This is a genomic window from Haloarcula sp. K1, assembly GCF_001647155.1.
GTDB lineage: Archaea > Halobacteriota > Halobacteria > Halobacteriales > Haloarculaceae > Haloarcula > Haloarcula hispanica.
Genome location: NZ_LRHL01000023.1, coordinates 56,543 through 114,213 on the forward strand (window position 1 = coordinate 56,543; position 57,671 = coordinate 114,213).

At 61.8% G+C, this 57,671-nt stretch carries 46 protein-coding genes and 1 tRNA gene (1 of these 47 cut by a window edge); 28 read left to right on the forward strand and 19 right to left on the reverse strand.

Going from position 1 to position 57,671, the window contains the following annotated elements; translation table 11 throughout:
• Positions 1-37: 37 nt before the first annotated feature.
• The gene (locus tag AV929_RS07820; RefSeq protein WP_050037872.1) at positions 38-763 is read right to left on the reverse strand and encodes a hypothetical protein; all 726 of its coding nucleotides are present in this window, start codon (positions 761-763) and stop codon (positions 38-40) included.
• A 534-nt stretch (positions 764-1,297) separates the two neighbouring features.
• Here AV929_RS07820 and AV929_RS07825 point away from each other — a divergent pair.
• The 9 genes from AV929_RS07825 (at position 1,298) to AV929_RS07865 (ending at position 10,597) form a co-directional block, all read left to right on the forward strand.
• Positions 1,298-2,104, forward strand: coding sequence for an IclR family transcriptional regulator (locus AV929_RS07825; RefSeq protein ID WP_014040113.1), 807 nt, complete (start codon positions 1,298-1,300; stop codon positions 2,102-2,104).
• A gap of 732 nt (positions 2,105-2,836) precedes the next feature.
• Positions 2,837-4,120: a glutamate dehydrogenase GdhB gene (gene gdhB, locus AV929_RS07830; protein WP_008309650.1), complete on the forward strand. Its 1,284-nt coding sequence runs from the start codon at positions 2,837-2,839 to the stop codon at positions 4,118-4,120.
• A gap of 6 nt (positions 4,121-4,126) precedes the next feature.
• On the forward strand, positions 4,127-5,074 hold the full coding sequence (rocF, locus tag AV929_RS07835) for an arginase (protein ID WP_049942903.1): 948 nt from the start codon (positions 4,127-4,129) through the stop codon (positions 5,072-5,074).
• 176 nt (positions 5,075-5,250) lie between these two features.
• Complete coding sequence (locus AV929_RS07840) at positions 5,251-6,573, forward strand: aspartate aminotransferase family protein (RefSeq protein ID WP_064287926.1); 1,323 nt, start codon at positions 5,251-5,253, stop codon at positions 6,571-6,573.
• Between the two features lie 59 nt (positions 6,574-6,632).
• The gene (locus AV929_RS07845) at positions 6,633-7,421 is read left to right on the forward strand and encodes a basic amino acid ABC transporter substrate-binding protein (protein ID WP_064287927.1); all 789 of its coding nucleotides are present in this window, start codon (positions 6,633-6,635) and stop codon (positions 7,419-7,421) included.
• A 4-nt stretch (positions 7,422-7,425) separates the two neighbouring features.
• Positions 7,426-8,106, forward strand: a complete 681-nt coding sequence (locus tag AV929_RS07850) for an amino acid ABC transporter permease (RefSeq protein WP_014040117.1) — start codon at positions 7,426-7,428, stop codon at positions 8,104-8,106.
• Positions 8,103-8,855, forward strand: coding sequence for an amino acid ABC transporter ATP-binding protein (locus AV929_RS07855; RefSeq protein ID WP_014040118.1), 753 nt, complete (start codon positions 8,103-8,105; stop codon positions 8,853-8,855). Before AV929_RS07850 ends, AV929_RS07855 begins: the two co-directional genes overlap by 4 nt.
• Entirely contained in the window at positions 8,852-9,838 is a 987-nt protein-coding gene (locus tag AV929_RS07860; protein ID WP_014040119.1) for an amino acid ABC transporter permease, read from the forward strand. The genes AV929_RS07855 and AV929_RS07860 overlap by 4 nt, the downstream gene beginning before the upstream one ends.
• Before the next feature lie 42 nt (positions 9,839-9,880).
• A complete protein-coding gene (locus AV929_RS07865) occupies positions 9,881-10,597 on the forward strand; it encodes a helix-turn-helix domain-containing protein (RefSeq protein ID WP_014040120.1) in 717 nt (238 codons plus the stop codon).
• A gap of 352 nt (positions 10,598-10,949) precedes the next feature.
• Here AV929_RS07865 and AV929_RS07870 read toward each other — a convergent pair whose 3' ends face one another.
• Both AV929_RS07870 and AV929_RS07875 read right to left on the reverse strand, forming a co-directional pair.
• A complete protein-coding gene (locus AV929_RS07870; RefSeq protein WP_064287928.1) occupies positions 10,950-11,987 on the reverse strand; it encodes a tyrosine-type recombinase/integrase in 1,038 nt (345 codons plus the stop codon).
• Positions 11,984-12,397, reverse strand: coding sequence for a DUF5805 domain-containing protein (locus AV929_RS07875; protein ID WP_014040122.1), 414 nt, complete (start codon positions 12,395-12,397; stop codon positions 11,984-11,986). The genes AV929_RS07870 and AV929_RS07875 overlap by 4 nt, the downstream gene beginning before the upstream one ends.
• Positions 12,398-13,833: 1,436 nt before the next feature.
• Between AV929_RS07875 and AV929_RS22775 the strand changes: the two genes are divergently transcribed.
• Both AV929_RS22775 and AV929_RS07885 read left to right on the forward strand, forming a co-directional pair.
• Positions 13,834-13,956 carry a hypothetical protein gene (locus AV929_RS22775; RefSeq protein WP_004962120.1) on the forward strand — a complete coding sequence of 41 codons (123 nt, stop codon included), beginning with the start codon at positions 13,834-13,836 and terminating at the stop codon, positions 13,954-13,956.
• Positions 13,957-14,553: 597 nt separating this feature from the next.
• Entirely contained in the window at positions 14,554-15,150 is a 597-nt protein-coding gene (locus tag AV929_RS07885) for a hypothetical protein (RefSeq protein ID WP_023843222.1), read from the forward strand.
• 174 nt (positions 15,151-15,324) lie between these two features.
• On the opposite strand, the gene AV929_RS07890 is transcribed toward AV929_RS07885, so the two are convergent.
• The 3 genes from AV929_RS07890 to AV929_RS07900 are packed head-to-tail and all read right to left on the reverse strand — an operon-like array spanning position 15,325 to position 18,928.
• Entirely contained in the window at positions 15,325-15,747 is a 423-nt protein-coding gene (locus AV929_RS07890) for a hypothetical protein (RefSeq protein ID WP_050007401.1), read from the reverse strand.
• Between the two features lie 47 nt (positions 15,748-15,794).
• Positions 15,795-17,717, reverse strand: coding sequence for a HAMP domain-containing protein (locus AV929_RS07895; RefSeq protein WP_064287929.1), 1,923 nt, complete (start codon positions 17,715-17,717; stop codon positions 15,795-15,797).
• Between the two features lie 2 nt (positions 17,718-17,719).
• Positions 17,720-18,928 carry an ABC transporter substrate-binding protein gene (locus AV929_RS07900; RefSeq protein WP_064287930.1) on the reverse strand — a complete coding sequence of 403 codons (1,209 nt, stop codon included), beginning with the start codon at positions 18,926-18,928 and terminating at the stop codon, positions 17,720-17,722.
• 336 nt (positions 18,929-19,264) lie between these two features.
• On the opposite strand from AV929_RS07900, the gene kdgK1 reads away from it, so the two are divergent.
• The 3 genes from kdgK1 (at position 19,265) to AV929_RS07915 (ending at position 23,139) form a co-directional block, all read left to right on the forward strand.
• Positions 19,265-20,224 carry a bifunctional 2-dehydro-3-deoxygluconokinase/2-dehydro-3-deoxygalactonokinase gene (gene kdgK1, locus AV929_RS07905; RefSeq protein ID WP_014040128.1) on the forward strand — a complete coding sequence of 320 codons (960 nt, stop codon included), beginning with the start codon at positions 19,265-19,267 and terminating at the stop codon, positions 20,222-20,224.
• 100 nt (positions 20,225-20,324) lie between these two features.
• A complete protein-coding gene (pyk, locus tag AV929_RS07910; protein WP_014040129.1) occupies positions 20,325-22,115 on the forward strand; it encodes a pyruvate kinase in 1,791 nt (596 codons plus the stop codon).
• A gap of 52 nt (positions 22,116-22,167) precedes the next feature.
• The gene (locus AV929_RS07915; protein WP_014040130.1) at positions 22,168-23,139 is read left to right on the forward strand and encodes an ROK family protein; all 972 of its coding nucleotides are present in this window, start codon (positions 22,168-22,170) and stop codon (positions 23,137-23,139) included.
• A gap of 30 nt (positions 23,140-23,169) precedes the next feature.
• Here the strand turns inward: AV929_RS07915 and AV929_RS07920 are convergent, their stop codons facing one another.
• The 4 genes from AV929_RS07920 to AV929_RS07935 form a co-directional block, all read right to left on the reverse strand.
• A complete protein-coding gene (locus AV929_RS07920) occupies positions 23,170-24,345 on the reverse strand; it encodes a Cdc6/Cdc18 family protein (RefSeq protein WP_064287931.1) in 1,176 nt (391 codons plus the stop codon).
• A gap of 62 nt (positions 24,346-24,407) precedes the next feature.
• The gene (locus AV929_RS07925; protein WP_064287932.1) at positions 24,408-25,499 is read right to left on the reverse strand and encodes a hypothetical protein; all 1,092 of its coding nucleotides are present in this window, start codon (positions 25,497-25,499) and stop codon (positions 24,408-24,410) included.
• Between the two features lie 3 nt (positions 25,500-25,502).
• Positions 25,503-27,035 (reverse strand): glycerol kinase GlpK, encoded by a 1,533-nt coding sequence (gene glpK, locus AV929_RS07930; protein WP_064287933.1) that lies wholly within the window; start codon positions 27,033-27,035, stop codon positions 25,503-25,505.
• 128 nt (positions 27,036-27,163) lie between these two features.
• Positions 27,164-29,707, reverse strand: coding sequence for an extracellular solute-binding protein (locus AV929_RS07935; RefSeq protein WP_064287934.1), 2,544 nt, complete (start codon positions 29,705-29,707; stop codon positions 27,164-27,166).
• A 350-nt stretch (positions 29,708-30,057) separates the two neighbouring features.
• On the opposite strand from AV929_RS07935, the gene glpA reads away from it, so the two are divergent.
• The 3 genes from glpA to AV929_RS07950 are packed head-to-tail and all read left to right on the forward strand — an operon-like array spanning position 30,058 to position 34,419.
• On the forward strand, positions 30,058-31,788 hold the full coding sequence (gene glpA / locus AV929_RS07940) for an anaerobic glycerol-3-phosphate dehydrogenase subunit GlpA (protein ID WP_064287935.1): 1,731 nt from the start codon (positions 30,058-30,060) through the stop codon (positions 31,786-31,788).
• Entirely contained in the window at positions 31,778-33,052 is a 1,275-nt protein-coding gene (glpB, locus tag AV929_RS07945) for a glycerol-3-phosphate dehydrogenase subunit GlpB (RefSeq protein ID WP_064287936.1), read from the forward strand. The genes glpA and glpB overlap by 11 nt, the downstream gene beginning before the upstream one ends.
• The gene (locus AV929_RS07950) at positions 33,049-34,419 is read left to right on the forward strand and encodes an anaerobic glycerol-3-phosphate dehydrogenase subunit C (protein ID WP_064287937.1); all 1,371 of its coding nucleotides are present in this window, start codon (positions 33,049-33,051) and stop codon (positions 34,417-34,419) included. Before glpB ends, AV929_RS07950 begins: the two co-directional genes overlap by 4 nt.
• Positions 34,420-34,443: 24 nt before the next feature.
• Here the strand turns inward: AV929_RS07950 and AV929_RS07955 are convergent, their stop codons facing one another.
• Positions 34,444-34,896, reverse strand: coding sequence for a universal stress protein (locus AV929_RS07955; RefSeq protein ID WP_008309612.1), 453 nt, complete (start codon positions 34,894-34,896; stop codon positions 34,444-34,446).
• Positions 34,897-34,993: 97 nt separating this feature from the next.
• Positions 34,994-37,690: a phosphoenolpyruvate carboxylase gene (ppc, locus tag AV929_RS07960; protein ID WP_064287938.1), complete on the reverse strand. Its 2,697-nt coding sequence runs from the start codon at positions 37,688-37,690 to the stop codon at positions 34,994-34,996.
• Positions 37,691-37,843: 153 nt separating this feature from the next.
• Here ppc and AV929_RS07965 point away from each other — a divergent pair, with 153 nt between their 5' ends.
• The 9 genes from AV929_RS07965 (at position 37,844) to AV929_RS08005 (ending at position 49,201) form a co-directional block, all read left to right on the forward strand.
• Entirely contained in the window at positions 37,844-38,548 is a 705-nt protein-coding gene (locus tag AV929_RS07965; RefSeq protein WP_064287939.1) for a helix-turn-helix domain-containing protein, read from the forward strand.
• Between the two features lie 855 nt (positions 38,549-39,403).
• Positions 39,404-40,816 (forward strand): ABC transporter substrate-binding protein, encoded by a 1,413-nt coding sequence (locus tag AV929_RS07970; protein WP_064287940.1) that lies wholly within the window; start codon positions 39,404-39,406, stop codon positions 40,814-40,816.
• Positions 40,817-40,818: 2 nt separating this feature from the next.
• Complete coding sequence (locus tag AV929_RS07975; protein WP_064287941.1) at positions 40,819-41,631, forward strand: ABC transporter ATP-binding protein; 813 nt, start codon at positions 40,819-40,821, stop codon at positions 41,629-41,631.
• The gene (locus AV929_RS07980; protein WP_064287942.1) at positions 41,628-42,326 is read left to right on the forward strand and encodes an ABC transporter ATP-binding protein; all 699 of its coding nucleotides are present in this window, start codon (positions 41,628-41,630) and stop codon (positions 42,324-42,326) included. The genes AV929_RS07975 and AV929_RS07980 overlap by 4 nt, the downstream gene beginning before the upstream one ends.
• Positions 42,323-43,312: a branched-chain amino acid ABC transporter permease gene (locus AV929_RS07985; RefSeq protein ID WP_064287943.1), complete on the forward strand. Its 990-nt coding sequence runs from the start codon at positions 42,323-42,325 to the stop codon at positions 43,310-43,312. Before AV929_RS07980 ends, AV929_RS07985 begins: the two co-directional genes overlap by 4 nt.
• 139 nt (positions 43,313-43,451) lie before the next feature.
• Positions 43,452-44,615 (forward strand): branched-chain amino acid ABC transporter permease, encoded by a 1,164-nt coding sequence (locus tag AV929_RS07990; protein ID WP_079980826.1) that lies wholly within the window; start codon positions 43,452-43,454, stop codon positions 44,613-44,615.
• 148 nt (positions 44,616-44,763) lie between these two features.
• Positions 44,764-45,618: an alpha/beta fold hydrolase gene (locus tag AV929_RS07995; protein WP_080510065.1), complete on the forward strand. Its 855-nt coding sequence runs from the start codon at positions 44,764-44,766 to the stop codon at positions 45,616-45,618.
• Positions 45,611-47,275 (forward strand): AMP-binding protein, encoded by a 1,665-nt coding sequence (locus AV929_RS08000; RefSeq protein WP_064287944.1) that lies wholly within the window; start codon positions 45,611-45,613, stop codon positions 47,273-47,275. The genes AV929_RS07995 and AV929_RS08000 overlap by 8 nt, the downstream gene beginning before the upstream one ends.
• A 54-nt stretch (positions 47,276-47,329) precedes the next feature.
• Positions 47,330-49,201 carry a PAS domain S-box protein gene (locus AV929_RS08005; protein ID WP_064288199.1) on the forward strand — a complete coding sequence of 624 codons (1,872 nt, stop codon included), beginning with the start codon at positions 47,330-47,332 and terminating at the stop codon, positions 49,199-49,201.
• Positions 49,202-49,279: 78 nt separating this feature from the next.
• On the opposite strand, the gene AV929_RS08010 is transcribed toward AV929_RS08005, so the two are convergent.
• A complete protein-coding gene (locus tag AV929_RS08010) occupies positions 49,280-50,530 on the reverse strand; it encodes a mandelate racemase/muconate lactonizing enzyme family protein (protein ID WP_014040150.1) in 1,251 nt (416 codons plus the stop codon).
• A 301-nt stretch (positions 50,531-50,831) separates the two neighbouring features.
• Positions 50,832-51,908, reverse strand: a complete 1,077-nt coding sequence (locus AV929_RS08015) for a site-specific integrase (protein WP_064287945.1) — start codon at positions 51,906-51,908, stop codon at positions 50,832-50,834.
• 487 nt (positions 51,909-52,395) lie between these two features.
• Here AV929_RS08015 and AV929_RS08020 point away from each other — a divergent pair, with 487 nt between their 5' ends.
• Positions 52,396-52,608: a hypothetical protein gene (locus tag AV929_RS08020; RefSeq protein ID WP_064287946.1), complete on the forward strand. Its 213-nt coding sequence runs from the start codon at positions 52,396-52,398 to the stop codon at positions 52,606-52,608.
• A gap of 526 nt (positions 52,609-53,134) precedes the next feature.
• Here the strand turns inward: AV929_RS08020 and AV929_RS21845 are convergent.
• The 5 genes from AV929_RS21845 to AV929_RS08040 form a co-directional block, all read right to left on the reverse strand.
• Positions 53,135-53,356 carry a hypothetical protein gene (locus AV929_RS21845; protein WP_155120740.1) on the reverse strand — a complete coding sequence of 74 codons (222 nt, stop codon included), beginning with the start codon at positions 53,354-53,356 and terminating at the stop codon, positions 53,135-53,137.
• Between the two features lie 74 nt (positions 53,357-53,430).
• Positions 53,431-55,272, reverse strand: coding sequence for a hypothetical protein (locus tag AV929_RS08025; protein WP_064287947.1), 1,842 nt, complete (start codon positions 55,270-55,272; stop codon positions 53,431-53,433).
• Positions 55,273-55,694: 422 nt separating this feature from the next.
• Complete coding sequence (locus AV929_RS08030; protein WP_155120741.1) at positions 55,695-56,012, reverse strand: hypothetical protein; 318 nt, start codon at positions 56,010-56,012, stop codon at positions 55,695-55,697.
• A gap of 286 nt (positions 56,013-56,298) precedes the next feature.
• Positions 56,299-56,369: transfer RNA gene (locus AV929_RS08035), tRNA-Pro, on the reverse strand.
• Between the two features lie 146 nt (positions 56,370-56,515).
• Positions 56,516-57,550, reverse strand: a complete 1,035-nt coding sequence (locus tag AV929_RS08040) for a nitrous oxide reductase family maturation protein NosD (protein ID WP_064287949.1) — start codon at positions 57,548-57,550, stop codon at positions 56,516-56,518.
• 108 nt (positions 57,551-57,658) lie between these two features.
• Here AV929_RS08040 and AV929_RS08045 point away from each other — a divergent pair, with 108 nt between their 5' ends.
• Positions 57,659-57,671 carry the 5' portion of a DEAD/DEAH box helicase gene (locus AV929_RS08045; RefSeq protein WP_064288200.1) on the forward strand. 1,322 nt of this gene lie beyond the right edge of the window, so the window shows 13 of its 1,335 coding nt (coding positions 1-13); its start codon is at positions 57,659-57,661; its stop codon lies beyond the right edge, outside the window.

Consider the following 57,671-nt stretch of genomic DNA (forward strand, 5'->3'; position numbering starts at 1 on the left):
AGTGACGCCTACACCTGTCTGCCAGAGAGCCGCCCGTTCAGCTGTCCACAGATTCCTGTAACCGCGCGAGACTGGTCAACACCGGATACGTCCAGAGTTGCTCTTCGTACATGTACGTACAGAACTCGTGTGTCTCGAATCGGTAGACGCTTGAGTGGAGCTGGTCCTGGCGCTCCTGTAGAAGCGCAGTAACGTCACTCTGGAATGTCTCGCGATACCACTCGGGCACGACTGTGCTGTCGAGCGTCTCGATGATCTCCTGCAGACTGCTGCGGTACTCCAGCATCGACTCCTGTTCGATTTTGACAGCGCGGTCCAGCGAGGTCCGTTCGTCGATTGCTTGCTCGGTCGCTGCCACCAGCGAGCGTTTGAGCGGCGGCGAGAACCCGACGTTCGTCTCGGGGTGAAACAGCGCTGCGTAGTCCGGCCCAAACTCGATAGCGACGTTCTCGACCAGCGATTCGTCGTACACTGACTCGTAGTGGTCGACAGCCAGCACCGTGTCGGCGTAGGCGTCCCGTAGCGCTTCGACGGGGTCTGATGCGGACTGTCGACCTCGCGCACCGACGGGGGAGGAGGGCTGGTCGGCGGGGTCGACGGCACGCAGGCGCTGGAGGAAGTCTTCGAGACCACCTTGCTCGGCCGCGAGCTCCGTTTCCTCCACGTCAAGCACGGAGAGAGCCGTCTCGATCGGCTCGAGAATGTGGTCTCGCCATGTATGCAGGAACCACTGCGTGCCGTCCTGCGCAGGCGTCGTTGACATACTAGTGTCTCGTTCAGTAACAACAATAAGTGTTTTAGTTACCGGACAACACCCCCGTGTTCTGGACAACTATTTATATATCCTTGTCGGCTAGCACCACCGTCTCCGGGACCCATCGTGCGGTTTCGATCTAGCAGCGATTACGGTACTGTAGAACAGCAGCAGATTCCATCAGAGGTAATTATATCTGTATTCATCGTTTCTGGATAGAAAACAGACTATATTAGAGACGATTCCGAACTTTCAATCTAGAAGTGCGATATACGATATTGAAATTGATAGCTTAAAGATAAATAACTCAATAGTAGGTGCAAATTGAGCGTTAATCTGAACACCTCGATAAGACAGCGCCCTACGGCTCACAGCACAGACACACTCACAGCTCGGCTGTTACCGATTCTGTCCGCAATGAGTCGGACGGTCATACTGTGCGTGGCATTACTCCCTGTCGGTCGGTAGCGTCCAAACGGGTGTTCCGGTCGCTCATCGCTCACATCCGGGTTTTTAAATAATGACGGCAACTCTACTGGGGTAATGACCGACGACGCCGACACACAAAACACGGGCCGGCGGATACAGTCCGTGGAGAACGCCTGCGAGATCATCGAAGCCGTTCAGGAGTCAAACAGCGCGACGTTGCAGGAACTGAACGAGCGAATCGAGCTCTCCCAGGGAACGCTTCACACGTATCTTGCGACGCTGACCGACTGTGGCTTTCTCACGAAGGACGACGACACGTACCAGCTCGGTTTTCGGTTCGTCACGATGGGCGAACACGTCCGCAACGAGACGGAACTCTACACCGCTGGACAGGAGGAAGTGGACAAACTAGCGGACAGGTCCGGCGAGTACGTCCATCTGGTCGTCGAAAACGACGGGCGCGAAGTCGCCATCTACGAGCGGCGAGGGGAACACGCCGTCGGGATGGACTACCACCTCCAGTTGCGGGAGGCCCCACAGCACCTCCACGACAGTGCTTCGGGGAAGGCGATCCTCTCGTGTCTCCCGTCCGAACGCGTCGAGGAAATAATCGACCGTGAAGGGCTCTCGCGACAGACACAGCACACGATTACGGACCGAGAGACGCTCTGCGACGAGCTAGAGACCATCCGGGAGCGAGGGTACGCGACGAACGACGAGGAAGAGATTCGCGGCCTTCGGGCGGTCGGTGCGCCGATTCTGGACAACGACGGGACCGTCGTCGGCGCGGTCAGTGTGACTGCACCGACCAGCCGTCTGAAAGGGACCCGTTTCGACACCGAAATCCCAGAGATGGTGATGGAGGCCGCGAACCTCATCGAAGTCAATCTCGAAATGACCTCGTTTGACCGGGGCACGTAACGACGGCGTCGTACACTCGTCTCCATGTGTCGGCGACGACCACGAAACGACGACGGCGTCCGGACTTCGACATTTGGATAGCTCAAATCTTGGCTGTGCTACTGTGACCGTCGAACGGAGCGATTCACCCAGCAAATGAGCCACAATAACAGTCGTACCATCGTTAGTAAGAGGTCGAGGTAGCGTATCAGGCCCGATAGCCAAGCCTGCAGGCTGTTTCCGGCGGGTCGCCGCGGGAGTTATACCTGTCGTGGGTGGTCTCTCTCAGTACAGTGCTCCGACACTGCTGTGCCAAGTCTATTTTTGAGATAGTCAAAGCACGGGGAAATTCTCTGTTCAGTACTAGGCCATGGTATAGCACGTCTGCGTCGATATTCTGCTATCCGGCGTGGCTTCATCTGACCAGTGTGGCCTCGCCTATGTTGAGCATATCAAAGATTATTTATCGGATATTCCGCAAATACGCCACTAATCTGGCCCATAATACTCTATAAGCGACGAATGAAGATGTCTGCTTGGTTTTGCTATGTTCAAACTATTTGTCCCGCAGACAGTCCCAAATATTTATTAACAATACCGGTATTGGTGCCGATACACTGTCTCACTCCAGCCGTCGGATGTTGACAGTCAGGACGGAAGCAGCGTGCTGAACGACGCAGCGTACTCGCCCCATTGGTCCCGAAGCGAACGGGCGTACGCACCGGAACCAAGAGCCGAATCCACCAACCAATCATGAGCACACAGAAGGAGCCATCAGAACAAGCACCAGACGACGATGAATCGCCAATCGCGACAGCCCGCCGCCAACTGGAGCGGGCGGCCGAACACCTCGATCTCTCCGAGGGGCTGCTTGAGCAGCTCCGTCACCCATCGAAAACCGTCGAGGTGTCTGTCCCGATCCGCCGAACCGACGGGAGCGTCGAGGTGTTCAACGGCTATCGCGTCCAGCACTTCGAGGTCAGAGGGCCGTACAAAGGCGGCATGCGATACCATCCGAGCGTCTCCGCCGAGGAGTGTACGGCGCTGGCGATGTTGATGACGTGGAAGTGTGCGGTGATGGACCTCCCCTTCGGCGGCGCGAAAGGCGGCATCGTCGTCGATCCGTCGACGCTCGACGCACAGGAGACCGAACAACTGACCCGTCGGTTCGCCGAGGAGCTCCGCGAAGTCGTCGGGCCGACGAAAGACATCCCAGCACCCGATATGGGGACCGACGAACAGACCGTCGCCTGGTTCATGGACGCGTATTCGATGCAGGAAGGCGAGACGGTCCCCGGCATCGTGACCGGCAAACCGACAGCGGTCGGCGGGACACACGGCCGCGAGGAAGCACCCGGCCGGAGCGTCGCCATCGTCGCCCGCGAAGCGCTCGACTACTACGACGGAACCGTCGAGGGTGCCACTGTCGCCGTACAGGGCTTCGGTGCTGTCGGCGCGAACGCCGCACGCCTCCTCGACTCCTGGGGCGCATCCGTCGTCGCTGTCAGCGACGTCGACGGCGGCATCTACGACGAATCCGGCCTCGATATCGAATCGATTTCGGCTGACGGCGACGAACACGGCCAGCTAGGAGACGTCGACGCACCACGGCAGATATCTAACGCCGAGCTGCTGGAACTCGATGTTGACGTCCTCATTCCCGCGGCAGTCGGGAACGTCCTGACCAAGGAAAACGCTGCAGACGTGCAGGCGAGCATCGTCGTCGAAGGGGCGAACGGCCCGACAACGACAGCAGCCGACGCTGTGTTCAAAGAGCGCGACATCCCAGTCATCCCGGACATCCTCGCCAACGCCGGTGGCGTCACTGTGAGCTATTTCGAATGGCTCCAGCACATCAATCGCCGGAGCTGGTCCCGCGAGGAGGTCAACGAAGAACTCGAAGCCGAGATGCTCGATGCCTGGGAGGCTCTCCGGACCGAAGTCGAGGACCGTGACGTCACATGGCGAACGGCTGCCTACATCGTCGCGCTCTCACGAATCGGTGAGGCTATGAACGCCCGCGGGCTATGGCCGTAGCAACGGATGTCCCTTCAGTCTACCCACTCGCGAGACCACAGTCGTTCCGTGTCACCTGTCGCGGTGCTCGGTGTCCCCTTCGCGCTCGGTGCCGACCGGCGTGGCGTCGACATGGGGCCGTCGGCGATTCGCTACGGCGGCCTCAGTACCGCCCTCGATACGGCCGGCGTCGAATACACTGACGCTGGGGACCTCGCACTGCCGACGCTACAGTCGCAGTCGGCGACCACCGACGACGGCGCGAAGTACCTCGATGCGATCGCCGAAATGACCGACACCCTCGCCGACCGGGTGGCGACGGAAATAGCCGACGGGAGCGTGCCGCTGGTGTTAGGCGGCGACCACTCTATCGCGATGGGCACGATGCGTGGCGCGGCCCAGACGGACGAACTTGGCGTCATCTGGTTCGACGCCCACGGCGATTACAACACCCCGACTACGTCGCCTAGCGGGAACGTCCACGGTATGCCGCTTGCGGCCGCCCATGGCTACGGCGACTTCGCAGAGATGCCGTGGGCGACCGCCCCGAACGTCGCCGAGGAGAACACCGCCATCGTCGGAGCGCGGAGCCTCGACGCTGACGAACGAGCGGTCCTCCGTGAGAGCGACATCTCCGTCTTTACCATGGAAGATATCGACAGGCGCGGTATCGGACCGGTCACCGACGAGGCGCTCGACATCGCGACCGACGGCGTCGACGACATCCACGTCAGCCTCGACCTCGACTGGCTCGACCCGGACGACGCGCCGGGGGTCGGGACGCCAGTCCCGGGCGGCGTCACCTACCGGGAGGCACATACGGCGATGGAACGGGTCGCCGACCGCGACGCCGCCGAATCGGTGCTGCGCTCGCTCGACGTCGTCGAGGTCAACCCTATCCTCGACCAGCGCAACACGACGGGCGAACGAGCGGCCGAACTCGCCGCCAGCGCGTTCGGCAAGCGGATCCTGTAGCGTATCGTAGCCATTGAAAATCAAGGCACACCTGATCGCATGACGGCAGTGCGATCAGTGTGTACATCGTTTCAATTGTTACTATAGCTTCGAACCGCGGCACGCACCCAGTTGTGTGGCCGGCACGCGGGGCCGGAACACAGTGATTTATTACCAATGATGGCGATTGTGATAACATGGACCGCAATACTGCGGAGCCGCGTGTCGATAGCCTTCCCGGCCCACAGAGCAGCGAGTGGGTCGAGTACCACCACGAAACCGCCGCGCCGAGCACGTACGTGTACGATTTCGTCTGGGACATCACTGAAGACGCAATCGGTCCGTTCTGTACCGATGCGGACGGCAACGTCCTGCTCGATTTCACCTGCCACGTCGCCGCGTCACCGCTCGGCTACAACAACCCGAAAGTGCTCGACCGAGCCGACGAGTTCGACATGGTCGACCCGCTGAAAATAGCCGGCCAGGACTTCTACGTTAGCACCGGCGGCTCGCCCGACGAAACGTCGCTGCCGGGTCCCGCCCACCTGATGGATAGGCTGACCGACATTACCAGCCACTACGACTTCGACACCGTCTTCCTCTCGAACTCCGGCGCAGAGGCCGTCGAGAACGCGATGAAGATCTGCTACGACAACTGCGAGACGCCGAAGTACGGCATTACCTTCGACGGCGCGTTCCACGGTCGGACCCTGGGAGCGCTCTCGCTGAACCGTTCGAAGTCCGTCTACCGCCGGAAGTTCCCCGAACTCAGCGGGATCCACGACGTGGAGTACTCCGAGGCCGGGGTCAAGCGCCTCCGTTCGAAACTCGACGCAGACACCGGCCACATCCCGCCCGAGGAAGTCGCATTCCTCATCTTGGAGCCGATACAGGGCGAAGGCGGCTATCGCGTCCCGAGCCCCGAGTTCCTCTCGGCCGTCGACGACCTCTGCCGGGAACACGACATCCCGATCATCGCCGACGAAATCCAGTCGGGAGCCGGCCGCACGGGCGAGATGTGGGCTGTCGACCACTACGACATCGAACCGGACGTCATCACGAGCGCGAAAGCGCTCCGGGTCGGCGCGACCATCTCCCGCTCGGACATCTTCCCGTCCGAAACGTCGCGGCTCTCCTCGACGTGGGGGGCCGGAGACATCCTCGGCTCCATGCGCGGCGCACTGACACTCGCCGCTATCGAGGACCACGACCTGCTGGACAACGCCGCCGAGAAGGGGACGTACTTCATGGATCGGCTCCGCGAGGTTTCGGCGGACCGTCAGCTGGTCGAGGACGTTCGCGGTCTCGGCCTGATGACCGCGCTGGAGTTCGACACGGCTGACCGACGCGATGCCGTGATGGAAACCGCGCTCCAACACGGCCTTCTCACGCTCGGCTGTGGCCAGAAATCCCTCCGGCTCCTCCCGCCACTCGACGTCACCGAGCGCGAACTGGAACTCTGTCTCGACATCCTCGATTCGGTGTTTACCGAGGTTGCAGACCCTGTCGCGTCGGCCTGACCCTCGCGACTTCTGCGGTAACCGAAATGTTAAAATATGATTGATTCGACTGTGGGACTATGCCACGAGAGGCACGCGTAGACAGACGGAGGTATCTGCAGGCAATCGGTGGCACTGTCGCGACCCTGTCGGTCGCTGGCTGTCAATCGGGCAGCGGGGACTCACAGACGCTCACCGCGGGAACAGCGCCGGGCTTTCCGCCGTTCGAGATGAAGCAGGACGGCGAACTCGTCGGCTTCGACGTCGAGTTGCTGGAAGCTGTTATCGCGGCGTCGGAGTACGAACTGAGCGGGTGGGAAGAACTGGAGTTCAAATCACTCATTCCGGCGCTGAACAACGGGAACGTCGACGTCGTCGCGGCAGGCATGACGATCAACGACGACCGCGACGAAGCGATCGACTTCTCCGACCCGTACTACAGTTCGAACCAGGCCATCGTCGTCCGCGAGAGCGGGTCGTTCTCGCCGTCGTCGTTAGACGACCTCTCCGGGGCGTCAGTCGGGGCACAGAAGGGGACGACGGGTGAATCCGTCATCAAGGACCAGCTCATCGAAGCGGGGACGATTCAAGAGTCGAGCTACAACGCGTACGGCAACTACGTGCTCGCCGTCGAGGACCTGCTGAACGAAAACGTCGACGTCATCATCATCGACGTCCCCGTCGCGAACTCTTTCGTGGCAGACCGCCCCATCGAATCCGCGTTCGTCCACGAGACCGGCGAGCAGTTCGGCTTCGGGATTCAGTCCGGTAACGACGAACTCGCGGGTGCGCTCAACAGCGGGCTGACTACCGTCGAGGACGACGGGACGTACCGGGACCTGACCGAGAAGTGGTTCGGACAGAAGTGAGGCCATGGCAGCAATCCTACTCCAGACCGCTGACTGGCTGTTCGTCGCCAACAACTGGGGCCTGTTGCTCGGCGGGACAGCTGTCACCATCGCGCTCACCGTCTCCAGTATTCTCCTGGGATTCGTCGTCGGGTTCCCGGCCGGTGCGATAGAGGTGTACGGCTCGGACAGGGCCCGGCGGTTGGTCGAACAGGTCGGGGTCGTCCTCCGTGGCACCCCGCTGCTGGTCATCATTATGATTCTGTACTTCGGCCTCTCTATCTCCAGTAGCGCGTTCGTCACGGCGACCATCGCGCTCGGTCTCCGGAGCGCCGCCTACCAGTCACAGATCTTCCGCGGTGCGCTCCAGAGCGTCGACGACGGACAGCTGGAAGCGGCACGCGCCGTCGCGATGTCCCGATTCGAAGCGATTCGACACGTCGTCGTCCCGCAGGCGCTCCGCCGGAGCGTCCCGGGGTTCCAGAACGAGTTTACCATCGTCCTCAAGGACACAAGCATTGCCATCGTCATCGGAATCGGCGAGCTGCTGACGACGGGACAGAACCTCTACGAAGGCGGGCAGTCGACGGCGGCACTCGAAATATTCCTCGCCGTCAGCCTCGTCTACTTCGTGCTGACGTTCGCGACGAATCGGTCGCTCGACAAGCTCAGTGACTACTACGCCGTACCGGAGGGAACGACATGACACAGCCACTACTTTCAATCGACGACTTGCACAAGTCCTACGGGAACGAAGAGGTACTGGAGGGCGTGGGCCTCGAGATGGACCAGGGCGACGTGACGGTCCTCATCGGCCCCAGCGGCTCGGGCAAGTCCACGCTGCTCCGATGTGTGAACCGACTGACGGAGATCAACAGTGGCCGGATCGCCCTCGACGGGCAGGACGTGACCGGAGCCGACACTGACGTCAACGAACTCCGAAAGGAGGTCGGCATGGTGTTCCAGGATTTCAACCTCTTTGCGCACCTGACGGCGCTCGAAAACGTCACGCTCGGCCCGAAAAAAGTACTCGGCATGGACGCTGCTGACGCCGAGGAAGCCGGCCGGACCCATCTCGAACAGGTCGGATTGCTGGAGCAGGCCGACTCCTACCCCGCTGAACTCTCCGGCGGACAGAAACAGCGCGTCGGTATCGCGCGCGCACTCGCGATGGATCCGGAACTGTTACTGTTCGACGAACCGACCAGCGCGCTCGACCCGGAACTCGTCGGCGAGGTCGTCGAGGTGATGCGCGACCTCGCAGCGGAGGGCATCACGATGCTCGTGGTCAGTCACGAGATGGACTTCGCGCGGTCGGCCGCGTCGGACATCGTGTTCCTCGACGACGGTGAAATCGTCGAACACGGCCCACCGGAGCAACTGTTCCAGAACCCGACAGCGGACAGAACCGAACAGTTCCTGAGCAGATTGCACGCACACGAGGAGACGGCATGAGCACGGCCGAATCGACAACGTCGCCGAATCCGGGGCTCCGTGACCGCGTGGAGACGGTCTTCACCGTCCGCCCCCTCACAGTCGGCCTGGCACTGTTCTGGGTCTGGGTTCTCGCCCGCTGGACCACTGATTTCGTTCTCGCGGGGGTATTCGGGCTTGACCGCGGCACGCCGTTCGTTCCGGCGGCCCCGTTTCTGACGACAGCGGACACTGTCGCCTCGCTCGCCGCGTCACTTGGTGTTGCCGGAGCGCCGCTCGTGTGGTTCGCCGACGCGCTCCGGTTTGCCGCCGACGCGACGGCGTATCTGCCGGCACTGGCCCACGGCGTCTGGACGACGGTGCTACTGACGGTCTTCAGCGTCTGTCTCGGGTTCACGCTGGCGCTCCCGCTCAGCGTCGTCCGCGTATACGGTGGGCGGTGGGCCCGCTGGCTCGCCCTGTCGTACACGGAACTCATCCGCGGGACGCCATTGCTCGCCCAGTTGTTCGTCCTCTACTTTGCGACCTCACTCACGCAGGTTCTCAGAGGCGTCCCGGGGGTCGGCGTCGGATTCATTCCCGCGCAGGCGTTCTGGGTCGCTGTCATCAGTTTCACGCTGAACAGCGCCGCCTACCAGTCCGAGTATCTGCGCGCGTCACTGGAGTCCGTCGACGGCGGGCAGTTGACCGCTGCACGCGCCATCGGGCTCTCGAAGCTCGAAGGGATACGGTACGTCGTCGTTCCACAGGGCCTCCGACTCGCGCTTCCCAGCTGGACGAACGAACTCGTGTACCTCATCAAGTACTCCTCGCTGGCGAGTTTCATCACCGTCCAAGAGCTGTACGGCCGGACGAGTACCATCGCTAACGAAACGTACCAGTATACCGAACTCTTCGTGCTGGTGGCGATACTGTATCTGGCCCTGGTCGTGTCGGCATCAGCACTGATGGACCGAGTTGAATCGCACACCGCAACCGCCGGTGTCGGACACACCAGACAATGATTACGCTCTTAGGGTCTCCGATCAAATATTTCAGCACATCCCATGAGCCAAACCGATAGCGCCGGAGCACGGCTAACACTCGACCTGTGGCATCCGAACTGCTGGGCTATCGAAGCGACCGACTGCACTGATGGCGGCATCCTGGCACACACGGTGCAACAGACCGCCCAGTCGCCAGCGGCATCGGTCAATGGCGTGTTTACAGCGTACGGCGCTACGAAGTCAGACGTCGAGAACTGCCTCGACGCAGTCCGTGCGTCACCTCACGCCGGAGAGATACAGGAACTTCAGGCACGCATCGGACACAAGCGCGATGCACCGGGAACCGTCGTCAGACAGTTCCTGCTAGAGTACGACCCAGAAGAGTTAGTCTGCCCAACACTCCTCGAACACGGATTCGTCCACAGCGCGCCCGTTCGTATCGAAGACGGGCGCGAACGGTGGCAAGTGAGCTTCACCGGAGAGCGGCCCGAAATACAGTCCGCACTCGATGCCGTCGAAGCCGACGCCGACGCTGACGTGTCGGTCGAGTCCATCGTCACGCCTGACAGCGACTCCGAGCGGTCGGTGGGTGGGCTCCGAACCGACTCGCTAACGCCGGCCCAGCGGCGCGCGTTCGAAGCGGCCCGCGAGGCCGGCTACTATCAGTGGCCGCGTGGGATTTCGGTCCGCGAACTCGCCGACCAGATGGATATTTCGAAGACCACGCTCCTCGAACATCTCCGAACTGCGGAGTCGAAACTTCTGGACCCCGAGTAGCCCTCCCAGGGACCTGCATCCGGAAGGGTCTACGTCTGAGACGTGCGTGATCCCGGCATCTGCAGCCACCAGTAGGACGTTCCATTTCGAGCCGGTATGATCTCTTGTAGTCCGGTCGGGAGTCCCCCAACAAGCGCGTGCCAGAGCGCTGCTCGGTCGAGCTACCTGCTGGGAGGCCCCGCAGTGTAATCCGGCCGTACCTCCTGTCTCGTATGCGGCTATCGAAATCGTCCATTGAGACAACACAGCTGAGAAGCAGAATCCGCCCAGTTCTATATAGCGCTATATGATTTATTAGTTCAGCAGCCACCAACCGGAGTGCGGCAATAGTGTTGAATAGACAACAATAAAATCACAGTAGCGAGTAAATTTCGGCCTCGTACACATCCCTGACCCGAGTTCCCCATTCGTGGGTGTAGGTATCGATGACGTCCTGTGCCACGTCGCCTCTGAGGTATTTGACGACGCCGCGATCACCGGTCCGATCCCGAAGGTGTGTCGTGAAGAAGTGCCGGAAGTAGTGCGGTGTAACGTTCTCTTCGGCTCCCCCACCGTCCGAGTACCAACCGAACTCGCGCGCGTGGGATTCGACGATGTGGTGTACCATATTCGGCGTGAGTCGCTCCCCCCAGCTGTCGCTTGTAGACACAAACAGCGGCGCTGCTGGGGACTGTGTGTCCGGCCGAATTGCGAGCCAGTGCCGCAGCACTGATGCCAGTTCGGCGTCGACAGGGATCGTCGTCTCCCGTTTCCGCTTGTTGGACGCTGTCCGCTCTTCCCCGTTACTGGCCTCGCCACGAGCCGTGTCTGCCGCGACGAACAACGAGTCCGGACGCCCGTCGAGCCCCGCTCGGACCGGGATCTCCGGTCTGGGGCCGGGGGTTTCGAGGTTGAGGTCACGGATATCGAGGTTACACAGTTCGCCGGCCCGCATACCCGTTTTCAGCAACGTCACTACGATAGCCCGCTCTAGCGGATGTGGGACGCTGTCGACGAACGTCCGCATCGACTGGAGGTCGATTTCGCGGCGGGTCGGGTCGGTATTGATGGACTCGTCCATCTCTTCCATGACCAGCGTCATCGGGTTCGATTCGAAGACACCTACCTGTGTCATGTACGCGAAAAACCGGTGTAGATAGGAGGCGTACGTCGCGACTGTGCTTTCTTCGACGTTACCGCGGAGGCTGTGAACATATGCCATGCAGTCCCGGTGGGAGGCCTCCTGGACGGGAATGGGCTGGTGGCCGTCTGCCAGATAGGACTCGAAGTCCCGAAGGACGCGCTCGTAGGAGGCACGAGTTCGGTCGCTCTTTCCGTGGTACGTGATGTCATCGAGGAAATACCCGACCGGGTCCGACTCGGCGTCCGGCGTGGTCGTATCCGTGCTCATTCGTCCCGAACGTACCCTCCGTGTCGCCCGCTGTACTGCACTTCGTTGTTGGACTGCAGTTCCTGCAGCGTCTCTTCGAGGCGTTCCTCGATATCGTCGGTCAGTTCGGCGAGCAGGTCGTCCCACTCGTAGTAGTCTCCGTCAGCCAGAATCTCTCGGACCCGGTCTTCCAGCCCGTCACCCCCAGGGGTAGCGTCCGGAGAACGGGGTTCCTCGCTCTCGCTCTCAGCGGCGTCCGACTCGGTTGTTTCGGATGCTACTGGCTCGAACCCGCTTCGGCCCGCCTGTACCATCGTCCGGACGAACTCGCTTTGACTCATATCCAGTTCCTCGGCGTGGGCCTGCCACTGTTCTTTCTGGTAGGCCGGAATGTACGTCCGAACCGTCGTTCGTTCACTGTCACTGGACACATTTTACCCTGGGACGCCGGGGACTTCAATGTAGTCCCATACTCAGGGATAAACACACTTATTTGGGTGCGTGGTACCCTATTTGCGGGATTTATGCGCCGATACTGATATTAGTCTGTCATTTTAGCAGTAGATAAGGTCAGATACACAAATACAAAAGGGGCGTAGATTTCTGTCCCTCATCTGATCGGTCCATTCCATTACCCGGATAAAGTGCTCTGTTGAATAGCGGTGTTGGTTGAGGTGGTCGGAATTTGAGTCGGCTTGTTAGTAGCTGACGCTAGTGGTCTCAAGACCGGGGTCGTCTCAGTGTAGCTCAGATGCCGCTATTCAACAGAGCAGAGTAGACTGCTGTGTTGAATAGCGGTGCTGGTCGGGACAGTGGAAATTTGAATTGACTTGTCAGGGGCTGATGCCGGTAATCTCAAAATCGGTGCCGCCTCACCGTGGCTCAGGAGACGCTATTCAACACAGCAGGATAAAGACGTATGGTAGCACAGTCACGGATTGTCAATACGAGGCAGTGTCGTTCTGATCTAGTGAGAGACCACTTCGAGTGGGTCCGAGACTATTCCGGCCTGGTTCAGCTACTCACCAATACTCAAACCAGTGGACCGGACAGTCTGTCGCAACCGCTCAGGTGTCGCAGACCCTTCCTGCATACTGTCCCCTTGCTCTCTCACGCTGCATACCGACAGCCGCGACTTTCCCGGATGACACGCGCGTCAGTTCTGGTGACGCGCCTGTTGGCGCTGTTGCCAAATGGAGAGGCCGTCTATGTCCCGCCGTAATCGCCATATTACGACTTTATTGGGGGAAGCCGTCGTTGCCTAAGTATGCCGGGACTGTTCTCTCTCGGACTCAAGGCCCCAAAGTGTACTCCACAAGCTGCTAAAGCGCGCACCCGTCGCTGCTACAGTGCCAGTCTTGGCGACCCTCGCGACCCTACACACCACTGGTTCGCTGCAGTGGCCGAAAAGCGCCCTCTCGCCACGAGAACACGATTTGGTTCTGTTCCGTCGTGGCTCGGTTGGGAAACACAGATCGCCGTTAAAATACCCTATCGACGGTTCCGCAGCCAAATGCAGAATGGCCTTCCTCAGAAGCGACCGCTGCGTACCGGTGACTTCGGCCACGGTCAGCCATATTCGATATTTCCGCTCCCGACTGAGCGGAATGTCCCGCTTTCCACCACCGTCCCTGAACGCTCTGTTCAGTGCAAGGTATAGGACGCTGTCAGCAACCAGATACGTGACCTACTCGAGCCTTGCTATCCCTTTTCCACATGGATCACCCAGGTATATCGAAAGTGGACCCAATATAAACCGCGAGTGCCAGAGAATGTCGGACTGAAACCCTACTTCATTAGCGTGTCCAGGCTGAAGCTAGCGACATGCGCGTTCGACGATACGCACTTTCTCAGGCGGGTGGGTCCGATGGCTAACGACGCACTTGTCCTTTTGTTCATGATTGCGATTGTACTCGTAGTCATGGCTGTTACCCTTATTGGTGGGTTCTATCTGGTCAAATACCTCGTCGAGCGGACGTTCAATTCGTGATCTCGTTTCCTCACCAGTGCGCGTCGGAAGTCTGTGGAGCTAAGTGGCTGAGATTACTGTCTGTAGTCCATCTACTGTCCTCGGACTCACCATCACACGGTCTGTTCCGAACACATAAACTGTATGCCGCTATATCGAATGGGGGTTGGTGGTCGAAACGACGTGAATTTAGCGGGCATGTCCCGGTCTCGAACACCTCGCTGGTTATGCCCGAGAGCGTCGTTTCACAGATATCCGTCGAGAAGTCGTCGATATGGCTGACGACTCGATCAACCGCGATCTCTTTGAGGAAACAGCGGCGGCTCGCCACTGGTTCCACAGTCAAGGGTAATCCTATTGCTCGTCGTCCGTGTTCGAAGCGCCGGAGCGACGGTCGTCAATTTGGTTCGTCTCGTCGGACGTAGGTGGTTCAACCTACTCAGTCTCACATGGAATCAGCCGATCCAACAACTACACTTCTGAATAGCGGGAACTCTCTTTATCTCTCGGCCACCGCATTTCAGAAGCTACTGATGAATTTGGTTCGTTCTGTGGCACTTTGCGCCCAAATGTCAGCATAAGATTATATATAGTGGGGACTTGGATGGGAAACGGAGTATGGGTGAGGTACAAAGTCAAACCGGTGGTGGACTGTCACCACTTCGGTTCATGGTACAGAAGTACAATGAAGTGATTGACCGCGTCGTCGAGGGCATACTAGTGCCGTACGGGACACGCATAGCATTCCTCACGTATGCCTTCGTTTTTTCATATTATGGGTTTCTGAAGGTCCAGGCACTGTTTAGCGGGCTATCGACACCAGTCCGTGGTGAGGTCCATGCGGTGGTCACTATCCTTGGTCTTCCGGAACTAGGGATCTCTCTGACCGCAGTGATGGTGTTCATTGGAGTGTATGAGCTGACGATCGGGCTGTTGTTCCTCCTCCAGAAAATTCGGGCCATATTTTTCCTGTTCCTTGGCCACCAGTTTGTCACCCTCGCGACGCTCGTGATTGCCCGATCCGCGTACTTCCAGGAACCGTTTCTACTAGGGACAGTTCCGTGGCTGTTTGACGCGTTCGCGGCGTACATTCTGAAAAACACGATATTCATCGGTGGCTTTCTTGTACTGGCTGCTGTGGAACTCGGACAAGGAAGCCCCGAGGCTGCGACAGCTAAATCCGCTAAGATGGAGTCAGCAGTGTCGACTGATTGACCGCTGGCGCTAAAACGGTTTAGCACGGTGAACGCGGTGGGGGTAGTTGTTGCCCCACCTCAGTGATGTCGAATGTTGTACCAGCGCTGGGTCGTTGCCGAACCGCAGTTGCCACCAGCCCCGGCGCTGTAGAGCAGCCTGTCTGTGGTGCAGAGCGTCCTGTAAAATAGACTACTACTTGTCTTCTCCAGTCGCCACTCCCAGAATCGTTGTCTCGGCGTCGAAATATGTCGGGGCATCGGTATCGATTTCGAATTCAAGAACGGTTTCAAGATCACCGGTCCCCTCAGTGAGTTGCTCGGCGAGATCCGTATAGCCCTCTGCGAGCGTCCGGTATTCGTCGATTTCGTCCTGTTTCGCCTGTGCTCGCTTCTGCTTGGCCTCGATGTTTTCGACAGCGGCTTCCGCATCGGGTTCCGGTCGGCCTGAACTTTCAGACAATGTCGCACGAGCGTCGGCGGTGTCCTGTTCGATTTCTTCGAGCAAATCGGAGAGCTCCGCACTGCGCTGGTCCAGATGGCCAGCAAGAATCGCAGCCTGGGTTCGACAGTACTCGGCGAGTTCCGCCTGCGAGATTTCTCCTGCGTCGTCGCTCATTGAAAGAAGTACGTCGCCAGCGCGAAAATCGGTTTCGGTGAACCGGATTACTCTTCTTCCTCTTCGCCCAGACTCTGTGACGGACCGCCCGAGAAGACGAACTCGTGCTCGGCTTCGGTCTCGAAGCGGTTCAGGATGTCACCGAGTGGCTTCGCGTAGCGTTTGAGCTGTTCGGCACGCGAAGACACTTCGTTGAGCTCTGCGGCCTGCTCTTCGGCTGCGCCGGCCACGGTCTGGGTTTCGGCCATCATCTGGTCACTTGTCTCGGCTGCCGACTGTAGCGTCGTCGCCACCGTCCGGAACCGCTCGAGCGAGTCACCAAGGTCGATGTCCGGATTGTCCGCTTCCAGTTCTTCGAGCGTGTCCACGAGGGTATCGAGGTCCTCTGAGATGGTCGCGAGGCGGTCCTTCTGGTCGTAGGCGTCGTCGGAGATTTTCTGTGTGGATTCGGCCACCTGCTCGGACGCGTCACGGACGGACTCCGCACTCGACAGAACGACGTCTCCGGATTCCGCGACTTCGTCGGCGAAGCTGTTGAGCTGACCGATCGTCTTTTCGAGTTCGTCGACCATGCCGTTGAACTCGCTGGCGATCCGGTCCATCGACTCGTTCTCGCCGTCGGTTGCCATCCGCTCGGTGAGGTTTCCAGCGGCCGTCTCCTCCATCACGTCGGAGAATTCTTCGGCCTTCTTCTGGAGGTATTTGTTGACTTCAAGGGCTTCCGCGCGGGAAACCTCTGCCTCTTTCTGTGCACGCTCGGCCTCGTTGATCTGTTGTTTGAGCGCGTCGCGCATATCAGCGAACCCGCTGTACAGGCGGCCGATATTGTCGATACGACTGGTGGCGATCTCGACGTCGAGGTTCCCCTGTCGCATCTGGTCCGTCTTTCGGGTCAGGCGGTCGATGGACGTTGCCGTGTTGTACCCGAGTATCGCACCGACGCCCGCGATGAGCAACACCATCAGTGCCGTGCCGATAAGTCCGTACTGCTGGACGTTCTGGACGAAGCCAAAGACCGCGGAGTTGGGTGCGTGTACGAGAACGACCCAGTCAGTGCCCTGAATCGGTGCATAGCCGACAGTGTAGCGCTCGTTGAGTACGTCAGTCGCCGGCATGTCAGCGGTGACGCCGGACTGTTGCTCCGACGAGCGGAGGTCATCTGCCGCGTCGATCGGTTCCGTGGCAGGGCTGTTCGAGCTATACGACTGCAGCATGTTTTCGCCGAGGCCGCGGCTCCCGTCTCTGGATTCGTCGATCATGACGACCGCCGACCCGTTGACGACCTGCGTGAATCCGCCTTCGGCCCTGTTGTTCCCCTGAAGCGAGTTCGCGATTTCGTCGAGCGAGTACTCGATGAGGATATACCGGTTCTGTGAGGCATCGACAGGACTGGCGAAGCCGACGACCGGGCCGGAGTTCGTCTGGTACACGTCGGAGACGGCGACATCGCTTGCCGTTTCGAAGTTCGCACCGGTAAGCCAGGCCCTGCTCGTCGATTCGAGCGCCGAGTTAGTCAGCACCTGTGAGTTAGATGTGCTGGCGACAACCTGGGATTGGCCGGCATTCCGTTCGACCAGATGGATGTCGGCAGCATCTGCGGACAAGGCGGCTTTCCGATTGTTGAGTTCGATATTGATGTCTTCGGTATCACTACTGGCCCAAACGTCGTCGGAAGAGACGAACTGGGTCGATAACCGGTTTCGATCAACCCACTGTGACAGGATATCAGCCTCCTGTGCGGCGGCGTTTTCGTAGTCGCTCAGAACCTGTTGTTCCGTGTAGTTCTTGACTTGCTCTGTCGCGGCAAGGCCGATGAGCCCAACCGACAGCGCCATCACGAAGAGGACGATACCGAATTTGAGTGCGAAGTTTCGCCGGATGAAATCCGGGACGACTGTTGCAAGAATCCCACCGGAGGCGTTCGAATCGTTTTCTGAACTGTCTGGTATCTGTGTGTCTCCTGAACTCATAGCTAGTTCCCTCCAAGCGAGCAGTTAGCCGCTGGACCGCTGTCGCATGCGTACTGTACATCCGCTGGTTCCCCAATCAGGCCGTAGTAGGTGCCGTAGGACTGCTGAACCTCTGGCTTTCCTTTCACGACTGGCACCTGGCGCATCGCCTGGTGGTCACAGGCTCGGAGCGTCTGCGGTCCGAGACCGGCGTCGTACTCGTGTCCTTCGAGCGCTCCGATGACATCGATCGGATTGAACGTTCCCACCCGCTCGGCTGCACTGGCGTATTGTAGCGTTTGCGTGTATGCGATGTGGGCTGCTCCTGATGGGGACGCCGATTTCGAGGTCCCCGTCGAACTGCCGTACTCCTCACGGAACGATTCTCGGAAGGTATCAGACAGCGGCGAGTTGATTGCCGGGCTCCAGGCGACCGTCCCGATAACACCCTCTATCGCATCGCCTGCGGTCCGGGCAATATCTTTCGAGGCTATCGGAAGGACGATATTCGACTCCGGGAACTCCTCCCGGAACGCTCTGAGTGCGTTTACTGCGTCGAGGCCCCCCAGTCCGAGCACTATCACGTCGAAATCGACCGACTTGATGTCTTCTGCGTACTGAGAGTAGTCGGTCGTTCCGACCTGTGCAGTTGTGTCCCAAACAGGTGCCCAGCCGAGATTCCCGAGGGCTGTATCCATCTCATCCCGGAGCGTCTGTCCCCACTCATTGTCCTGGGAGATCTTGACGTAATTGACGTCGTCTCCGAACTCGTTACTGAGGGCCGGAGCCAGCGCTTTGGCCGCCATGTGGTTGTTGTACATCTCGCGGAAGGAGTACCGGTTGCAGTCGATACCCGTCAGCGAGTTCGCGTTGGCCATCGTCGCCATGTACACGACCTGGTTCTGTGCGGCGACCTCCTGATTGGCCAGGCCGGAATTGCTGGACGTTCCGCCAGCAAGCATAATCACCTCCTCGCTATCAACAAGCCGCTGTGCGTTGCTCCGGGCGGTCTCCGAATTACCACCCGTGTCTTCGACAGCGAATTCGACATCCTTATCGAGAAGTCCGTCACCGTCCAGCGGTGACTCGTACTGCTCGCTCGTTACCCACCCACCACCGTTGTTAATGTGCTTGACCGCGAGTTTGAAACCTCGGAGCTCCTGCTTGCCGGCCGTTGAGTATGCCCCCGAGGAAGCGACGTTGAAACCGAACGTCACCGAATCCCCGGACACCGGAAAGTTTCCAACTGGCGTTGGGGTCGGCGTCCCGTCCCCATCTGTCACTCCCTCGCTGCCACCACAGCCTGCAAGTCCGGCCAGTCCGGCCGCACCAATCGAACGGAGTAGGTTCCGCCTAAAGACGGACGGCCCACCACCATCTCTCCCTGAATCCATACTGGCGTGTCTAAATTAGTATAGCACATAAACTTTTGGAGAAAACTTATACTGTCCATAACCCATGACGAAAAATACGAGCTAACGCCCTCCACCCCAGTAAGGTGTAATTAACAGGTCCGTTAGACGACGGGTTCTCCGGGATTTATACCCAGCCAGTGAGCAACGTCGGATATGACGGAGTTAGTTACGTTCGGTGAGACGATGTTGCGGTTGTCGCCACCTGACGACGAGCGACTGGAGACTGCAGACCAGTACACCGTCAGGGCGGCTGGTGCGGAGTCAAACGTCGCGGTCGCTGCTCAACGGCTTGGGCTCGATGCATTGTGGGCCTCAAAGCTCCCCGACTCACCGGTTGGTCGCCGAGTCACGGGAGAACTCAAACACCATGGCGTATCGGTCGATGTCGCCTGGGACGACTCGGACAGCGCCCGACAGGGAACCTACTATCTGGAGCAGGGTAGTCCACCGCGGGGCAACGATGTTATCTACGATCGCCAGAGCGCCAGTGTCACGACCGCCACACCGGGGGAGCTTCCGACGGAGACCATCGCGGACGCCGCGGGATTCCACACCTCGGGTATCACACCGGCGCTCTCAGAGACGCTCGAATCGACCACTGCTGACCTCCTCTCGCTCGCACAGGACGCGGGCACGACCACGAGCCTCGATCTGAACTACCGCTCGAAGCTCTGGACGCCGGCGGAAGCCCGCTCGGTCCTGACCGGGCTATTCCCGTCTGTCGACGTACTCGTCGTCGCCGAACGCGACGCGAACGTCGTGTTGGACCGGACCGGTGATGCGGAAACGATTGCCCGGGACCTCGCCGCCGAGTACGGGTTCGAAGCAACAGTAATCACCCGTGGCAGCGACGGGGCGCTCGCGCTTGCCGACGGGGCTGTAACGGAGCAACCGACGTTCGAGTCGACCGACGCCCATCCGGTCGGGACCGGCGACTCCTTCGTCGGCGGCTTCCTCTCGCAGTATCTCTCCGGTGGCAGCGTCGCGGACGGGCTCGCCTGGGGTGCTGCGACAGCCGCACTCAAACGGACGATTCCGGGTGACATTGCCGTCGTGTCACCCGACGAGATCCGTTCGATTCTCAGTGGCGACACGGAAGCGATTTCCCGGTAGCTACGCCGTCCAGCAAGGTTCTTATCCCTTCGCGGGGAACGGCAGGGTATGATTAACTATGAACGCTGTAAACTGTGGCTCCCCAGAGACGGAGGTCACAATGCGTAGCGCAAAGATTGTCTGTACCCTCGGCCCTGCGTCGGACTCGGTCGACGACATCGCGTCACTTGCAAAGGCCGGTATGTCTGTTGCCAGACTGAACGCGAGCCACGGTTCGCCGGAACACCGCCGTGAAATGATCGATCGCATCCGCGAGGTAGACGAGGCGGTCGAGGAACCGGTCGCGGCCATGCTCGATATGCCTGGGCCGGAAGTCCGGACCGCGGAGATCGACGAGCCGATTCAGCTCACGGAGGGGTCCACCATCCGCTACGTCGTCGGCGACGACGCGACGCCCGAGGAGGTCGGCCTCTCGCAGTCGATCACGGCGGTCGAGCCGGGCGACCGGGTGTTGCTTGACGACGGACGCATCGAGACGACTGTCGAACGTGTCGAGGACGACACGGTGTTTGCGACCGTCGAGAACGGCGGTGAACTGGCCGCCCGCAAGGGTGTCAACGTTCCCGGCGTCGAACTCGACCTGCCGACGATTACGGCAAACGACGAGCGAGAACTCGACGTGGCCGCCGAGAAGGAGCCGGATTTCGTGGCCGCGTCGTTCGTCCGTGACGGCGAGGACATCTACGAGATCAGCCAGGCGCTCGAAGAGCGCGGCGTCGACATCCCGATCATCGCCAAGATCGAACGGGCCGGGGCCGTCGAGAACCTCGACTCGATCATCGACGAGGCCTACGGCGTGATGGTTGCCCGCGGTGACCTCGGCGTCGAGTGCCCGCTCGAAGACGTGCCGATCATTCAAAAGCGTATCATCCGTCGGTGTCACGAGGCCGGCGTCCCGGTCATCACGGCCACCGAGATGCTCGACTCGATGGTCCACTCCCGGCGGCCGACCCGCGCGGAGGCCTCAGACGTAGCAAACGCAGTGCTTGACGGCACCGATGCAGTGATGCTCTCGGGCGAGACGGCGATCGGTGACCACCCGGCTCGCGTCGTCGAGACGATGGACCGGATTATCCGCGATGTCGAGAGCAGCGAGGAGTACGCCGAGTCCCGGGAACAGCGCGTGCCAAACGCCGGTGACACCCGGACAGACGCGCTCGCGCGCTCCGGTCGGTTCCTCGCTCGCGACATCGGGGCGTCGGCGATTGTCGCCGCGTCCGAGTCCGGCTACACCGCTTTGAAATCGGCCAAGTACCGGCCCTCGATCCCCATCGTCGCGTCGACGCCGAGCGAGCGCGTCCGCCGGAAGCTCGCGCTCTCGTGGGGTATCACACCCGTAACGACCGAGTACACCACCGAAGGCGCTGATGCCGTCATCCAGACGGCAGTGCAGGCGGCTCTCGACACCGAAGCCGCGGACAGCGGTGACACGGTCGTCGTTCTCTCCGGGATGATGACTGAACTGGAGGGGATGAACACGGCGAACATGCTGAAAGTCCACGTCGCGGCCGAAACAGTCGCTAGCGGTCGGTCCATCGTCGACGGCCTGGTGACCGGCCCCGTCCACCGGATTTCGACAGCGCCGCCCCGGGAGTCGCCGGGCGACCTCTCGAACGTCCCCGACGGGGCTATTCTGGCAGTGCCCGAAGGGTTCGACGGCGAATTCGTCGGCGACACCAGCCGTATCGGGGGCATCATCGACGCCCACGAGGGCGTCACGAGCTACGCGGCCATCGTCGCCCGCGAGCTTTCGATTCCGATGATCTCGAACGCGGACTTGCCCGATGCTGTCTCCGACGGATCGACCGTCACGCTAGACTCCGAGCGCGGCGTCGTCTACGAGGAGGCCGTTGGCCGAGAGGACATCTCGGGCAGGGAGCGAGACTACTGACCGCGGTAGAATCTGTGTAGTTAAGTATCGGTGGGGCAACCCTTCGACCAGCATGGGCGCTTACGCAGGGGTCGACCTCGGAGCGACACATATTCGGGCTGTTATCGGTGACGAGACGGGTTCGATACTCTCGTCACACAAAACTGAGACACCGCGTGGACCGGCAGGTATCGCGGTCACGGAGGCGGTCCTCGACGCGATCCGACAGGCCTGTGACGCCGCCGATATCGCCCCCACAGACGTGGTTGCCGCCGGTATCGGGTCCTTCGGTCCGATGGATCTGGCCGAAGGGGTCGTCGAAAACCCCGCGAACCTCCCCGACACCATCGACCGGATTCCGCTGACCGGGCCGGTGGAAAATCTCATCGGCAGCGAGCGGGTGTCGCTGCACAACGACGCCAACGCCGGCGTCATCGGTGAGCGGTTCTACTCGGACCGGAGCCCCGATGACATGGTGTATCTCACAATCTCCTCCGGGGTCGGTGCCGGGGTCGCTGTCGACGGGAATATCCTCTCAGGCTGGGACGGCAACGCTGGAGAAGTCGGCCACTTGACGATCGACCCACATGGGTTCATGACCTGTGGCTGTGGGCACGACGGCCACTGGGAAGCGTACTGTTCGGGCGAGAACATCCCGCGGTACGCCACACAACTGCACCGGGAGGACCCCGTCGAGACGGCGCTCCCGATCGAGACTGAGGAGTTTTCCGCGGCGGATATCTTCGAATATGCCGGCGAAGACGAGTTCGCGTCCCACGTCCTCGACCAGATCTGTCACTGGAACGCGATCGGCGTCGCGAACATCGTCCACGCGTACGCGCCCCTCGTCGTCTACGTCGGTGGGGCCGTTGCGCTCAACAACCCCGAGCAGGTGCTAGACCCGATCCGAGACCGGCTCGACGACATGGTGATGTCGAACATTCCGGATATCCAGTTGACGCAGTTCGGTGACGACGTCGTAGTCCGTGGCGCACTGGCGTCCGCGCTGACTGGCGGCACAGGTGACCCGTCACAGCGCGTTTGAAAAGCGTCGACCTGACCGCGAAACGTCGGCCTACTGTTGCAGGTCGTACAGCCGCCGGAAGGCCGTCGGGGGGAACCGCGGTTCGACACGGCTCGGCGGGCGGCCCTGTCCGTTGGTGGTCGTCGCCTCGACACGGTCGACGACACCGGATTCGGCCATTTCGTAGAGGAACCGTTTGACCGTCCCGGCCGAGAGATCGACTGATTGTGCCGACGCAATCGCCTCCGTCGTTGCCGTTACCGAGGAGCGTTCGCTCTCCTCCAGGTCGATGAGTTCCCTGAGAACGGCCTGTCGGTTCGTCGGCAGGGAGAGGACGACGCCCAACGAAACACAGGGGTCGGGCACCTCCGCGATGGCCGCGTCGACGTTGGCCTGTGTGATCCGGTCCTGGCCCCGTTCCTCGGCCAGTTCTGCAGCGATAAACAAAGCGGCAAGGGCATCGTGGGCGTTGCCGTCGGCCCAGTCAGCGATATGTCTCGCCTGACCGTGATCAAGTCCCTGCTGGGCCAGCCCGTTCGAGGTTCTGGTCATCAACACGTCGACGAGCATCTGCCGCTGATAGCGGTCGATACTGATCGACTCGGCGGTGTACCGCGTCAGTTCCGTTGTCGACGGGTCGTCGCGACCGATAGCGAGCCAGCTAACGTTGCTCGGTAAGCCAGCAAACAGGTCAACGAGGGCCGGGGCCTGGATGCTCTCCGGTTCGCTGATGTGGTCGACTGCAATGACGATGCCCGTGCGTTGCTCTCGTACCAGTTCGTGGAGTCGGGATTTGAGCGTCTCCGTCCCGATCCCGTGTTCCGGCACCGATTCGTCCACGAGCGAGTCCAGCACTGCATGGTAGAACGCGAACTCGCTTGCGGTCTCTCGGGCGTTCACGTAGACGAACGACGGCGAGGTCGGTGGCTGTGCACGGGTCGTCGTGTGGATAATCGCCTGTTGTTCCGTCGGGAGCTGTTCTAAATTGGCGAACAGCGCCGTGATAACTGCGGACTTCCCTGAACCACGGGGGCCGTACACGTACGCGTTCGGCGGAAGCTGCCCATCGAACACCGGATCGAGGTGGTCGAGTAGGCGCTCGAGCACCGGACCGCGGTCAGCCGGCTCCTCTATGTGGACGACCGGTGAGATCGACTCGTAATCCTGAATGAGCCGTGGCTCACCGTTCCGGCGTTGTCGACGCTTGATTCTCGCTTCGATGTCCATGCTTGGAAATTAGATCGTGTGTATATTCGATTGGACCTGTAAATAAAAAGCCGTATGAGTTCTTACGGCAGGGGGATCGCTGCGGACGTCGTGAACACTCCAGCCAGTGCCAGAATGCCCAGGATGAGGGTCGTCGTGATGATCGAGGCGGCTGGCGGGTCAAAGTGCGTATCCGAGTGCGCGTAGAAGATGCGCTGGTAGACCTCACCGAACAGCGCACCCAGGATACCGAAGAATGCGCCCAGTCCGAGCGCGACTAGGACGCTCGCTCCATCCGTCATCGCCATACTAGCGACGAACGTTGCTGGGAGCGTCATGTGGTGTGTGACCGGGAATTTCTCCACGCCGAGGTTCAGGAACAGCAGACTCGCTGCTGAGATACCGAACGGGAGGAAGAGACTTCCAGTCTTCGCGAAGATGTACGCACCGAGGATGCCGGTGATGAGCCCGAGCATTGCGACGTGTGTCCACTTGTACTGGTGTGGCAGCCACGGCTCGACAGCCGGTCGCTCGGCAGCCATGGCTCCGCCATCCGTTGCGACTTCTTCACTGTTGCTCGACCGCATCTTTCCGCTCTCGAACGGCGACATATCGAGCAGGCCACTTCCGCGGGCACGGCCGATAACCGGGTAGCCGAAGGCCAGACGGGCGATAACAGCCGTCAGGATAACGCCTGCTGCAGGCGGGTCGATTGGAATCCCGAGTCCGCCGGACGTCTGCCGGATTGCCATCCCCAGGATGCCGAACACACCACCGACGGCGAGGACGTCCGGTCGGGTACCGAGGGCGTAGGCGATGTCCTTCGCCGGGTGGTAGTCACCGTCGTCCGGCTCGTACATTCCGTCGTACTTCGCGGCGTAAGCGGCTGCTGCCACACCACCAGCGAAGGCGACGTGTGGCCCGAACACGGGACCGAAGGCCAGCGGGCCGACGATGCCGGCTCCGTACCCACCGGCGCCACCCGCGATGACGTCAGGAGAACCGCCGACGAACGACTCTGAGACGACGTTGCCGGCTTCTCCGATAAGCACCATGAAGCCGGTGAAACAGAACGCCGGGAGTGCACCGATAGATGCCCCGAACGCGCCGCCCGCGAACGCCGCGATGGCGAGGACGAGCATATCGACTGCCGTGAGTCCGAATGCGATTGCCATCTGTTATTCCTCCTGTGCCCAGTCGCGGGAACGGTCGACGGCGTCGTCCCAGCGATCGTACATCTTGTCTGCCTTCTCGGCGTCCATCTCCGGCGAGAACTCCTTGTCGACCTGCCAGTTGTCGCGGAGCTCGTCGACGGTGTCCCAGTACCCGACGGCGAGACCGGCCGCATAGGCCGACCCCAGTGCGGTGGTCTCGTCGACCTGCGGGCGGGCGATATCCGTCTGGATGATGTCCGACTGGAGCTGACAGAGGAAGTTGTTCTTGACTGCACCGCCGTCGACTCGCAGCGTCGTCATCTCGACACCGGAGTCTTCCTCCATCGCCTCCGCGAGGTCGCGGGTCTGGTATGCGATGGATTCCAGGGTCGCACGCACGATGTGCTCCTTTCGCGTTCCGCGAGTCATACCGACAATCGTCCCGCGGGCGCGGCCGTCCCAGTGCGGAGCGCCGAGCCCCGTGAAGGCCGGCACCATGTAGACACCGTCGGTCGATTCGACCGAGCGGGCCAGTTCCGCTGTCTGGGCGGCGTTGTTGATGAGGTCGACGTCTTCGAGCCATTCGATTGCCGCGCCGGCGATGAAGATGGAGCCCTCCAGCGCGTACTGGACGGGTTCACCGGACATCTGGAAGCCAATCGTCGTCAGCAGGCCGTTATCGGAGGCGACTGCTTCGGAACCGGTGTTCATCAGATAGAACGCGCCGGTACCGTAGGTGTTCTTCGCATCACCCTTGTCGAAGCAGGTCTGGCCGAACAGTGCGGCCTGCTGGTCACCCAGCGCGCCCGCAACGGGGACTTCCTCTTCGAGGAAGCCGTCCGCATCGGTGTGTCCGTACAGGCTCTCGTCGGAGGACGGGCGGACTTCCGGAACCATGGACTCCGGGACGCCGAACTCTTCGAGGAGTTCCTCGTCCCACTCCATGTCGTGGATGTTGTACAGCATCGTCCGCGATGCGTTCGAGACGTCCGTAATGTGGTTGCCGGTGAGCTTGTAGATGAGCCACGCGTCGATGGTCCCCATCAGGAGTTCACCGTCTTCGGCCCGCTCACGGAGGTCAGCGCCGCGCGAGCTCTGCATCTTGAGTGGCTCCGCGTTGTCGAGGATCCACTCGGTCTTGGTTGCCGAGAAGTAGGCGTCACATTCCAGCCCGGTCTTCCCCCGGATCCACTCGACCTTGTCTTCCTCTTGGATCTCCTCGACGCGGTCGGTGGTTCGGCGGTCCTGCCAGACCAGCGCGTTGTGGACCGGCTTGCCGGTCTCTTTGTCCCAGACGATCGTCGTCTCACGCTGGTTCGTGATGCCGAGTGCCTCCAGCTGTTCGGCACCGACACCTGCATCCGCAAGCCCCTTGGTCACGACTTCCTGCGTGTTTTCCCAGATTTCGACGGGGTCGTGCTCGACCCAGCCGGGCTCCGGATAGATCTGTTCGTGCTTCTCGTAGGCGTTCGCAACGACCTGGCCGCTATGGTCGAATACCATGAAGCGAGTGCCAGTCGTTCCCTGGTCGATCGCGCCAACGTATGTGTCTGCCATTGTTGTGTTCTCCGTGGTGGAGGTAGCTTATTTATGAAAGCTACCACCTTGACAGTAAACAACATAGTGAACCATTATAAAGATTACTAATGGTGATGTTTGGCTAGTAAAGAAAGGACGGGGCGGCGCTACCGGTCAGAATCGTACCGCTCAAGCTGTTTCGTGACCTGTGTGTCGAGTCGGTCGAGCGCGGACGGGATCGAGTCGGGCCCGTCCATACTGTCGACCGCGTCTTCGATGATCGTTCGCACCGTATCGAACGGACCGATCTGTGCGCCCCGTGTCGCCGTGGTGTCGCGTGTGTCGACGAGCTGGTCGAACGCCGTTCTGTAGTGTGGGTTCTGTTCGAACCAGTCCGCCGACCGGAGCTGCGGAATCGCATCGGCGTGCACTGGGAAGTACCCGGTTTCCTGATGCCACCGACGCTGCTGGGCCGGTTCGGTGAGCCATGTGAGGAACTCGCCGACCGCGTCGTGCACGGCCTCGGAAACCGCATCACCGACCCAGAGGGACGCACCGCCGACGAGTACGCCGGTCCGGTCGTCGAGGACGGGGAACCGGCCGGTTCCGACGTCGAAGTCAGCGCTGCTTTCGATGCTGTTCAGCGACGATGTCGAGCCGATCAGCATCGCAGCGTTCCCCTCAGCGAAGTGAGTCCGAGCGGCTCCTCTGGCTTCGATGCCGGGGTCGTGGTACAGTCCGTCCGCTTCGAGGCCTTTCCACCACTCGAATAAGTCGTGGGCGAACTCCCCGTCGAGATGGCTCTCCGTTGGCGACCCGGACCGCCCGTTGTTCTGGTCCACGAGGAGCTGGTCAGCCTCGGCAAACCACTGTTCGACGAACCACGAGTAGTTCGCGAACGTGATACCTGTATCCACGCCTCTCCCGTCGACGAGCTGCTCGGCCGCGCTTCGTACGTCAGCGAGGGTTTCCGGCGGTGAATCGGGATCGAGCCCCGCCTCCCTGAACGCGTCGCGGTTGTACGCCATCACCGGGTTCGACGCGTTGAACGGGAGCGAGTGGAGTGTCCCGTCGAAGCGGTAGTAGTTCGTCACCGGGTCGAGCAGCGAGTCGATGTGGGTTGCGGGGAGGAGTTCCTCGACTGGCGTAAAGTGTCCACTGTCGCGCGCACGCGTAGTGCCGATCTCGAAGATCTGTGCGATCGCGGGCGGGTCGCCGTTTTCGGCGGCGTTCAGCGTTGCATCGAGGGTCCCGCGGTAGCTCCCTTTCGACCGCAGTGTGAGACTGATACCCTCGGTCTGTGATTCGAACTCGCGGACGAGTTCTTCAAGCAGTAGCGCTTTCTCGCCGCCCATCGCGTGCCAGAACTCGACGACGGTTCCGTCCGTGTTCGCCGCCGCCGAACCGGTCGCAAGTTCGAAGGAATCCAGCGACGCGTCCAGTGATTCGGCCCGCTCGGTGAGCGTCGACACCCGCGTCGAGACCTCTGCGAGTTCCGTCGTCTGGTCCGCTGCGGCGTCGGCGGCGATAGCCGCCTCTTCGGCCGTCCGGGCGCTGATGTCCTCGACGTCGTCGACCATCGACACGACTTCTTGCGTGGAGTCGGCCTGCGTATCCGTCGCATCGTCGATCTCCTGGACGCTCGAATCGACCTCCTCGACCATCGAGACGACAGAATCCAGTTCATCGAGCGCGCTGGCGACTGACGAGCGGGTGTCTTCGACACTCTCCCGCGTATCGTACATCTCCGAAACCGTCGTGTCGGCCTGTTCGTGGACCTCCTGAATGGAGGCTGCGATCTCGTCGGTCGCCTCCTTCGTCTCGGTCGCGAGCGATTTGACCTCCTCTGCGACGACGGCGAACCCGTCGCCGGATTCGCCTGCTCGGGCAGCCTCGATGTTGGCGTTCAGCGCCAGCATGTTGGTCTGGTCCGCGACGTCCGTGATGAAACCCACAATCTCCTCGATGTCCGACAGCAGGTCGTTCAGTTGCTCGACCTTGTCGACGGTCGCTTCGGCGTTGTCGGTCAACCGGTCGAGCGTCGTCATCGCCGAGGACGCCGACTCCAGTGCGGATTCGCCTCGAACGCTGGCTTCGCCTGACATGTCCGCGACCTCGTTTGCGGCGCTCGCTATCTCCTCGATCGTCGCCGAGAGGTTCCGCATCTCGTCGGAGATCGACTGTATCTCGTCGCGTTGCTCGTCCGACCCGGTCGAAATCTCTCCGACAGCGCCACTCACGTCCCGGCTGGCGGACTTGACCGACCCGAGACGGGTGTCGACCTGTTCCGTTGCGGCGGTCACCTGCTCGCTGAACGACGCCATCCGGTCGACGGTGTCGGTCCATTCCCGGAGCAGTTCACTGTATGCGTCGTACAGCGGCTCAGCTGCCTCAGCTGGTGGCTGCCCCGGTTTCGCAGTGAGGTCGCCGTCGGCGTTCGCCCTGGCAACAGAAGTGAGACGGTCGACAGCGGTTTCGAGCGCTTCACGTTCCGCCCGCTCTTGTTCGAGTTCCGCCGCCAGTTGCTCACATCGTGCTTCCAGCTCCGCCTGTTCAGGACCGTTTCCGGTCTCTGTGTCCTTCTGGAGGGCTTCTGCTGACGGCGGTTCAGTCTCCGACTCGTTTCCGTCCCGCCCCTCTGTGACGCCGCCGTCGGTGCGTTCCCCGTCAGGCGGGCCGTCTTCTGAATCAAGTGGGTTCCATTTACTCATTGTCGCTCCCGTTGGCCGAACGGCCAACACGTTCTCGGGAATAGTCCACTATCAAAATATATAATAGTTACTGTCGAAACGGTAGGAGTGATAATTAATCCGTGAGCGCGGTTTCTATCCTGCAACGTCGTCTGTAGTACGTCAGTAATTGAAAATGTGGAGTTATCTCTCGAATTTGAGAGAATATGTTCAACCACTGCCTTGACCAATCAGTAAAAAATAATGTGGTGTGCGTTTCCGATTAACAGTGGGTGTCACCGGGATTCCTCATGATTACATAGAAAATTTACTGCCCAAGCACCAGCAACGGTAAAGTGAAGTGTATGCGCTCCAAACCCACGGAAAGATAGATGGGACCGACACCACACATCGCCGTCATCGGTGGCGGCTCGACTGGGGCGGGCATCGCGCGGGACCTCGCGATGCGCGGGCTCGACGTGACCCTGGTAGAACAGGGAAACCTGACCCACGGGACCACGGGTCGGATGCACGGGCTGCTCCACAGCGGCGGGCGATACGCCGTTTCGGACCAGGCCAGTGCGACCGAGTGTATCGAGGAGAACCGCGTCCTCCGAGACATCGCCAGTCACTGCGTCGAAATGACCGGTGGCCTGTTCGTCAAGCGACCTGAGGACTCTGAAGAGTACTTCCAGAAGAAGCTCAACGGCTGTGAGGAGTGCGGGATTCCCGCGGAAGTCGTCTCCGGCGAGGAGGCTCGGGCGATGGAACCCCACCTGGCGAAAGACATCGACAAGGCAATCAGCGTTCCCGACGGGGCCATCGACCCGTTCCGGCTAGTCGTCGCGAACGCCGCGAGCGCACAGGAACACGGCGCACGCATCGAGACACACTCCAAAGTGACCGACCTCCTCGTCGAGAGCGGCGAGGTTGTCGGCATCGAGGTCGAACACGACTCCGGCCCCGGAAAACGCGTCCACGGCACGGAGGGCGGAACCGAACAGATCCGCGCCGATTACGTCGTGAACGCGACGGGAGCATGGGCCGGTCGCATCGGCGACATGGCCGGACTCGATATCGAAGTCCGCCCCTCCAAGGGCGTCATGACCATCATGAACATCCGCCAGGTCGACACCGTCATCAACCGCTGTCGGCCCAAGGGCGACGCAGATATTGTCGTGCCCCACGAGACCACTGCGATTCTGGGCACGACCGACGAGGAAGTCGAGGACCCCGAGGACTACCCCGAAGAACAGTGGGAAGTCGACATGATGATCGACACCCTCTCGGAGCTGATTCCGATGCTCGACGAGGCGCGAACCATCCGCTCGTTCTGGGGCGTTCGCCCGCTGTACGAACCGCCGGACGTCGGCAGCGACGACCCGACGGACATCACGCGTGACTTCTTCCTGCTCGATCACGACGAGCGCGACGACCTGCCCGGCATGACCAGCATCGTCGGCGGGAAGTTCACTACCTACCGGATGATGGGCGAGCAGATCGCCGACCACGTCTGTGGGAAGTTCGGCATCGACGCCGACTGCCGGACCGCCGACGTGCCCCTGCCCGGCAGCGAGGACTTCTCGGTGCTGCGGGACTACATGGACGAGTTCGGGCTCCGCTCGCCAATCGGTCGCCGGAGCGTCGAACGGCTCGGCTCCCGGGCCGACGAGGTGCTCAAGACCGATGGGCCGAACCCGACGGTCTGTGAGTGCGAGGGCGTCACCCGGGCCGAGATTCAGGACGCCATCGAGGGGTCCGGCCCGGACCTCAACGCCGTCCGTATCCGTACCCGCGCGTCGATGGGGAACTGTCAGGGTGGCTTCTGCTCGCACCGGATGGCGAGCGAACTCCACTCGGAGTACGACGAGCCGGTCGTCCGCGAAGCCTGGGACGAACTGCTACAGGAGCGCTGGAAGGGCCAGCGACACGCCCTCTGGGGCGAACAGCTCTCCCAGGCCGCGCTGAACTACGCGCTGCACGCCACCACGCAGAACCGGGATCAGGACCCGGCGGACGGCGACCCGGTCGATTTCTCCTCGTTCGACTCTGGCCGCGGGCAAACAGGCGGTAGCGTCGACAGCGCGGACGTAGCCGCCGACGGAGGGACAAATGGCTATTGAGTCGGAGGTACTCGTCATCGGCGGCGGCCTCGGCGGGCTGACCAGCGCGCTGGCGGCCGCTCGTGAGGGAGCCGACGTGCGACTGGTCTCCTACAAACAGAGCACGCTCCGGCAGGCGTCGGGTCTGGTAGACGTGCTCGGCTACACACCGGACGGCGACGGCCCGCTGACTGACCCGTACGAGGCGATTCCGACCCTGCCGGCGGAGCATCCGTACCGGAAAGTCGGCGTCCAGACAGTCAGGGACGCGCTGTCGCTGTTCGACGACGCGGTCCCGACCTACGAAGGCGACCACACGGACGCGAACGCGCTCCTGCCGACCCACGGCGGGAGTATCAAACCGACCGCCCGCTACCCGGCCGGGGCCAGCGCCGGCCTCGCCAGCGATACCCGGGACACGCTGCTAGTCGGCATCGAGGAAATGGTCGACTTCGACGCCCCGCACGTCGCCGCCCATCTCGACGCAACGGGCGTGCCATTCGATGTCCGCGGCGAGACCATCCGGTTCCCGGGCGACCTGCGCGCGGACGCGAAGGTCACGCGGTACGCAAAACTGCTCGATACCAACAGCGAGGTGGCAGTTCGCGGGCGAATGGTCCCGGCCCGCGAGGCGCTCGCCCAGCGCGTGAACCCGTTGCTGGAGGACGAAGAGCGGGTCGGCTTCCCGGCGATTCTCGGCGACGACAACCCCGGTGCGATCCGTGATGCACTGGGCGACCACCTCGGCGTCGACGTGTTCGAGGTCCCGATGGGGCCGCCGTCGCTACCCGGCCTCCGACTGGAGGACGCGCTGTTCTCGGCGCTGGACGAGGCCGGCGCAAGCATCGAAACCGGTAATCCGGTCGTCGATTTCGAGGGCGATGACCGTATCGAGAAAGTGTTCATCGAGAAGAACGGCGCGAAGATACCCAACAGCGCCGACCAGTACGTCCTCGCGACCGGCGGCTTCGTCGGCAAGGGCGTCGAATCCGACCGCGAGGGCGTGTACGAACCGGTGTTCGACTGCCACATCCCCCACGCCGCGGACCGCTATGACTGGTTCGAGGGTGAACTGTTCGGCGACCACGAGTTCGCCCGCTACGGCGTGGCGACCGACGACGACCTGCGGCCCCTCGATGCGAGCGACGACCGAGAGTTCGAGAACTTACGCGCCGCCGGCTCAGTGCTTGGCGGCTACGATTTCGCCGCCGAGAAGTCCGGCAGCGGCGTCTCGATTGCGACAGGCTACGCGGCGGGCCAGCGCGCCGCACAGGAGGCACGATGAGCGACGCTGAAACCCCACCAGACTTTGACCCGGTTGCACCGAACACAGGCGAGGAGTTCGAACCCGTCGATGTCTTCCCCGACAGCGACGACTTCGACCTCCGACCCGGCGCGGACTCCTGTTACAAATGCTCGACTTGCGACACGAACTGCCCCGTCGCGGAGGTCGACGACGACTTCCCCGGCCCGAAGTTCCAGGGCCCCGAGCAGTGGCGGCTCAAGCAGTCCGACGACGATCACGAGATCGACGACTCGGTGATGGACTGCTCGAACTGCATGCGCTGTGACAACGCCTGCCCGTCGGGCGTCCCGCTCAGCCAGATGCACAACACCGCCCGCGGGGAGTACGTCAGCGAGCAGATGGACAAACTCTCCGTCGAGTACATCCGCAACCGCATCCTCGCGAACTACCGCACCTCCGCGTTCCTGGCGAGCAAGGTCCCCCGACTCGCAAACTTCGCGATGAACTTCGGGCCGGCCCGCTGGGTCATGGAAAAGACGATGGGTATCACCAGCGAGCGTGACTTCCCCGCCTTCGCGAAACAGACCTTCCGCGATTGGTGGGCCGACCGCGGCGGTCAGGCCCAATCACGGGAGAACGCGAGAGCCGCCCGCAAGCGCCGCGGCCTCCCCGAGGACGCCGAGAAGAAAGTGGCGTACTTCCACGGCTGCTACTCCAACTACAACACGCCGGAAGTCGGCAAGGCGACGGTCCGGGTGTTCGAGGAGTTCGGCTACGAGGTCGTCGCACCCGAGCAGAAGTGTTCGGGGACGCCGATGTTCGCAAACGGGATGCTCGACGACGCCCGCCGCCACGCCGAGACGAACGTCTCGTCGATGTCCGAACTCGTCGACGAGGGATACCACGCCATTGCCTCCTGTACCTCGTGTTCGATGGCGCTCCGACAGGAGTACCCCGAACTGTTCGACATCGACGGCATCGACAAGGTCGCCGAGAACACCTTCGAGGCCGTCGAGTACCTCCGCATTCACGAAGACCTCAAGGGCGAGGTGCAGGCGGCCGACGTTGACGGCGACCTCGCCGAGGAGTTCGCCTACCACGCGCCGTGTCACTCGCGCAATCAAGGACTAGACCGCCAGGCCGTCGAACTATTCCGCGATCTCGACGGCGTCGAAGTCGAGGACGTGGGCGACTCCTGTTCCGGCATCTCGGGGACCTACGGCTGGAAGGAAGAGAAGTACGAGAAGTCCATGGAGATCGGCGAGGAGATGTTCGAGCACATGGACCACGCCGAGGGCGAAACCGGTATGACCGAGTGTCCGACCTGCGCGATGCAGATGGAACACGGCAGCGGCTACGAGATCCGACATCCGCTCGAACTCCTCGAAGCCGCGCTGGTGGAGTAACTGAAAAACTCGGTTTCTGCGGTCTTAGTCCTCGCCGCGGACGAACGTGACCGGACACGGCGCGTTCAGCATGACTTCCTGTGCGGTGGAACCGAAGACGGCCTTCCCGGTCGGCGAGCGCTTGCGGCCGCCGACGACGACGAGGTCCGACTGCGTGGCCTCGGCGAGGCTGACGATCTGCTCGCCGTGGTTGCCCACGGCACCGCGCACCTGTGTCGACAGCCCGGCGTCGTCGAACCGCGAGACGAGTTCCCGGACGGTTGTGTGGCGGTCGGCGACCTCGTCGGGGTCGGCTTCGCCGGTCGATTCGAATTCGAGCCTGTCGACGACGCCGTCGTACTGGTCGTCGGTGAATACGTGTGCGACGATGACTGTCGCGCCGGCCGGGCTCGCGATATCGAGCACGGCGTCGGCGAGTTCGTCGATTCGGTCGGCGTCGTTTGGTCCAACTGCAAGAAGAACAGTTTCGAGTGCCATACCGGCTACTCCGGGGGAAGACGCCTAAATCCTTCGATGGGTACTACTTTTGTAGTAAGTCGTTCGCACGATGCCGCACCCAGTGTCGATCAGTGCCTCACCCGGTGTTTTTCATCCCGGCCGCGATACCTTGGACGGTCAGCCGCAGCGTCCGGCGCTCGGTATCGGTTCGGTGGGACTGCTTGAGCAGGCGGACCTGCAACAGGTTCAGCGGGTCGACGTAGGGGTTCCGGCGCTCGAGGTTCTCCTGCAGCCACTCACGCGAGAGCAGGCCGTCCTGCCCGGTGATTTCGAGCACCTTCTCGACGGTGTCCTCGTACTCCTCGACGATACGCGGGTAGATGCGCTCGCGGAGTTCGGGGTCGGCCAGGTCGGCGTACTCCTCGGCGATTTCGAGGTCAGTACGGGCGAGCGCCAGCGACGCGTTGTCGAGCTTCGTCCGGAAGAACGGCCAGTTCTCGTACATCTCCTGTAGCGTTTCCATGTCGCCGCCGTTTTCGAGGTAGGCGTCCAGTCCGGTCGCGATAGAGTACCAGCCGGGGATGATACATCGGGCCTGCGTCCAGGAGAACACCCACGGGATGGCCCGGAGATCCTCGACACTGCGGTCCTCGCTTCGGGAGGCCGGCCGCGAGCCCATGTTGAGGTTCTCGATGACGGTGATCGGCGTCGCCTGCTCGAAGAACTCGACGAAGCCGTCCGTTTCGAGCAGGTCCTGGTACTCGTTGCGGGCGGCGTCGGACGCTGTCTCCATCGCCTCCTCCCACTCGTCGGGAATCTCCTCGACGGGCTCCTCAATGGCGTTTTTCCGCGCCCGGATCTGGGCGTTGAGCATCTGTTCGAGGTTGCGCTCGGCGATGTCGTGGTTGGCGTACTTCTCGGCGATGGCCTCGCCCTGCTCGGTGAACTTTATCTGACCGGTCACTGTCTCGTTCGGCAGGGCCAGCATGGCGTCGTTCATCGGGCCGCCGCCGCGGGAGATGGAGCCGCCGCGGCCGTGGAACAGGCGCATCTCCACGTCGTAGTCATCGGTGATGTCCGCCAGTCGTTTCTGGTTGTTGTACAGCGACCAGTTGGCGGCGAGGAAGCCGTTCTCCTTGTTCGAGTCGGAGTAGCCCAGCATGATCTCCTGGATGTTGTCCCGGGCCTCAAGAGCCTGGGAGTAGGCCTCGTTCTCGAACAGCGTGCCCATGATGCGGCGGGCTCCGGAGAGGGCGTACTCCGATTCCAGCAGCGGCACCACGTCGAACCCGCAGTAACCGGGCAGGTCGACGATGTCGACCTGGTCGGCGAGAAACAGGACCTCAAGGGCGTGACTTGGTTCTTCACACCAGGAGATGGCGTAGGTGTCGATAGCGTCGATGCCGAACTCGTTTTGCCAGTCGGCGGCCGCGCGGAAGCGGTCGAGGACGCGGGTGGCGTCCTCCGAGAGCCCCTCGGTGTCTTCCATGTCGATGACGGGGTTGTCCTGGAGGATAGCCTCGGTCAGGAACTCGACACGCTCGTCTTCGTCCATGCCGGCGTAGTCGATGCCCTCGCGCTCGACGGATTCGGCGATGGCATCGGTGTGCATCTTCCGGTGGTCGCGCAGGTCGAGGCTGGCGAGGTTGAAACCGAACGTCTCGACCTTGCGGATCAGCGGGTCGACGTGGGCCTCGGCGATGACCTCGGCGTCGTTCTCACGGAGACTGTCGGCGATGACGCGGAGGTCGGTCAGCAGTTCCTCGTCGTTCTCGTAGCCGCCCTGGCGAACGTCGCTGACCCGGATGACGGATTCACGCATCAGCCGGAGCTTCTGCCGGTAGGGTTCGTCCGGATACCGGTCCTCGGCCTCCGTGGCGATGCCGGGCAGCCTGGACTTGTGACGGTCCAGTCGTTCGTTGAACACCGCATCGGTCGCGATGTTCGAGGCGTCCTGGCTCAGAACGCCGGAGAGTTCCTTGAGCTTGTTGCGGTACAGCGGCAGGACGGTTTCGCGCTGGCGCTCCAGCGTCTCCTCGGTCACCTCGGTGGTGACGAACGGATTGCCGTCGCGGTCAGAGCCGGCCCACGAGCGGAATTCGTAGAGGGTGTCGATGTCGATGTCCTCGTCGTACACGTCTTCGAGGGTGTGTTCGAGTTCGTCGTACACCTCGTCGATGACGTCGAACAGGACGTTTTCGAGGTACCACTGGACGTTCAACGCCTCGTCGGTGACCTCCGGCCGGCGGTCCCGGACCTGCGGGGTCTGCCAGAGGCTCGTCACTTCGGCGTCGAGGTTGCGCTCGATGCGTTTCTGCTCGCGGTCCGTGAGCCGCCGCTCGTCAAGTCGTTCGATGTCACGGGCCACTGACCGGAGCTTCGCCTTCACCGTCTTCCGGCGGGCCTCAGTGGGGTGAGCCGTGAACGTGGGCTGGATGAGAACGTCTTCGAGCACCTGCTCGAACTCCTCCGGGTCTGCGCCGCGTTCGGCCAGGTCCCGGACGGCTTCCTCGACGCTGTCGGCCAGTACACCCTCCTCGCTCCCCTCTCGGATTTCGCGGACCCGTTCGCGCTCCTCGGCGAGATTGATAAGTTCGAAATAGGTCGTAAACGCGCGTGCGACGATATCCTGGGTCTCCGGGTTCAGTCGGTTCAGCGCTCGGTGGACTTCGTCCCGCGTCTCGGCGTCACCGCGCCGGTAGTCGATACACGAGTTCCGAATAGTCTCCACCGTTTCGAACGCCTCGGTCGACGTTTGTGCCTCCAGCACTTCGCCCAGGAGCGCACCCAACTCCCGTACGTCCTGGTTAATCTCTCTGGCGTGCAAAGTCATACCACTTCCTCCAGAACCGAGCCCTAAAACACTATTGAAACGGTGTATCAGGGATAGACGTTCGTGAAGAATCCGGTTGCGGGAAATAGCTATTATTAATCGTGGGATTCTTTACCGTATCACACAAATCACATATGATACAGTGGACTGCCAATGATAGATATCGCCCTGGACATGGAGCAGTACGACTGCCCATTCATCGACACGACGGCAGACCACGATGTCGCCTTTGCAGCCGTACACTGGGACTTCGACCAGCGGGCGCGGGAGTTGGAGACGCGGATGGTCGTCGAAGCCGAGGACCCGGGGGTACTCGACATGGGGCTGGACAGCTTGCAGGCCCACGGGAACATGAACGACTGTGCGCTGTTGCGCCGCGAGGGCAACGCCGCCCACATCCGGACGACTATCGAGGAAACGGCGGCGATGCAGACCATCAGGGACAACGGCGGGTACATCACGGGCCCGTTCCACATCGAGGCGGGCAGCGAAACCTGGCACGTTGGATTCGACCGCGGCCGGGACGCCGACACGACGCTCTCAGAGCTTGACCGTGACAACGAGTACGACGTGGTCGAGCGCACGTCGACGACGCTCCCACAGCTTCAGGACCTTGTCCAGAACGCCGGCGCGGCGATGACGCTCGTCGACGGCTGTCGGGACCTCTCGGACACCGAACGTGAGACGCTGGAAACCGCCGTCTCCGAGGGCTACTTCGAGTCGCCCCGGGACGCGACGCTGGGGTCGCTTGCCGAGGACTTCGGCGTGTCCAAACCCGCCGTCTCGAAGAATCTCCGACGCGGCGAGCGGAAGATGATCCAGCGCGTCGTCGAGGCGCTGGACGACATCGAGGACTGATTTCGGTGTTCCCGCCGGCCCGGTCGTTTCCCACCCAGAGTGCCAATAGAAAACAGGTGGACGCTATGGCTTCCGCAGGTAGCCAACCGACCGGTGCCTGACTCCTTCTGTTATACGAATGTGATAGTATCGGATACATCCAGCTAATCGGACATCAACAGCATCGGTAGAGAGAGACCGATTATCGACTGTCCCGCTGTCCGTCATTATCAGCTACGAGGCATAATTAAAAAAACATATGCCGTGCAAATCACAATAAGAGGATAGATTCTGCCCATGGAAATCAGCAGGACGCTCCGGGATCAAATCCCTTCTACCGGTCTCAGCTTAGCCGGATTCTATGTTTGCTGGTTGGGAATCAAGCAGTACCGGACACACCTGCGAATAGATCCCAGCCACGAACTCGGGCTCCTAGCTGAAATCGTAACTCTCGCGTACCTTCTGTTCGGAAGTACGCTACTGGCTGTATCAGTGTGGGCATCATTTCGTCAGCGACCAGTGATACCGACAGTGGTACTTGTTTGGCTAGCTGCCGTCAAGGGGACCTTTGTCGCAGACATCTACTCTATTTCGTCTGACACACAGTTCGTGGTGGCCCTTGGTCTGGGACTCTCTATTATTCCCCCGTTAGTAACTTGGGTGACCGCTGAGATATATCGGGTAACTGTTGCTGAAGCAACTATGTAGTAGATAATCAAGCCGGTGTGAGAGGACAGTCCGCAAACGAGGGACGAGACAGGCCGTCTACCGCCATTTTTCTGACAGTCCGGTACGAACGGGAATTGCAGTCTGTCCCGCCGCGTTAACATGTTAACTCAGCACACTATGTAGTCGGCGAGTCTACGATAATCTGTTATGCAGAACACGGCTACACGGAGGCGCGTTCTCGGCGCGCTCGGTGCCGGTGTTGTCGGGCTCAGCGGCTGTGTCAGTGACGACTCATCCATGACTGAACAGGACGATTCGGACGGCGGCACGACGGACAGTGGCACGAACGGCGAATCGGGCGGCGGTGACTCGACGCAGACAGTCAGCATCGGCGTCCTTCAGCCCCGGGCCGGCGACCTGAAATACTACGGCGACCAGTCGCTGTGGGGCTTTCTCTCCGGATTGGCGTACAAAGGGGAGACAGAGCCGCCGACAGACGCCGGCAGCGGCGAGGTAACCATTACCGCCGGCGACACGGAGTACCGCCTGCTAATTCGGGACACGGAGTTCTCGGCGGACACGGCACAGACGGCAGCGACGAACCTCGTCGAGAACGAGAGCGTGGACATGCTCGCCGGCTGTGCGTCCTCGGCGGTCGCCAGCCGGGTCGTCACGACGGTCGTCAATCAGGCGCAGGTCCCCATCATGCTCGGGCCGGCGGCGTCGGCCGACATCACGTCCAACTCCGAGACCTGTAGCGACCTCGTCTACCGAGCGAGCGAGAACACCGCGATGGACGCCCGCTCGGGCGGGAAGTACGTCGCCAGAGAGACGGACGTATCGAGCGTCTATCTGTTCGGCGCGGACTACAGTTTCGGCCGCGCGGTCGTCAACAACTACCGGGACGTGCTGGAGGCCGAAGGCGTCGATATCGTCGGCGAACGCTTCGTCGAACAGGGCTACGCCGAGTGGGATGGGCTGCTTGACAACGCCGAGGAAGCCGGGGCCGAGGGCGTTGTCGGCGGGTTCACCGTTGCGACGCTTCCCGCGATGTTCAACGCCTTCCTCTCGGGCGATTACTCCTATCGGGTGTTCGGGGGGTTCGCCACCCGAATCACCAACAACGTCGTCGGCGGGACGATGCAGAGCGTGCTCGGCGAACCGCTGACCGAGGAGAAAATCAGGGACTCACAGCTCGGGCCGTTCACGACGCGCTACCACTGGAACCAGTACGACAACCCGATCAACGACGCGTTCGTCGAGAGCTACACCAACGCCTATGGCGTCGTCCCGGACCTCTTCACCGCGGGGACGTTCACGGGCGCGTCGGCGATTCACCAGGCGGTTCAGGAGAGCGGGTCGACCGGGGGCGCGGATATCGCCGACGCCCTGAAGGGGATGACCGTCACCGACACGCCGAAAGGCGAGAACGGCTACACCTTCCAGGAGTACAACAATCAGGCGCAGTCGGCGATGACCGTCGCGAACCCGATACCGACGACCGACGAGTGGGCCGACAACTGGGGCGCGGCCATCATGCCCGGCGAGCCGCTCGCCCGCATCAGCGCCGACGAGACGACCATCCCACAGGACAGCGACCAGATGGGCTGTTCTCTGTAGGCATGCTCAGAACACAGAGACTGACAAAGGAGTTCGGGGGACTCACCGCCGTCGACAGCGTCGACTTCGAGCTTGAAAACGAACTCTGCTCGCTCATCGGCCCGAACGGGGCCGGCAAGACGACGTTCTTCAATCTGCTGACCGGGAGCCTCTCGCCCACCGAGGGCACAGTCGAACTCCAGCGCAACGGGACCTGGCAGGATATCACCGACGCCTCCCCCCACGAGACGGCCAGCAAGGGTATCCACCGGTCTTACCAGGTGACGAACGTCTTCCCCAACAGCACGGTCTTGGAGAACGTCCGGGTCGCCGAGCAGGCCCACAGCGACGACGCCACGACGTTCTGGCGCAACGTCGACCACTATGAGGAGTTCACCGAGCGCGCGTGGGACATCCTCGACCGGGTGGGGCTCTCCCATCGGGCCGACGACCTCGCGAGCACGCTGAGCCACGGCGCAAAGCGCAAGCTCGAAGTCGCTATCGCGCTGGCCGGCGACCCCGCGGTCCTCCTGCTCGACGAGCCGAACGCGGGCGTCTCCTCGGAGAGCGTCGACGAAATCAGGGACCTCATCGAAGCGGTCGCCGAGGACTACCCGGTCCTGCTGGTCGAGCACAACATGGACATCGTGATGGGCGTCTCCGACCGCGTGGTCGTCCTGCATCAGGGCGCAGTCATCGCTGACGGGCCGCCGGCCGACGTACGAGCGAATCCCGACGTGCAGTCGGCGTATCTCGGCGGCTACGAACCGGGAAGCCTGGACGACGATACGACAGCTTCCGGCTCCGACCCGGACTCGGAGGAGGGGACGGCGTGAGTCTGCTCGAACTCGGCGGCGTCCACACGTACTACGGCGACAGCCACATCCTCGAAGGCGTCGACCTCTCGGTCGAGGAGGGGGAAGTGGTCGCGCTCGCCGGCCGCAACGGCGTCGGCAAGACGACGACGCTCCGAACGATTCTACAACTGACGCCGCCCCGCGAGGGGTCGATCACGTTCCGCGACGAATCGCTGGTCGGCCTGGAGACTCACGAGGTCGCCGAGCGCGGGCTGGGCTGGATTCCCGAGGACCGCCGGATATTCGGCCAGCTCACGGTCGAGGAAAACCTCCGGGCGGCGATACCGAACCCGGATGACGTGAGCGATGGCCTCCGACTGGCCTTCGACTCGTTCCCCATCCTCGAAGAGCGGCGGGGGCAGGAGGGAGGCACGCTGTCGGGCGGCCAACAGCAGATGCTCGCCATCGCCCGCGGGCTGGTCGGCGACAACGACCTGCTGCTGGTCGACGAACCGAGTGAGGGGCTGGCCCCCCAAATCGTCGCCGACGTGGCTGAGGCGCTGTCGAAAGCAAGCGAGGATGTGACGATGCTGCTGGTCGAGCAGAACCTCCCGCTGGCGCTCGACTTGGCCGACCGGTTCTACATCCTCGACAAGGGCCGCGTCGTCGACGACGGCGACACGGCGGCGGTGACGGCCGACGACGAGCGGTTCAGGAGGTATCTGTCGGCATGATACTCGAAGCGCTCGTGGAGTTCCTGACGCTCGGCGAACTCGGCGGTGTCATCGTCAACGGGCTCGCCAAGTCAGCGCTGTACGTGATGATTGCCAGCGGTCTGACGCTGATTTTCGGCCTTATGGGCGTGTTGAACTTCGCCCACGGGTCGCTGACGATGGTCGGGGCGTACCTGGGCGGCCTCCTGATGGTCGTGACGGTCACCGGCGGGACAGCGCCGCTTACCCGCCTCGGCCTGTTCTTCGTCGCCATCGTCGTCGTGTTCGCGCTGCTGACGGTGCTTGGCGGAGCCATCGAGACGACCATCATCCGGCCGCTGTACGACCGGCCGCCGATATACCAGATTCTGCTGACGTTCGGCCTGACGCTGGTCATCGAGGAAGTCGTCCGCATCGTGCTGGGCATCTACGACCTCCAGCCGCTGTCGGACTGGCAGGCCGCGCTGGCGACCAAGCCCCAGTTCCTGCGCGAGCCGGTCGCGCTCGGTCCCGTTAGCGCCGGCTGGATGTCGCTGTTCCAGATTCTCCTCGGAACGATGACGGTGGTCGGCATCTGGGCGTTTCTCACGAAGACCCGGTACGGGCTGTACATCCGCGCCGGGAGCGAGGACACCGAGATGGCATCGGCGCTCGGCATCGACGTTCGACAGGTGTTCACGGTCGTGTTCGCGCTGGGTATCGGGCTGGCCGGCGCGGCCGGAACGCTGCTGATGTGGGACCCGACGTGGGGCGCGAGCGTCCCGCTGGCGGCCGAGACGCTGCTGCCGGCGTTCATCGTCGTCATCGTCGGCGGCCTCGGGACGTTCCGGGGCACCGTCGTCGCCGCGCTGGTCGTCGGGATGGCCGACGCGGTGACGACCTGGTGGTTCCAGAACGTCATCGAGTTCACGGGCCTGCCGGAACTCGTCCTGTTTCTGGTCCTCGTGGTGACGCTCATCGTCCGCCCGCAGGGCCTGTTCGGCGTCGAGGAGGTGGGGGGCCATTAGCGCTGAAACCGAGGCCGACGCCGAGGCGGCGTCCGAGCCACAGACCCCCACGACTGTTGAGACGGGCTGGCCCCGCGAGTACCTGCGGGACCACACCGCTCACATCCTCGTTATCGCCCTGCTGGCGCTGTACCCGCCGGTGTATCACACGCTGTTGAACTCGCCTGTCGGTGCCGAGACGCAGATGCTACTGCCGACCGTAGAGACGATGGTCGGCGTCCTCTATTTCGGCCTCTTTGCTATCTCCTTTGACTTCATCAGCGGCTACACCGGCTACCTCTCGTTTGGCCACGCGGTGTTCTACGGCACCGGCGCGTACACCGTCATCCTCATTGCTAACGGGAAGCTGCCGTTGCTTGGCCCCGGGACGCCGTTCATGCTGTCCCTGCTGGTCGGCGGTCTCATCGCCGTCGTGCTGGCGATGCTCGTCGGCCTCGTCTCGTTCCGCCTCTCTGGTGTCTACTTCGCGATGATTACGCTCGGCTTCGCGCAGGTGTTCTACGTGTTCGTCCGCGGCTGGGACTACGTGGCGACCAACCCCCGGGACGGCCCCGCGGTCGGGCCGAGCCACGCCGAAGGCTTCCAGATTGGGGTTCCCGGCATTGACCAGCTATCCCTGTCAATCGGCGTACTCACCGGCGATGAGGTGGCCCTGCTTGGGTCGACGCTGTCCGGGACGGAAGTGTCCTACTACATGATCGGCCTCGTCGTCCTCGCATGCTACTTCGCCATGCAGCGAATAATCCACTCCCCGTTCGGGCGGGTGCTGATTGCCATCCGGGAAAACGAGGAGCGCGCTATCGCCATCGGCTACAACACCTACCTCTACAAGCTCGGAGCCTTCGCCATCAGCGGCTTCTTCGCCGCCGTCGCCGGCGGACTGTTCGCCGGCTTCAAGCGGTCGGCCAGCCCGGAGAACTCCTTTTACTTCCTGGTGACCGGCGACGCCCTGCTGGCGAGTATCATCGGCGGCTTCGGGACGCTTGCCGGTTCGCTGTACGGGCATCTATTCGACGAGACCGTCCGAGAGTTCCTCTCGAAGGCCGGGCAGGGTGGCGGCCTGTTGCCCTATCTCCGCGCCCTGCTGGGCCAGGAAACGCTGGACGCGACGCTGGTCGGCGAGACGACTATCGGCGGCCTCATCGACCTGCTGTTGAACGGCCACGCGAGTCTCTACGTCGGTATCGTGTTCGTGCTGTTCGTGCTCTATGTCCCCGACGGACTGCTCGGGACGCTGCGAGCACGCATCGGCGGAACGTTCGCCGAGGCGCTGCCGGCGAAACTTCGGGGTGATTCGGAATGACGAAACCAGTGAAAACGACCGTCGAACCGCCAGACCGTACGACGACTTGGGCGTGGGGCGGCCGCTATCCACCTGGTCGGCCCACGGAGGCGTATCGACAACAAGACGACACGCAGTGTGACAACCCGAAGGGGGAGCCAGCAGAGCAATGACCGCGGAACCGGACCACTTGAAGGATATCCAACCAGAACCTGCCAGTATGCAATACGCGACTAACGACGGCGTCTCGCTCGCCTACGAGCACGAGGGGCCGTCAGACGCCGAGACTGTGGTCTTCGTCGAAGGCATCGGCTACGGCCGCTGGATGTGGCTGTGGCAACAGGAGGCACTCGTCGACGAGTACCAGACCCTCGTATGGGACAACCGCGGCACCGGCGACTCCGAGGAGCCCGACGGGCCCTACACGATGCGCGAGATGGCCAGCGACCTAGAGGCCGTACTCGACGACGCCGGCGTCGAGCAGGCCCACGTCGTCGGGGCCAGTATGGGCGGGATGATCGCCCAGCAGTACGCACTGGAGTACGATCGGGCGCAGTCGCTGACGCTCATGTGTACCTCGCCAGGCGGGCCGGAAGCCAAGGCGGTCCCCGAGGAGACCCAACAGCGGATGTTCAACGTACCCGAGGACCTCGACAAGCGCGAACTCCGGCGGTACAAAATGCAGCCCGCGCTTTCGGATCGGTTCATGGGCACCCACGAAGACCTCATCGAGCGCATCATCGACTGGCGCATCGACAGCGACGCCAGCGACCAAGCCCTCGAATGGCAAGGCGCGGCTGTGCAGGCCCACGATGTGTCGGACCGCCTCCAGCAGATTACGGAGCCGTGCCTGGTCATCCACGGGACCGCTGACGAGGTCGTCCCCTACGAGAACGGGAAACTGCTGGCGCGGGGCTTGCCAAACGCCGACTTCATCACCGTCCACGGCGGTCCGCACCTGTTGTTCATTGAGGAGTACGACCGCGTCAACACACAGATACGGGAGTTCATCGACGATGTCTGAGGGGACGCCACAGGAGTGGGTCGGTGCCTGGAGCGAGCGCCGGGCCGCGCTCACGCCGGACCGCGAGGGATTGGTGGATGCGACCACCGGCGAGCGGTTCACCTACGCCGAACTGGACCGGCGAGCGAACCGGACCGCTCGCCTGCTCCGGCAGTACGGGGTCGGTGCGGACGCCGACGCCGCCCGCACTGCGACGGACGCCACGGCGGCAGCCGGCACCGTCGCCGTCGTCTCGCGGAACCGCCCCGCCGTCGTCGACCTGTTCTTCGCCACGGGCAAGACCGGGAGCCGACTCGCCCCGCTGTCCCATCGGCTCGCGCCCCCTGAACTCGCCGAACTGCTGGACCGTGTCGACCCCGAGGTACTCGTCGTCGAGGCTCCGTTCGCCGGAACGGTCACTGCCGCCCTGGAGCGAGTCGAACAGACGACGCCAGAACTCATCCATCTCGAAACGGACACGACGGAGTCGTCTGCGTTCGCCACGCTCGACAGCACGCCCTACGCTTCGGCCCTCCCCGAGGACGACGCGCCCGTCGAGACGGCGACTCCCGCCCCCGGCGACACCCACCTCCTCCTCCACACCGGCGGGTCGACGGGGACGCCCAAGGAGACGGAAATCACGCATCGCGGCATCGTCTGGAACTCCCTGAACACGATCACGGCCTGGGGGCTGCGGGCCGACGACGTGACGCCGATGGTGTTCCCGATGTTCCACACCGGGGGCTGGAACGTCCTCACCGTCCCGCTGTGGCATCTGGGCGGAACGGTCGTCATCGCCCGCGAGTTCGACCCCGGCGACGTGCTGGAGACCATCGATACTGAGGGTGGGACCGTCCTCGTCGCCGTCCCCGCAGTGCTGCGAATGATGACGGACCACGACCGCTGGACGGAGACGGACCTCTCGACGCTGCGCTTCGCCAAGTCCGGCGGCGGCCCCTGCCGCAAGAGCGTGATGGAGGCGTGGTGGGACCGCGGTGTCGACCTCTCACAGGGCTACGGCCTCACCGAGTGCGGCCCGAACAACTTCGCGATGCCGGAGGGCTGGCCCCGAAAGAAGGCCGATTCCGTCGGCAAGCCGGCGATGCACGTCGACGCCAGAGTCGTCGAACCCGACGACGGTGACAACGGCGATGGTCCCTCCGACGCGCGAAAGACGGTCGACCCCGGCACCGTCGGCGAACTCCAGTTGCGCTCGCCCCACGCCGCGACGGGCTACCTCGACAACCCCGAGGCCACCGCCGAGACGTTCGGCGACGGCTGGGTGTCGACTGGCGACCTCGCCCGCGCCGACGCAGACGGCTACTACTACATCGAGGGTCGAACCAAGCATATGTTCGTCAGCGGCGGCGAGAACGTCTATCCCGCGGAGGTCGAGGACGCTATCGCCGACCATCCGTCGGTCGGTGAAGTCGTCGTGATTCCGGTGCCCGACGACAGGTGGGGCCAGGTCGGCAAGGCCGTCATCGAACCTGCGACCGATAGCACGACAGGCGGGGCCAGCGACCGGTCGCTGACACTCGACGGCCTCCGGACGTTCCTCGACGACCGACTAGCCCGGTACAAACACCCCCGTGAGATTGCGTTCGTCGAGGCGATGCCGACCAGCGGTCCGGACAAGATCGACCGGGGTGCAATCTTGGACCGGTTCGGGGCGTAATCCGTCAATGCAGGCGTATCTTCAAGAGGGGTGATGCAGTTCCACTTACACAAGATGGCTGACACATATGCGACGACGGATTCGATACATGTGTTGCAGGTGGACGACACCCCGCTACTCGACGAGACTGTCGAGTTCCCGGATGGACGAGACCCGGACTCGCTTACCCTGACTACGACTGACCGGGCTGACAGTGCGCTCGAACGTCTCGAAGACAACGCTATCGATGGTATCGTTACCGCGGACGACCTCCCGGACCGGTCCGGCCGTGAATTCGCTGAGATAGTCCGCGAGCGGGATAGCAATGTCCCGGTACTGCTGCTGACCGAGTCGGAATCCGTCGCCAGTGACGCGGTCTCGAACGGAGTCACCGACGTTTTCAGCAGAGACACGGCTCTCGGGCGTGGCGATCTCCTCGCCAATCGGATTCGGCTGCTCGTCGAACACCACCAGTCGACAGAAATCGCTAGCCGGACCAGACGGCGACTCACGGAGCTGGCGGAACAGTCGAACGAACTGCTGTGGGTGTTCTCCGGGGACTGGACCGAGATACAGTTCGTCAATTCGGCATACGAAACGCTCTACGGCCGCTCCGTGGAGTCCCTGCAGGCTGACCCCGCAGAGTTCATGACAGCGATTCACCACACGGACCAGGAGAGAGTCATGCAGGCGATGCAACGCGTGTCAGCCGGCGAATCCGTCGACCTCGAATTCCGTATTACCAAACCAGATGGCGAACAGCGCTGGGTGCGGGCCGAGGCGCAACCGATCGTCGACGACGGCACAGTCACCAGAATCGTCGGGGCCTCGTGCGACATCACCGAGCGGAAGCGACGCGAGTCCGAACGCGTCACGGAACTGGATAGCCCCGACGCGCCGGTCGATGCAGTGCCGGATCTGTTCTATGAACTCGACGAGAACGGCGATCTGGTTCGCTGGAATGATGCACTGGCGGCAGCCACCGAGCACGAAGACGCTGACCTCGAGTCGATGGCTCTGACAGCCCTCTTCGCCCCGTCCGACCGCGAGACGGTTCGTCAAGGTATTGAGACGGCGTTCGAGACCGGTGAGGCGTCGTTCAAAGCCGACCTGCTGACCGCCGAGGGAACGACAGTCCCGTACGAATTCACTGGCGGCCGGATAACGGCTGCTGACGGCTCGACGCTCGGCGTGGCCGGTATCGGACGGGAAATCTCTACCCTCGACAGCCGTCAACAGGCTCTCGAACAACAAAACGAGCGCCTCGACGAGTTCGTCAGCGTCGTCAGTCACGACCTCCGGAACCCGCTTGACGTCGCCCGGGGCCAGCTAGAACTCGCACAGATGGAACACGACAGCGAGCATCTCGATGCAGTCGAGCGAGCCCACGACCGTATCGGCCAACTCATCGAGGACCTCCTGTCGCTGGCCCGGAACGGCGAGGCCGCGCTCGACAGCGAGTCAGTGCCGCTCCAGACCGTCGTCGAGCAGTGCTGGCAAACCGTCGAGACCGGCGACGCGACACTGGAGCTACGGACCGCTGCCGTGGTCCGCGCGGCCCCCAGCCGGCTCCGGCAACTGTTCGAGAACCTCATCCGCAACAGTGTGGAACATGGACAAACGCCACACACCGAGAAACAGGGAGACACCGGCGAGCAGCGTGCGACAACCTCGATATCACAGTCGCAGGGAGCGGCCACCGACCTGACGATAACTGTCGGCGAACTGAACGACGGCTTCTACGTCGCGGACGACGGCGTCGGGATTCCGGCCGACGAGCGCGAGGACGTGTTCGAGGGCGGGTACTCGCTGGCTTCGGGTCCCGGGTTCGGCCTCCGAATCGTCGATGAGATCGTCGACACCCACGGCTGGTCGATAACGGTCGCAGAAAGCGACGCCGGCGGTGCTCGCTTCGAGATCACCGGCGTCGAATTCGATGCGGCGTAACTGTGCCGCCGTGATATCGGGTGACCACCACGTCACCCGGTGCCGTCCCAGTCAACACCAACAGATGGGGGGCTGAACTTACGCTTCGTCGAAGACGGTGTCGCCCTCGACGACGTGCTCTTCGACGGCGTCGAGATCGAGCGTCAGACCGAGACCCGGCTCTTCCGGAATCTCGATGTAGCCGTCCTCGATGACGGTCTCCTCGACTAGGTCCTCCCACCAGCCGAGTTCGTAGGAGTGGTACTCGACGGCGAGAGAGTTCGGGACAGACGCCCCGACGTGGGCGCTCGCCATCGTCGCAATCGGCGAGGAGACGTTGTGCATCGCGACCGGGATGTAGTACTGGTTCGCCACATCGGCGACCTTGCGCGTCTCGCGCATCCCGCCGACCTTCGGCATGTCCGGCGCGATCATGTCGACGGCCTGGTTCTCGATGAGCCGCCGCTCCTCGGTGACGCGGTAGCGGTTCTCGCCCACGGTAATCGGCGTGGTCGTGGACTTGGTGACTTCCTCCTGCACTTCGAGATTCTCCGGCGGAACGGGGTCTTCGAGCCACCAGACGTCGTACTCCTCGATGGCGTCGGCGAGGCGCTTCCCGGAGCTGCCCGAGAACGTCCAGTGACAGTCGAAGGCCACGTCGGCCTCGTCTTTGACCTCCTCGGTGACCTTCTCGACGATCTCGGCCTTGTGGCGGATTTCGCCCGGGCGGAGGTGGCGGTTCGCGCGGTCCTTTTCGAGGCCGCTCGGCACGTCGAGATCGAACTTCAACGCGTCGTAGCCCAGTTCGTCGACGACGCGGCGCGCCTCCTCGGCGCAGGCGTCGGCGTCAGCCTCTTCCTCGGTATGGCAGTCGCAGTACACGCGCATCTCGTCGCGGTACTTGCCGCCCAGGAGCTGGTAGGCCGGCACTTCGAGGATCTTGCCCGCGAGGTCGTGCAGTGCGACCTCGATGCCAGCGATGGCCGTCACGGTGACGCCCTCGACGCTCCCCTCGCCGCTCATCTTCTGGATGAGGTGCTCGTAGAGGCGGTCGATATCCAGCGGGTTCTCGCCGACGACGAACGGCTTCATCCGCTCGATGAGTTCCGGGACGCCCGCGCCCCAGTATGCCTCGCCCGTACCGACGATGCCTGCGTCGGTGTAGATCCGGACGAGCGTCCACGGGAAGTTCCCGTCGACCATCGTCGTCTGAACGTCTGTGATCTCCACGTCACGGCCGCCACCGCGCTTGGCGGTGACGCCCATTGTCTCCGCAGAGAGCTCCCGCATGGTGTACTCTGCGTTCGGGTCGTGCAGGTCAGCGTAGTCTACGTCGTTTGCCTTTCCCATACCCCTCGCTTGCTATCGGCATTACAAAAGTGTAGAGGAAATCGGTCTCGTTCTGGCAGGGCCGCACAAATCACAATTTGGCTGTCAGCCTTCCTCTGCTTCCGCCTTGGGTGTCTGATTGATGCTTCCGTCAACCACTGTGGCAGCGCAACCCTCGCGGCCCGTATGAAACCGCTGCTGTCCAGTTGTATTCCTTGCACAAAGCCTTGAAGTGGGACCGCCGAGTGCCGCGGTTCGTCTCTAGAATCGTTCATCCGTGGGTTGTCGTGGTTGTGACTCATGGGTAATCTGGGAACTGCGGTTAGTCGATGTAGCTACGGCGCGATTCCATCCGCTTCAGCAGGTCCGGCTGGTCGTAGTGCGTGCGAATGACCTCCGGGGTCGCGTTCACACGCTCGGCCAGCACCTCCGGCGGCCAACCTTCATCACGGTGATGCGTGATCGAGCCAGTCCGTATCCGGTGCGGAGAACGGGCCGACGGGCAACGCGATTCATAGCCGTGTTCCAGCGCCTCGCAGGTCTCCGTATCGCGGTCGTGCGGACACGTCCCGAAACGGCACGGCTGGGTGATGATATTAAAGCGAGAGCGAATCGCGCCCTTCGACATCCGACCGGTTCCGCGCTTGCTGGAGAACAGCGGCTTGCGCCCGTGTTCGTCCTCGACCTCGACGCGGGTCACCTCGATGTAGTCTTCGAGCAGCTGCCCGATCTCTTCCGACAGGCCGACCGGACGCTCACCATCCTCCTGATTCTTCAGCGGCGTATCCGTCTCAGGTCGATGGCAGAAGTAAACGAACGGAACGTCGAACTGTTCGAGTTCCTCATCGGTGAGTCCGTCCCGGTGGGCCAGTCGGTCGAGATCGTCGTCGGTCAGGTAGCAGTCGTCCAGGTCGAGCGCACGAAGCGCACCGAGTCGAGCACCAGTATGCCACGCCAGCGCGAACAGCATGTGGTCGCGGCTGGCGTAGTCGAACTGTTCCAGTTTGTGCAGAATCGTCTCGGCACGGTTCGCCGTCAGTTTCTCCTCGTTCGCTCGTTCTGCCTTCGAGAGGGTCGGCACGTCGACTTTCGCGGGCAGTACCGGCGGGACGGCTTCTACGTCGACGCAGAAGTCCAGAAACAGTTTGATCGTCCCGAGTTGCGTGTTCAGGGCGTTCTTCGTTAGCCCGTCAGCACGTCGGTCGGAGTCGTACCGGAACACGTCGCGCCCGGTGAGGTCGTTCAGGTTGTCGATGCCCTCTTCGTCGAGCCAGTCGACGAACTGCCGAACGCGGTAGTAGTAGCTCTGAACCGTCTCGTCGGCTTTCTCGGCTTTCTGCCGGTCTATCCACATCTCCAGTGCTTGCCGCGGGGCAAGCGGTTGGAGATCGTCACTCATCGGTGTCCCTCTCGGATGGGGCATCCGGTTCTGTTTCGAGGGCGGACGAGCGAATCCGATTTCAGATTTGACGGGGCAGTCATCCACTCCTGACTGCTGATTGCACGTATAAACCGGACCGTCTCGGTTGGGTGAAAGTGGAACCGTGGGGCTAGGCCCACTGATTACTGCGTTTATCCGGCTTTCTGAATCCACTCTTGAGAAACTAACACGACTGCCGGACAACCTCCGGCGGGGTCGAGCGAGGGGTTTAATCCTCGCGGTTGTGTCTGCTAACATGCTTCCGTGGGTGCAGCACGGGAGCCACAGCGGGCCGGTGTTCCAGCACCGGGTCCGCGTTTTCCGAACTGTTCCAGCAGTCCGGGTGACCTCCGTAACTACTTCTTCGACTAAAGAACAATAATGGTTTCTAAATTTGTAATCGGTCTAATCATAATAATACTGTGGACCAGAGTTTATTTGATGCACACGACCGATAGATGCCACAATGGCGGGCCGAAAACCGGACGTGACTGATGAAGAGATTATCGCGGTACTGGCTCAGGCTACCGATCCTGTTCTGTCCACGAACGAAGTTGCCGAGCAAATTCCAATCAAATCTAACGCTACACAAATCCGCCTGAAGGAACTCCGCTCTGAAGACCGTATCAACGGCAAGCAAGCCGGTCGTAGCTGGGTCTGGTGGGTTGACGACGAATAGTACGCTCTCCCATCGGGGACTCGTTCGACGGTCGCTTTGTCTCGCTGGTTTCGTTCTCCCATCGGGGACTCGGTCGTCGGTTTCACATCGGGGACTCGTTCACCGAACACTCCACAGGCACGACCCGAAGCGCCGGGGTTCACTCTCCCGTCGGGGACTCGGTCGCCGATGACGTGTCGGGGACTCACTTATCGGTCGTTCACGCAGCAGGCGACACGTTCTCCTGTCGGGGACTCAGTCGTCGACAGCGCATCGAAGACTCACTTATTAGCCGTTCAAGAATCAGGTAGTATTCTGGTTATTTTACCATCTGAACCTAATTACATACCTCAGAACTAATCAATAAGTTGTGATAGTAGTGAAGCAATAAACAGAACAACTAACAGCCAAACCATTATTTCAATAAATGATGGGAGAAAATCAACTAGAACCATTCCAAGATCTTGGTTCAATACGGTCACAGTGACCACTAACATAACGACTATAATGATAGTTGAAACAACTGTCTCTACGACATCTTCTGGATTCATTCTTTATCACTTCCTATTTGATTTATTCTCAACCGGGTGTCAATCGCAAGAATCAGTACTGCCAATAAGATCAGAGCCATAGATGCGATAATAATAGCTCCAACCGTATTCATATCGGATGAAAATATAGAATATAATCCACTGAGAAGTGATACTGTTATTCCTGCTGCGGATCCGACAGCACCAATAACAGTCAATAATTGTTTATCTAATGTCATATAGTGCGTTTATTCACAGTTTGGACCCAATAGCACGCCGGATATCATAAATCCACTTGCATACCAGATATTCATTATGACCATACATCAACTATCGGCGGGTCATTCTCACGATTAACGACAGGCAACCCGTCGCCATCAGCAACACAGTCTTCGGCGGTTTCGAGATCACACAGATCATCAACTAACTGGCAACTGGGGAGGTCCCAGTACGCATACGCACCAATATAATCGACGACACAGCGGAACGAAGCCTCTTCGGGCAACGTCGAACGCACCTGCGGCTGTTCCACATCGGAAATCGCCCGCTCTACGGCGGCGTCGAGATCGTCGAGGTCGTCCCACTGCCGACGCGCGAGGTTGTCGCGTATCTCGCTCTCACTCGCTGCTTGTACTGAGTCGAGCGAACACCAGCGAACGGCTTCACGCACGTCCGGGTCTTGCAGGTGATCGTTCGGGTCGATTCCTTCCGTAATCGACTCCGAGCAAGACCAGAACCGGCGGTTCGTCACCCAGTACAGCGCAAGCTTCCACGTCGCCGCTTTGTCAGCGTACGTCTCTCGGTCGTCGTCGCCCTGCTCGAAGGACTCCGTCGCGTCAAGCAGCGAGCCGAACGTCGCACTCAGGTACTTCCCGAGATACGCGCCAGCGGTTGACTCCATTTCGTGGCCGTCGTCGCCGAACTCGATCAACTCATGCGAGCGGGTTCGTTCTCGAACCCACTCTTCGCCGTGGTCGTGGTCGCCGAACCTGTACCAGTCGACGAAGCCTTCGTCGCTCTGGAACTCCGGTTCCAGCTCGTCGAGGTCGTCGCGGTACGTCAGCGGGTACACGTCGACGATCTCGCCTTGGCCGTAGTCGGCCCATTTCTCGGCTACTTCCGGCTTGTCGCACAGCCACGGCAGTTCATCTTTCTGGCGGGTCGGTACGTCGAAAAACAGCACATGCAGGTGCGGGTATCCTTTCTCAGTGAACTCCAAGGCCTTGATGTAGTCCGGTCGGTCACGCGGTCGCCCAGTCACATCGTCGTCGAGATCGGGTCGCCAGCCGGGGACGCTCGGGTCGCGGGTATCGGCTTTCGTCGACGGGTCCGAGTCGAAATACGACAACAGCCGGTTGAAGTTCTCGTTTATCGAATCTATCCCGTCGAGCAGCGAGTCTTGGCGCTTCGGGTCGGTCGTCAACGTCACCAGCACAGCGTTCTCAGCGTTCTCGTAGCCGTATTCCAGCGCGTCATTGAACCGGGCGAACTGCTTGGACACGCGGCCTTGGTCGTTGAAGCGGGTCTTGTAGTCCTTCGTCATCCGCTGTGTGGACTCGCCACCGCGCCGATCTACAAAGTGGACATCGAACAGCAGTTTGTAATCTTTGATGCGGTTCAGGTAGGATGTAAAACCGTCTTTCAGTAGCTCCCGTAGGTCATCATCTACAGAATCGACGCGAGAGAGGTAATTACGCAAGAACTCACGATCATACGTCAGGCCCTCTGTCTGGGTTGTTTGAGTAATGCCTTCTGTAATCAAGTCAAGAAGCCGCAGTGTCGGGGTCACGAAAAGAACGCCTGACGACCGGGATTTCCGCACGTACGGGTCGTCGGGGGCTATGAGGTCGTCGATGAAGCGGTATGCAAACTGGTAGTCCGGGTCCGAACCGTCGACGCGCTCGCACGTCTCAGGCGACACTCCCTTCACTGCGTACGAAACGACGTGAGACAGCGGCGTACCTTCCGGATGCGCCGCAATAAACTTCGCAATGCGTACGCGATCTTCGTCGCGTTCGGTCAGTGTTCCATCGAGCAACTGGCCGTGGCCGAGGAGGTCGCGCTCTTCCAGGAGGTCTGCTAAGACGGGAGTGTTACATCTGTCCGCGAGGTCGAGACCGCCCAGATGTCCCGGCGGCTCCACGCGGCTGTTCATGCGTGGGACCCCGCGGGGGCAGAAACGGCATTGGTCGGACAGGTGAACGCGGTAACGATTCCCCTCACCCGCCGGGTTCGGGGGAAACGCTCGGGCTTCCGGGTCGACCCGCAAGGGGTCGCTGCCGGCTGGTCGAGCAGGTGCGGGCCGCGATTGGCGCTCGCGGCCCGGTCCGGGCTGCTCGCTCCGCTGCGCTGCCGGGCGTGCCAGCTCTCCCACGCCCTCGCTTTCGGTGGGCTGTGGGGGCTGGCAGATACGCGCGGCTGGGAGGTCGAGTCAACCCCCGCAAGGGGGGTTTCCTCTCCCGAAACGCGAACCTGTGGGGTCGAGCCGCCGACACACTGGGTTGGTCGGACGGTGGGTCGGCTACCTACGGCGGGTACTCCCCTGTCCTCTCCTCGGCACATCGTCGGACAGAGGAGTTACCGATCAAGCGCCGGGTCGTCGACGCTGTGTCGGTCGAGTACCGGAACTGCGTAGCAGTGGCGGCACTCTCTCGCCCGGGCGTAGTCCGAATCGATCTTGTTGATGCAGTTGTCGTGACAGTGGACGCACCGATAGGCCGTGTACTGCGACCAATCGGTACTCTCGCCGTCCGCGACGTGTGGGAGGTTCGGCCTGTGTTCCTCAGGTAGGTTCTCAGGGGTCGAACCACGTTGTGCCGGACTGGGGCCGGAGTTCGGTATCTCACTCTCGTCGCTTTCCTCAGCAGGCTCTACGTGACTCTCCGCGTCACTCATCGGAACCACCTCGCACGAGTTCGTCGTCGACTTCTTGGACTGCACGACGCACCTCTGAATCAGTCGCACCGTCCTCAACGAGTCGGCTTGCAGGGACGAACGCACAGGGTGGATACGGCCACTGCTGACGACGCCGAATTTCGATCAGAAGCCGTAGCTTCTTGACAGACTTCCTATGGTTCTCGGAGGTATTTAAAGAACGACTAAATTTCAACCGAATACGTGAAGGAAATTGACCGCTCGAACACCTAAGCGTACAGGTGTCGGCATCTGATAAAACAGAGTATGGGACCGCCGAGATTCGAACTCAGGTCCGACGGACCCCATCCGCCGAGGATACCGCTACCCCACGGTCCCGCACTCTGGGAGAAGAGGGTGTTTTAATTAAGGGCTTCGCTTTGGTGGCGAGAGTGGCAGCCCGTGACGGGGTAGGCAATGCCGGCGTGTCTGCTTCACTCGGCGACTTTGATATCGGGGCTGTCGATGGTGACGTTCTCAAGCGACTAGCCCTCGCTCGCGGAGCGGGCGTCGACACCGATGGCATTCTGCTCGGCGGTCACGGAGACGGTCGATTCAGAGACAGTCCACGACGCGTTGGTCTTGACGGCGTGGATTCCCTGTTGCCGGCTTTCGATGATCGTATTCTGGATGGTCCACGCGCCGGTCGTTCGAGCGCTGAAGACCCCGATATCCCGGGTTTCGAGGGTGGCATTTTCGAGCGTCCACGCACCGCCCGAGAAAGCGGTCACCAGGCCGGTGTCGCTCCGGCGGACCGTCAGGTCGGTCACCGTCCAGTCGCCGTCGCTGTCGATAGCTTTGACGCCGGTATCGCTACGACGGACCTCCGTGTTCTGGACCGTCCAGTCGCCAGTTGTCCCGGAGGCATCGACGCCGTCCGCGCCGGACCGGTCGACGACGACCGCTGCGACCGCCCAGTCGCCGGAAGACCTGCGGACGTCGGCGCCGTCGCCGCCGACAGCGACGAAGCGAGTGTCGCGAATCGTCCAGTCGCCGCTGGTCTCGCGGGCGAACACGCCGCTGTAGGTCGTGCTGGCGACGGCGGCGTCCTCGATAGTCCAGTTCCCGGACGAATTCGGCGCGTAGACGCCGACGTCGGCAGCGATAACGGTCGTATTACTGACCGTCCAGTCGCCATTGGTCCCGTTGGCCATGACACCGAAGCGGTAGTTCCGCACGGTAAATCCGGTGACGGTCGGTTCGGCTGGGCCGGCCACCGTAACGCCGGTACCGTTGACGAACCGCGAGCCGTCCAGTATCGCCCGGTCGGGTGCGACGAGGGAGATGTTCTCGTTGATTCGGACTTCTTCGTAGTAGGTGCCCGGCCGGACCTCGACGGTGTCACCGCTATCGGCGGCGTCCACGGCGGCCTGTATCGACCGGTAGTCGGCACTCCCGTCTTTGTCGACGGTTAGTGTCTCCTGTGCCGTCTGTGTTCCTGCTACGCTTGCCGGTACCACGGCGAGGGTCAGCACTGCCGACAGCAAGAGGGCAATTACTGCTGCTCGTGCGTCGTCCATACTAAGAATAGTGGGTGCGAACGGACGTAAACTGTATTGTTATTTTACCCGGTGGTGCCCGCAGCGGCCCACGAAAGCGTTATCGGCCGGACCGGCGAACCCCGGAGTGTGCTGGAGTTGA

Bases quoted from the DNA above. Each gene is read 5' to 3' on its own strand.
- AV929_RS07820 (WP_050037872.1), bottom strand. From the start codon at position 763: ATGTCAACGACGCCTGCGCAGGACGGCACGCAGTGGTTCCTGCATACA.
- AV929_RS07825 (WP_014040113.1), top strand. From the start codon at position 1,298: ATGACCGACGACGCCGACACACAAAACACGGGCCGGCGGATACAGTCC.
- gdhB (WP_008309650.1), top strand. From the start codon at position 2,837: ATGAGCACACAGAAGGAGCCATCAGAACAAGCACCAGACGACGATGAA.
- rocF (WP_049942903.1), top strand. From the start codon at position 4,127: ATGTCCCTTCAGTCTACCCACTCGCGAGACCACAGTCGTTCCGTGTCA.
- AV929_RS07840 (WP_064287926.1), top strand. From the start codon at position 5,251: ATGGACCGCAATACTGCGGAGCCGCGTGTCGATAGCCTTCCCGGCCCA.
- AV929_RS07845 (WP_064287927.1), top strand. From the start codon at position 6,633: ATGCCACGAGAGGCACGCGTAGACAGACGGAGGTATCTGCAGGCAATC.
- AV929_RS07850 (WP_014040117.1), top strand. From the start codon at position 7,426: ATGGCAGCAATCCTACTCCAGACCGCTGACTGGCTGTTCGTCGCCAAC.
- AV929_RS07855 (WP_014040118.1), top strand. From the start codon at position 8,103: ATGACACAGCCACTACTTTCAATCGACGACTTGCACAAGTCCTACGGG.
- AV929_RS07860 (WP_014040119.1), top strand. From the start codon at position 8,852: ATGAGCACGGCCGAATCGACAACGTCGCCGAATCCGGGGCTCCGTGAC.
- AV929_RS07865 (WP_014040120.1), top strand. From the start codon at position 9,881: ATGAGCCAAACCGATAGCGCCGGAGCACGGCTAACACTCGACCTGTGG.
- AV929_RS07870 (WP_064287928.1), bottom strand. From the start codon at position 11,987: ATGAGCACGGATACGACCACGCCGGACGCCGAGTCGGACCCGGTCGGG.
- AV929_RS22775 (WP_004962120.1), top strand. From the start codon at position 13,834: ATGGCTAACGACGCACTTGTCCTTTTGTTCATGATTGCGATTGTACTC.
- AV929_RS07885 (WP_023843222.1), top strand. From the start codon at position 14,554: ATGGGTGAGGTACAAAGTCAAACCGGTGGTGGACTGTCACCACTTCGG.
- AV929_RS07890 (WP_050007401.1), bottom strand. From the start codon at position 15,747: ATGAGCGACGACGCAGGAGAAATCTCGCAGGCGGAACTCGCCGAGTAC.
- AV929_RS07895 (WP_064287929.1), bottom strand. From the start codon at position 17,717: ATGAGTTCAGGAGACACACAGATACCAGACAGTTCAGAAAACGATTCG.
- kdgK1 (WP_014040128.1), top strand. From the start codon at position 19,265: ATGACGGAGTTAGTTACGTTCGGTGAGACGATGTTGCGGTTGTCGCCA.
- pyk (WP_014040129.1), top strand. From the start codon at position 20,325: ATGCGTAGCGCAAAGATTGTCTGTACCCTCGGCCCTGCGTCGGACTCG.
- AV929_RS07915 (WP_014040130.1), top strand. From the start codon at position 22,168: ATGGGCGCTTACGCAGGGGTCGACCTCGGAGCGACACATATTCGGGCT.
- AV929_RS07920 (WP_064287931.1), bottom strand. From the start codon at position 24,345: ATGGACATCGAAGCGAGAATCAAGCGTCGACAACGCCGGAACGGTGAG.
- AV929_RS07925 (WP_064287932.1), bottom strand. From the start codon at position 25,499: ATGGCAATCGCATTCGGACTCACGGCAGTCGATATGCTCGTCCTCGCC.
- glpK (WP_064287933.1), bottom strand. From the start codon at position 27,035: ATGGCAGACACATACGTTGGCGCGATCGACCAGGGAACGACTGGCACT.
- AV929_RS07935 (WP_064287934.1), bottom strand. From the start codon at position 29,707: ATGAGTAAATGGAACCCACTTGATTCAGAAGACGGCCCGCCTGACGGG.
- glpA (WP_064287935.1), top strand. From the start codon at position 30,058: ATGGGACCGACACCACACATCGCCGTCATCGGTGGCGGCTCGACTGGG.
- glpB (WP_064287936.1), top strand. From the start codon at position 31,778: ATGGCTATTGAGTCGGAGGTACTCGTCATCGGCGGCGGCCTCGGCGGG.
- AV929_RS07950 (WP_064287937.1), top strand. From the start codon at position 33,049: ATGAGCGACGCTGAAACCCCACCAGACTTTGACCCGGTTGCACCGAAC.
- AV929_RS07955 (WP_008309612.1), bottom strand. From the start codon at position 34,896: ATGGCACTCGAAACTGTTCTTCTTGCAGTTGGACCAAACGACGCCGAC.
- ppc (WP_064287938.1), bottom strand. From the start codon at position 37,690: ATGACTTTGCACGCCAGAGAGATTAACCAGGACGTACGGGAGTTGGGT.
- AV929_RS07965 (WP_064287939.1), top strand. From the start codon at position 37,844: ATGATAGATATCGCCCTGGACATGGAGCAGTACGACTGCCCATTCATC.
- AV929_RS07970 (WP_064287940.1), top strand. From the start codon at position 39,404: ATGCAGAACACGGCTACACGGAGGCGCGTTCTCGGCGCGCTCGGTGCC.
- AV929_RS07975 (WP_064287941.1), top strand. From the start codon at position 40,819: ATGCTCAGAACACAGAGACTGACAAAGGAGTTCGGGGGACTCACCGCC.
- AV929_RS07985 (WP_064287943.1), top strand. From the start codon at position 42,323: ATGATACTCGAAGCGCTCGTGGAGTTCCTGACGCTCGGCGAACTCGGC.
- AV929_RS07995 (WP_080510065.1), top strand. From the start codon at position 44,764: ATGACCGCGGAACCGGACCACTTGAAGGATATCCAACCAGAACCTGCC.
- AV929_RS08000 (WP_064287944.1), top strand. From the start codon at position 45,611: ATGTCTGAGGGGACGCCACAGGAGTGGGTCGGTGCCTGGAGCGAGCGC.
- AV929_RS08005 (WP_064288199.1), top strand. From the start codon at position 47,330: ATGGCTGACACATATGCGACGACGGATTCGATACATGTGTTGCAGGTG.
- AV929_RS08010 (WP_014040150.1), bottom strand. From the start codon at position 50,530: ATGGGAAAGGCAAACGACGTAGACTACGCTGACCTGCACGACCCGAAC.
- AV929_RS08015 (WP_064287945.1), bottom strand. From the start codon at position 51,908: ATGAGTGACGATCTCCAACCGCTTGCCCCGCGGCAAGCACTGGAGATG.
- AV929_RS08020 (WP_064287946.1), top strand. From the start codon at position 52,396: ATGGCGGGCCGAAAACCGGACGTGACTGATGAAGAGATTATCGCGGTA.
- AV929_RS21845 (WP_155120740.1), bottom strand. From the start codon at position 53,356: ATGACATTAGATAAACAATTATTGACTGTTATTGGTGCTGTCGGATCC.
- AV929_RS08025 (WP_064287947.1), bottom strand. From the start codon at position 55,272: ATGAACAGCCGCGTGGAGCCGCCGGGACATCTGGGCGGTCTCGACCTC.
- AV929_RS08030 (WP_155120741.1), bottom strand. From the start codon at position 56,012: ATGAGTGACGCGGAGAGTCACGTAGAGCCTGCTGAGGAAAGCGACGAG.
- AV929_RS08040 (WP_064287949.1), bottom strand. From the start codon at position 57,550: ATGGACGACGCACGAGCAGCAGTAATTGCCCTCTTGCTGTCGGCAGTG.